This is a genomic window from Saccharibacillus deserti (assembly GCF_013618475.1).
Classification (GTDB): Bacteria; Bacillota; Bacilli; order Paenibacillales; family Paenibacillaceae; genus Saccharibacillus; species Saccharibacillus deserti.
This window is the reverse complement of record NZ_JABJVN010000015.1, coordinates 1-49,370: the sequence shown is the minus strand read 5'-3', so window position 1 is coordinate 49,370 and position 49,370 is coordinate 1. Positions and strand designations below refer to the sequence as shown.

Here is a 49,370-nt window from a genome sequence, read left to right as displayed (position 1 = left end):
GGAACAAACTCGGTTATTCGGTTTCTTTCGTTCGGCGCCGTGTTTCTCAGCGGCGACTTTTATATCCTATCACAGTGTCGAGCAATTCGTCAAGCATTATTTTTCAATTCTTTTTCAACGCTCGTTTGCCGACTTGCTATGAAGATCTTCTCTCGAAGAGCCGTTTATTAATGTAGCATATCGCCAAATAGCTAGTCAACACTATTTTTCATTTTTATTCATTTTGCTTTATTCTTTATCGTAACAAGCGATCTAGGCTCGAATACAATATATAGATTATACATTGAAAACGCTTTTCTGTCAGCCTTGTTTCGAGAAAAGACATTAAAAATGCGGCTGCAGGATTTTTCTCCCGCAGCCGCAGCTCTTCCTCTACCTGGAAAGCCAGACTTTTAAAGTTCTCTGCGCCCTTCCAAAGCTTTGGACAATGTCACTTCATCCGCATATTCCAGATCTCCGCCTACCGGCAGTCCATGGGCGATCCGCGTTACTTTGATTCCAAAAGGACGTACCAAGCGGGAAATGTACATGGCTGTCGCTTCGCCTTCGATATTTGGGTTGGTCGCCAGAATCAGCTCCTGCACCCGCTCATCGCTCAGACGGTTCAACAGTTCTTTGAGACGAATATCGTCGGGACCGATTCCTTCCATAGGAGAAATGGCTCCATGCAGCACATGATAGTAACCGTCGAATTCCCGGGTACGCTCCATGGCCACGAGATCTTTCGCATCCTGCACCACGCAGATCACGGACGCATCACGGGACTTGTCCTGACAGATCCGGCAGGGGTCCGTATCCGTGATATTGCCGCAGACTGTACAAAAATGCAGGTTGCGTTTCACGCTTACAAGCGCCTTGGCGAAATCGATCACATCGTCTTCTTTCATATTAAGCACATGAAAAGCCAGTCTCGCCGCCGTTTTCGGCCCGATTCCGGGCAGACGGCTGAACGATTCGATCAGTTTGGCAATCGGCTCCGGATAATGCAAGGCCACACTTCCCTTTTACGAATAGTTTAGAACAGGCCCGGGATTTTCATACCGTTCGTGAATTTGCCCATGTCCTGGTTTGCCAGTTCTTCGGCTTTGGTCAGCGCATCGTTAACAGCCGTCAGGATGAGATCCTGCAGCATTTCCACGTCGTCCGGATCTACCGCTTCGGGTTTGATGTTGATCGCGATCACTTTTTTGTGTCCGTTGACTTCAACGCTTACCACGCCGCCGCCGGAAGTACCTTCGACTTTTTTCGTACCGAGTTCCTCCTGTGCTTTCATCATTTGTTCCTGCATCTTCTTCACTTGTTTCATCATTTGGTTCATGTTGTTATTCATTACGATCTCTCCTTTGAATTGGACCTCGGCTTCTTCGCGAAGCAAAGCGCCGGGCAGCACTTATTCTTTAATGACAACCAGGTTTTCCCCGAACAGGTTCAACGCTTCATCTACCCAGGGTTCTTTGCTGCCGCCTTCTTCTTCGTGTTGAAGCTCCAGGACTTCGGACTTCGAACAAGAAGCCGATTCTGCAGATTCATTCCAATCTTTCTGCATAATCGTGACCAGATGCCATTCTCCGCCCAGACACTCGGCCATCACCTGCTCGACGACCTGGCGATTGGCGGGCTTTTCGATCGTTTCGCGGTGAATATCGTTTTTGAATGCCACCAAAACGGAGTCGTCCAGCGCCGACACCGGTTCACCGTTGGTAAACCAGGCATGAACCGTTACCTTCTCTTCTTTTACCCGCTGCAGCACCTGGTTCCACTTGCCCCGGATCTCCTTGAAAGAAGAGTCCTCTCTTCTCGCCAGGTATTGATCCATATGCGAAGGGAGCTTGGCCATCCGGGATACGCGCGGCGTGTTCGGGCGAGCAGCCGGCCGACCGCCTGCCGCTTCGCCTCCCCCGGAGGACGGCATACCGCCGCGGATCGCTTGGTCCAGCTTCTTCTCGAGTTCGGCAATCCGGCCTTCCAGACGTTTGACGGCCTGCGAATCGGCGGGAGGCGCGCTCGAAGACGAAACCTCTCCCTGCACCGGCAGTTCGACGCGGTCGCCTTGACTGACCAGGTTCAGCAGGGCCACTTCAAACAGCATCTGCGGATTGGCCGCATATTTCATTTCGTTCTGGTAGCGGCTGAGCGTATCGAGAGTGCGGAACAGGTTTTCTTTGGTAAAACGCTCCGCTATCGTGTGAAAAGACGCCGCATCCAGCACCCGTTCCGTCATGTGCTCCGAGTTGGGCACCATTTTGATCATCAGCAGGTCGCGGAAATAATACAAAAGATTCTCCATGCATTTGTCGGCGCTTTTGCCTTCCTGCATCCAGTTCTCCACCGTCTGCAGCACGCCTCCGGCGTCTTTGGAAGACAAGGATTCGGCCAATGCCGAGAACTGTTCGGAGGCAATGCCCCCCGTCATGTTCAGCACCTGGTCATACGTGACTTTGCCATCGGTAAAAGCGGAGATCTGATCCAGTACGCTCAGCGCATCGCGCATCCCTCCGTCGGACAGACGGGCGATGTACTGCAGGGCACTCTCTTCGGCTTCGATCTTCTCTTCGCGGCAGATTTCGGTCAGCCTTCCCGTCTGCTCCTCGAGCGAAACACGGCGGAAATCGAACCGTTGGCAGCGCGAAATGATCGTAGCCGGCAGCCGGTGCGGTTCCGTTGTAGCCAAAATGAACATCGCATGCTCAGGCGGTTCTTCCAGCGTCTTCAGCAGGGCATTGAACGCTTCCGTCGTGAGCATATGCACTTCGTCGATAATATAAACTTTACGCCGCACTTCGGTCGGGGCGTATTTGATCTTGTCGCGCAGGTCCCGGATCTCTTCCACCCCACGGTTGGAGGCGGCATCGATCTCGAGTACGTCCATCACCGCTCCGGATGAGATACGTTTGCACGTTTCGCATTCGTTGCACGGTTCGGGAGCGGGTCCCTTTTCGCAGTTGACGGCTTTGGCCAGAATCTTTGCGGCGCTCGTCTTGCCCGTCCCCCGCGGTCCGCTGAACAAATAGGCATGGGATACCCGCTGTTCGCGTATGGCGTTCTGCAGCGTTCGGATAATATGCTGTTGTCCTACCATGTCTTGGAACGACTGAGGCCGCCAAGCACGGTAAAGCGCAATATGTTCCATCAGCGGCTCCTTTTTAATCGGACTTGAAATCGGGTTCATTCAGACAAAAATGAATCGTCGTCGTCCCTTTATTATACTATATTTCCGCACGGATAAAAACGGCGCGCGGGCCTTTTGAAGCGGATGAACCCAACTTTTTTGCAGGGCTTTTCGCGGATAAAAAAAACAAAAAACACCTTCGCCTTCGGCAAAGATGTCGGTCGTTTGATCAATAAAATAAAACCGTGCACCCGTCTTCGATACAATGCCATCCAAGCGGCACCTCTACACAACAACTCGGGCCAGGCCACCCTCCGGCACAAAAGCGGACCTGCTTATGGCTGCTTCCTTCCGGACCTGACCAGGTTCACAAGAGCTCATTGCGGAGGACCCGACCGTCAACATTATGTGTAGAGACCAAACCTTACAGGACATGACCTCGAACGGGAATTCAACCTCGCTATAGCGGATTGCGAGTTACAGGGCACCGCTACCTCCCCATCTAGCACGGCACTTTCTATTATACGGGATGCAAATAGAAAACGCAAACAGGCCGGCAATGTTGCAGCCGGCCGCGGGAAGGTCCCGTTTCGATCGGCACTCGGGTTGTTTTCCAGTGCCGGAACACATCGGTTCCGGCACGAGGGGAAAGCCAAAAGCCGCTTCGACCCGAAACGGGCCCTTCCGGCCCCTCCAAGCAAAGAGGGGCCGGAAGGAAATGGCGAAGAAGCCCGGCGAGCCATAGGCCGCCGGGCTTCTTCGTCTTGCTTTTCAGGCGGACGACTCGTCCGCCCCTACAGCAAGCTTAATTCTGATCGAGAGTGACTTCGGCTTCACTTCCCCTGTTTGAAACCACTGTCTCAAACCCTGAAGTGAAACGAGCGGAGCGACCGGGCAGAATCAATCAAGCGAACCTTATACGAGTCCGACCGGAGGTTTCGCCCGGCGCTGATCGACCGGAGGAACATGGGTGTACGATCCGATCACGACATTCGGAAGCTCTTCGCGGAAAATTCCCAGCATCTGCTTCATCCCAAGGATTTCTCCCTGGGCCGGCGGGATGAGTTCGAGGTAACTTTCCGGGTCGATATTCAGATTCCGCATCTGAATAAGTTTCAAGTCGGTGCGGCGCGCAAACTCGATCATGGCTTCGATCTCTTCCTCACGGTCGGTTACCCCGGGGAAGATCAAATAGTTGATCGAAGTATAGACGCCTTGTTTTGCCGCATAAGCCATCGACTTCTCGACGTTCGCCAGCGTATAACCGCGCGGCTTGTAGTAAGCATTGTAATGATCGTCCAAGGCACTGATCGTGCTGACGCGCATCAGATCCAGACCCGCATCGACGATTCCGCGGATATGGTCGGACAGACCGGCATTGGTATTGATGTTGATGTAGCCCATATCGGTGCGCGAACGCACTTCGCGGATCGCTTCGATAATCAGCTTGGCCTGGGTGGAAGGTTCTCCCTCGCAGCCTTGTCCAAAACTGATAATCGATTCCGGCGTAGTCAGATGCTCCATCATGACCTGTACCATCTCTTCCGTTCTCGGACGGAAGTTCATACGCGTCTGGGGCGCAACGAAGCCGCTGTCGTCAGGTTGTTCGGAAATACAACCGAAACAGCCTGCGTTACAGGAATAAGAAACGGGCACTCCGCCTTCCCAGCGTCCGAGGAACGTATTCGAGGAAGTCAGACATTCGTAGCCGAGCGCACAGTTCGACAAATGCTGATACAGCCGGTTATCGGGATACTTCTCGATAAAATCGTGTACTTTGCCGTTAAGTTCGCGGGTATCGCAGTTCTCCGGATTCCACTTCTCCGGGTCGTCGCATTGTTCGGCCGTCACATAGAAGCGTCCGTCTTTCCAGACGACAGCGGAGTAGCCGAACAGTGGCAGTTTATATTCTTTGTCCGTCTTTACGTAGCCGGGCAGAGCCAGACGGGTGAAACCCTGCGGAAGCAGCGCTCCAACCGCCTGCATACCTTCCAGCGCCATCATTTCGCCGCTTTCCGGATCAAGCGCAACCGGCTTGGTGCTCGGCAGGCCGACCAAAGTCGCACCGTCCGGCAGAGGAATAAGTTCGTCTTCCATAATTTCGATAATCATATCGGCGCTGCGCGCCAGGGCGAGCAGTTCGGGGTGATCGTATACATTGCCGTTCTCGTCGGCGTAAACCAGATGCATGGGTAAGGTCTCCTTTTAGCGGGCTTGCGGCTTTGTTTCTTAATCGTTTACTTGCTTGTTACGGGAGTGGCGGTCCGTGTCGGACGTCTTGCTGCGCCGGCAGCGGAATTCCCGCCGCTCTTGGACGGCGAAGACGATTTGGCGCTGCCTGTCTCTCCGGAAGTATCCAGAGAAGCCAGGAATTCGGCGTTTGTTTTGGCATTTTTCAACTTCTTGAGGAAACCTTCGATGAAGTCGAAGGAATCGTTCATATTTTTACGAATATGCCATACGGCATCCAGCTCTTCCTTGGACAACAGCATTTCCTCGCGCCGGGTTCCGGAACGCCGAATATCGATCGCAGGGAAAATCCGGCGTTCCGCCAGTTTCCGGTCCAAATGCAGCTCCATATTGCCGGTTCCCTTGAATTCTTCATAAATAATATCGTCCATTCTGGAGCCGGTGTCAATCAACGCGGTGGCCAGGATGGTCAAGCTCCCCCCTTCTTCAACGTTTCGGGCTGCGCCGAAGAAGCGTTTCGGGCGGTGGAACGCGGCCGGATCGATACCGCCGCTGAGCGTACGGCCGGATGGAGGGATAACCAGATTGTAGGCTCGCGCAAGGCGCGTAATGCTGTCGAGCAAGATGACGACATCTTTCTTGTGTTCGACCATGCGCAGGGCGCGCTCAAGCACCAGTTCGGCTACTTTGATATGGTTCTCCGGCAGTTCGTCGAAGGTGGAAGCGACCACTTCCCCTTTGACCGAGCGCTGCATATCCGTCACTTCTTCCGGACGTTCATCGATCAGCAGCACGAACAGCTCGATCTCCGGGTTGTTTTCGGAAATGCTGTTGGCCACTTCTTTCAGCAGCTGCGTTTTACCGGCTTTCGGAGGTGCGACGATCAGTCCGCGCTGACCGAGACCGACCGGCGCGATCAGATCCATAATCCGTGCGGACAGACGGTTTTGCGTGGTCTCGAGCGGCATCTTTTTTTCCGGATACAGAGGGGTAAGCGCCGGAAAATGCAGACGTTCCGCAGCCGTGGCAGGGTCCAGTCCGTTAACGGCATTTACCTGCAAAAGACCGAAGTAACGTTCGTTTTCTTTGGGAGCACGGCACTTTCCGGACACAAGATCTCCGCTGCGCAGATCGAATTTACGGATTTGCGAAGCCGAGATATAAATATCTTCGGTACTTGGCAGATAGTTGATCGGACGCAGAAATCCGTAACCTTCCGGCAGAACTTCAAGCACGCCCTGCATAAACATCAGTCCGCTTTGCTCCGCCTGTGCACGCAGGATCGCGAACACCAATTCCTTTTTCTTCATCTGACTGTAATACGAAATTTGATACTGCTTGGCCAATTTGTAAAGATCGGTCAATTTCATAACTTCCAAATCGGAAAGTTGCAAATCCATGTAAGAAAACCACCTATTCAATTTTATAATGGAAAGTCCCGCTCTCTTCGGAAGAGGCCATGGCAGGGACAGAATGGGCAATCGACTGAAACACATCCTCGGAAGCGGCACAAGGAACCTGTCTATCTAGCTGTATATCTATCTGAACGAAGAAAAACACGGTTTCGTTATGGTTGTTGGAATATACGGCTTCACATGCTCGCCGTTTGTAATAAAGCTTCTAGGGAAACGAAAGGATAGGCAATGGAGATCGAATTTGGGTTCGGGAAGGCCCCGAACGGATAGGAGTCAAGCGACTGGAAATGAAAAGAACGGAGAATGAAACATCCATTTACGATAAACATTACCCATTTTCCAAAAAAGTGATTCGATGGCAGGAAAAAAAGCACGGACGCGGCCAAAGGCCGCGCCTGCACTCCGTCAAACGGTCTCGCGCCATACGTCCGCGCCAAGACTGCGAAGATTCGAGACCAGGTTGTCATAACCCCGATCGATATATTCTACGCCTTCAATTTCGGTAATACCGTTTTCGACCGTCAAACCGGCAATAACAAGCGCGGCTCCCGCACGCAGATCCGCCGCCTGGACTTTGGCCGCGTTAAGCTTGCCGCCTTCGATGACCGCAGAACGGCCTTCGACCCGGATCTTGGCTCCCATGCGCACCAGTTCCGGAACATGCTTGAAGCGGTTGCTGTATACGAAATCGCTGAGCACACTCGCGCCGTCGGCCTGAGTCAACAGACTTGTCATCGGCGATTGAAGATCCGTCGGAAATCCCGGATAGACGAGTGCTTTGACATCCACATGCTGATAAGTGGGTCCGCCGATAATCCGGATGCTCTCGTCCATTTCTTCAACGGTTACGCCGATTTCCTGCAGCTTGGCCGTTATGGCTTCAAGATGCTTGGGAATGACGCTGTCAATCAGAACATTGCCGCGCGTTGCCGCGGCAGCAATCATATAAGTACCGGCCTGGATTCGGTCGGGAATGATCGAATGTCGGCAGCCATGCAGTTCGCGGACGCCTTCGATCCGGATGGTTTCCGTACCTACGCCTTTGATGCTGGCTCCCATAGAATTAAGCAGTGTGGCTACGTCTATAATTTCAGGCTCTTTAGCCGCGTTTTCGATAATGGTAGAGCCTTTGGCCTTGGCGGCCGCAAGCATAATATTGATGGTCGCTCCGACGCTTGCGACATCGAGATAGATTTTGGTGCCGCGGAGTTCTTCCGCATGCAAATGGATAGCGCCGTGTTCGTTAACCGCGGTCGCCCCAAGCGCTTCGAAGCCTTTGATATGCTGGTCGATCGGACGGGGCTCAAAGTTGCAGCCGCCCGGAAGCCCAATCAGCGCTTCGCCGAATCTGCCGAGCAGAGCACCCATCATATAGTAGGAAGCCCGAAGTTTCTTAACCGGTCCGTTAGGCATTGGAATCGATTTGACATTCGACGGATCGATTCGCATCTGACTGCCTTCCCAGGATACCCGTGCACCGAGTCCTTCCAGAATCTCGGCATAAACCGCCACGTCGCTGAGCAGCGGGAGATTGTCCAATATCACTTCGGAATCTGCAAGCAACGCTGCGGGAATAAGCGCAATCGCACTGTTTTTCGCACCGCTGATCGTGACCGTTCCCTGGAGCGGACGCCCACCGGTGATCATTAATTTCTCCATAAGTTCAAAGGTCCCCCTACTTAATGTGCAGCCATTCGAAAAAGACTGGAATGATAGAGCGAAACAAAAGCCGAATGTGCCGGAATTAAAACAAAATGGAAAGACACCGATTGAACGGTTATCTTTCCATAATGAATGAGTAGTTCGGATTTTGCAATAAAAAATCGACATTACGCGCAAAAAGAACGCTCTGCCGCACCAAGCGGAAGCTTAGGCTTTGTTGCTCGAACCGAATTCTTTGATCTTGCCGATAACGGTAGCTTTGATCGCGTCGCGGCCCGGTACGATAAATGTACGCGGATCGTAAGCGTCAGGCTTTGCAGCCAGAACTTCGCGAACGACTCTTGCGAATGCGATTTGGTTTTCCGTGTTCACGTTGATTTTCGACGTGCCCAGGGAGATCGATTTTTGGATATCGTGAGTTGGGATACCCGTACCGCCGTGCAGAACCAATGGAAGGTTTACCGCGTCGCGGATTTCTTCCATCTCTTTGAAGCCCAGGTTAGGTTCGCCATGGTAAGGACCGTGTACGGAACCCAGTGCAGGAGCCAGTGTATCGATGCCGGTTTCTTTGACGATGCGTACGCATTCGTTCAGATCCGCATACTGGATGCCGCCGATTACGTCGTCTTCCTGTCCGCCTACCGTACCCACTTCAGCTTCGACCGAAGCGCCTTTGGCATGTGCGTACTCAACGACTTTTTTCGTCATTTCGATGTTTTCTTCGATCGGGTGATGCGATCCGTCGATCATAACGGAAGTGAAGCCGGCATCGAGAGCCGCTTTACATTTGTCGAAGCTCGAACCGTGGTCGAGGTGAATGGCAACCGGAACGGTGATGCTCATATCCAGCAGCAGGCCTTCGACCATCTTCACGACTGTATTGAAACCGCCCATGTGACGAGCTGCGCCTTCGGATACACCGAGGATTACCGGAGATTTTTCTTCTTCGGCAGCGCCCAGGATGGCTTGTGTCCACTCGAGGTTGTTGATGTTGAACTGACCCACCGCGTATTTTCCTTCGAGAGCTTTGTTCAACATGTCTGTCATCGAAACTAATGGCATGGTTGTTCCTCCTAATTAAATGTTGGATTTCTATATTGAGCCGACATCCATACTTGCTTATTATACCACTGTCGCTGCAAATACAAAACAGGCAGGTTGTAAACTTCCGAGGAATTTGCATGAACAAAAAGGTTCGGCGATCGCCGGCTCAGCCGCTTATTCCTCTTTCAAATACCGGCCGACGGCCAATCGCATCTCGTCGATATCGAAAGGTTTTGTAAAATGCATCAATGCGCCCTGGTCTTTGGCTTGCTTGATCATATCAAGTTCCCCGTAGGCGGTCATCATGATCACTTTGATCTCCGGATCGGCCGCTTTGATATGTCGCAGAATTTCCAGTCCGTCCATGCCGGGGATTTTCATATCCAGCAGTACCAGGTCGGGCCGGTCCTGCTGCAGCAGCTCCAGCGCTTCCTTGCCGTTTGCCGCCTGATAGGTCTTGTATCCTTCGCTTCCGAATACCTCGGTCAGCAGCATGCGGATTCCGTTCTGGTCGTCGACAATCAATATTTTGTGTTCGCTCATCTTCGTTTGTCCTCCCCCGTTGTGATCCCGTCCGCCGTGTCGCCGCTTCCGTCGATCGCTCTCCTCGTGTACAGGAGCTTCCGCTTTCGGATACGCGATTGTTGCTCCCAAACTTATTCGACTTGCAAAGGCGATTTCCTGCTTATTCCAGAAGGGAGGCCGAATATTTCCCGAACCAGACACCGGCGGGCCAAAAAGAAAAAGAAGGCCCGGCAGATGCCGGGCCTTCTCGCGAGCCATATCCTAGTACCTTGGCCGATAAAGAGGTTAGGTTACGCCCCTCGAAAACCCGCTTGAACCGTGCGTGTTTCCGATGAACGCAAACCTTAGATTTAATTCGGTCAAGGTACTAGTACTAGTTGATCGAATACGTAATCGAAGCTTTGACAAATTCGCGGAACAGCGGCTGGGGACGGTTCGGTCTGGAAGTGAATTCCGGATGGAACTGTACCGCCAGGAACCAAGGATGGTTCGGCAGTTCGACGATTTCAACCAGACGGCCGTCCGGCGAAGTGCCGGAGATGACCAGACCGGCCGCTTCGATCTGTTCGCGGTAAGCGTTGTTGAACTCATACCGGTGACGGTGTCTTTCGTAGACCAGCTCGTCGTCGTAGCACTGCATGGCGAGGGATCCCTCCACCAGTTTGCACGGATACAGGCCCAGACGCATCGTGCCGCCCAGATCTTCGATGTCTTTTTGTTCCGGCAGCAGATCGATCACCGGGAATGTCGTAGCCGGATCGATCTCCGAGCTGTTTGCACCTTCCATGTTGGCCAGAGCGCGCGCGTACTCGATGACCGAAACCTGCATACCGAGGCAAATGCCGAAGAACGGAACGTTGTTCTCGCGTGCATAACGGATCGCCGTGATCTTGCCTTCGATCCCCCGGTCGCCGAATCCGCCCGGAACCAGAATGCCTCCGAGGCCGCCCAGCATTTCCTCGACGTTCTCTTCGGTTACTTCTTCGGCATCGACCCAACGGATCTTCACGTCCGCATTGGCATCGAAGCCGGCATGGGCCAGCGATTCGACAACGCTCAAATAAGCGTCGTGCAGCGCAACGTATTTGCCGACAATCGCGATTTCGACCGTTTTTTCCAGTTTGCCGATCCGGTCGACGAGCGCTTCCCATTCCGACATGTCCGGCTGCGGCGTATCGAGCTTAAGATGCTTGACGACGATCTCGTCCAGGCCTTCGGCGCGCAGATTCAACGGAACTTCGTACAGCGTCGCCGCATCGCGGCATTCCACGACGGCGTCTTTGTCCAGATCGCAGAACAGGCCGATCTTCGCTTTGGTGTCTTCGGACAGTTCGTGCTCCGTACGGCACACGATCACGTTCGGTTGAATCCCGATGCTGCGCAGTTCCTTGACACTGTGTTGGGTCGGCTTGGTCTTGATCTCGCCGGCTGCTTTAATGTAAGGAATGAGCGTGACATGAATGTACATCACGTTGTCGCGGCCCACGTCGCTGCGAAGCTGACGGATCGATTCGAGGAACGGCAAACTCTCGATGTCGCCTACCGTACCACCGATTTCGGTGATGACGACGTCGGAACCGGACTCTCGGCCGGCACGCATGATGCGTTCCTTGATTTCGTTCGTGATATGCGGGATAACCTGTACCGTGCCGCCCAGGTATTCGCCCCGGCGTTCTTTGCTGATTACCGAAGAATAGACTTTGCCGGTCGTTACGTTGCTGTTCTTCGAAAGGTTGATATCGATGAAACGTTCGTAGTGTCCGAGGTCAAGGTCCGTTTCCGCGCCGTCGTCCGTGACGAACACTTCGCCGTGCTGATACGGGCTCATCGTTCCCGGGTCCACGTTGATGTATGGATCGAACTTCTGGATGGTCACTTTCAGTCCTCTGTTTTTGAGAAGCCTGCCGAGCGATGCGGCCGTGATGCCTTTGCCAAGCGAAGACACAACCCCGCCCGTTACGAAGATATACTTGGTCACTGCAAAAAACCCCCTGTACTGTAATGATATTTAAATTGCAAACGTTCCGGCGCATCGGGTCTAGCAAATCGGATGGCTGTGCGTATGGAAAATATCCTATAAAAAACAAAAAAAGTGACACCCGTGTCCACGGGGCACTTTTATCGCTTTTTCCATATAAGTCCGTACCTAAATCAAAAGCCCAAGCAATAGTTTACCTTCTGGCCGGAGGGCTGTCAAGCACGGAAAACGGGCTCTTTCATTCCGTTCTTCCTGCCGCTCCGGGCCCGTGAAAAAGAGCTTCCGTGAAAGAATACGACAGCGAAACAGCGCTTAGCGCTCTTCTTCGCCTTCGAACTCCTCTTCTTCCTCTTCCTCTTCTTCTTCCATTTCTTCGCCTTCGATCTCTTCTTCCTCGTCTTCGATCTCGTCGTCGACGATTACGTCTTCGTCCACGTCCTCTTCGTCGGCGTCGAACAGATCGTCATCCTCGTCCTCATCGGCCGAATCGAAAGCTTCTTCGTCCGGACTGAATACCGCTTCGTCTTCCAGATCGTCGTCGTCTTCGTCGTTGATGATACGCGGACGTTTCGTACCGAGAATCGGATCTTCGGATTTCTCCAGCGGATACCAGCGTTTCAGACCCCAAAGGTTGGTACCTACGCAGGCAAAACGGCCGTCGATATTGATTTCCGTATACAGCTGGGCAATCATGTTCTCGGCTTCTGCCTGAGTGAGGCCGCGGTGACGCGCCACTTCTTTCATCAGGTCCGGGTAATAGTAAGGCTCGTTGGCTTTCTTCAAAATCAAGAACGCCAAATCGACCATCGGCATTTCGCGAATCTTCTCGTTATCGATCGACAATTCAATCGGTGCAGGTGTCAAATGGACACTTCCTCTCAAAACATAATGCAACTCGGATCAAACAAAAAAAGTCAACATAAGTAAAACGCATTCGCGCGTAAAAAGCAAGGCGGCCGAACGATTTTTCGGCGGTCGCGAAAAAAGACATCGGAATCTCCGGATTTCGCAGCCGTTAGGCAGCCCTGGCCGCCTGTCCGAAAAACGCGTCGGCCGCCAGGGCCGCAGCGGGGGTTACATCCGGTCCGGTGCCGATACGCCGATGAGCCGCAGCACGTTGGCGATAACCGTGCGAACCGCGCCAAGCAGCGCCAAACGGGCCTGGGTCAGCGCGTCGTCTTCCGTAATGAAGCGTTCCGCTTTGTAGTAGCTGTGCAGCATCGCGGCCACTTCGTACACGTAGCGGGTCAAACGGTGCGGCGCGTATCCTTCCGCGGTGATGCGAATTTCTTCCGGCAGCTCGCCCAGCTTGCGGAGCAAATCGTACTCATGCTCGGCGGTCAGCTTGCCCAGATCGACCTGCTCCAGCGGCAGCACGGCTACATTTTTCTCTTCCGCTTGACGGAAAATGCTGCAGATACGCGCATGCGCGTACTGTACGTAGAAAGCCGGGTTCTCGTTCGATGTCGAAACCGCAAGGTCCATATCGAAGTCGAGGTGCGAATCCATGCTGCGCATCGTGAAGAAGTAACGCATCGGATCGACGCCCACTTCGTCCATCAGCTCTTCCATCGTAACGGCTTTGCCGGTCCGCTTGGACATCTTGACCTTCTCGCCGCCCTGGAACAGGCTGACCATCTGCGCGATCAGTACGATCAGCTTCTCCGGATCGTTGCCGAGTCCCTGCATGGCGGCTTTCATCCGCGGAATGTATCCGTGGTGATCGGCGCCCCAGATATTCATGACCTTGTCGAAACCGCGGGCGTACTTGTCGCGGTGATAAGCGATATCCGGTGTCAGATAGGTATAGGTGCCGTCATTCTTGATCAGCACGCGGTCTTTGTCGTCGCCGTATTTGGTCGTTCTGAGCCAGGTGGCTCCATCGAGTTCATAGACTTCGTCGCGGCTGCGCAGTTCGTCGAGCGCATCCAGCACCTGCCCGTTCTCGTACAGGGAAGTTTCGCTGAAGAAGACGTCGAAGTGCACCCGGAAACGGTCGAGATCGCGGCGGATCTTCTGCATTTCCTTTTCCAGCCCGTAGGTGCGCAGATACTCCATCCGTTCGCCCTGGCTCATCGACAGCAGGCGGTCGCCTTCAAGTTCGACCAATTCCTTGGCAAAACCTTTGATATCCTCGCCGTAATATCCGTCTTCGGGCATCTGCGCATCCTGGCCCAGTTCCTGAAGATAGCGGGCTTCGATCGAGACGCACAGGTTCATGACCTGGTTGCCGGCGTCGTTGATGTAGTATTCGCGCGTTACGCCGTACCCGGCGAAGTCGAGTACGTTGCAGAGCGCATCGCCGACGGCCGCTCCGCGGGCATGGCCCAGATGCAGGCTGCCGGTCGGGTTCGCGCTGACGAATTCGAGCTGGACGCGCTTGCCTTTGCCGTCTTCTATCCGTCCGTAGTTCTCGCCCTGCGCATGAATCGTGCCGACGACCGGATACAGATAGCTTTTGTTGAGCGTAAAGTTGATGAAGCCCGGCCCGGCGATCTCGGCACGTTCGATCCCGGCCGATTCGCGGTCCAGGTTCTCGAGGATCGCTTCGGCGATCGCACGCGGGTTCTTCTTGGCGAGACGGGTCAGCTGCATCGCCGCGTTGGTGGACAAATCGCCGTGGGTCTTGTCTTTGGGTACCTCCAGCGCAATGTCCGGAATATCGGCTTCGGCCACAAGGCCGGATTTGGCAATCGCCTGAGCGACGGCCGTTCTGACGGTATTTTCAAGCTGTTCGAGCGGGTTAATCGTCATGTCGGTTGACTTCCTCCTGTATGGTTAAGCTAACGGCAAAATGGCCCGAGATGGCATTATGGACTTCCAATTCGTACGCCCAAAAAATCTCTCCCGCCGAACCTTCCATGCGTACGCTCAGCTCCCGGGTATGGGTAACCAGCGCAAAACGCGTGTAAGGCGAACGGTAAAAACCAGGCAGACTGCTTCCTAGGCGGAAGGACTGCTCCGATTCGACCTCGCCGTGGCGGATGACTTTCAATTCTTCCTGCGTGATCTTGAGCAGAGTTCGTACGCTTCCCGGATTTCCGCTTGCGCCCGGTTCCTCGTAACGAAGATACAAGGCCCGGTCTTTCCGAAAAAGCTGCCCGGCGAGCGTCTGCTCGACCGTTTCTTCGCCTTGCCTGCTGTTGATCGTAATCAGGACGCGGCTCGTATCTGACATAACGCTTCCGCTCCAATCCGTTTAATGAAGATTTCTTCTATAGTACTATAGCATATTCCGTTATTCGGACCTAGTGCTTTCCAAGAGTACGAACAGGCCCCGGGCAAAAAAAGGCCGGCTTCCACGTTTCTGGCGAAAACATGAGTTCCCGGTCCGGGTTTACGCGTGCCGCGGACGTTTATTAAAATAGAGAAGAATCCGATGAAAGCCTACCGGTATCCGCGAAAAGGAGGTACCCCGATGCAGTCCCGCACGCCGAATCCAACGCCGGGCGGCTTCCGCCCCCTCCCGGCTTCCCTGTTCGCCTCGACCGCGCTTGAAGCGTCCCCGCGGCTGCTGGGCCAGACTCTGGTACGCCGCACCGAATTCGGAGAGATCCGCAGCCGGATTATCGAGACGGAGAGTTACGGCGGTATCGAAGACAAAGGCAGCCATGCCTATGGCGGCCGGCGAACCCCCCGCACGGAGATCATGTTCGGAACCGGGGGACCGGCCTATATCTATCTGATCTACGGCATGTACCACTGTCTGAACGTCGTCACGGGAGAAAAAGACAACCCGCAGGCCGTGCTGATCCGAGCCGTGGAGCCGCTTACCGAAGAAGACGAGCGGCGCATGCGCTTCTTCCGCAGGATCAAATCGAAGAAAGCATCCGATCTGTCCGGCGGACCGGGCAAGCTCTGCCGGGCGCTGGATATCGACAAATCGCTCAACGGCTGCCGCTTGACCGTACCGACCAGCCCGCTGTATCTTGAAGCCGGCGACGATCCCGCTTCGCTGGAGATCATGTGCGGGCCGCGTATCAATATCGACTATGCGGAAGAATATGCGGCCGAACCCTGGCGCTTTTTGATTAAAGACCATCCGTACGTCTCGATTCACGACAAAGCTCATCCGCCGAAGCGATTTTATTTGTAAAAAAAGCGCCGGTCCCGCAAAGGGATCGGCGCTTCTTCGTCATTTAGGCGGAAATACGATAAAGAGGCAGGGCGATTAAACGCTCAGGGCTTCTTTGAGCTCTTCCGGCGAGCGGTTCCACCATTCCTCGTTGTGCGCCGTCAGCAGCGTCTTGAGCGCAGTCTTGGCTTCGTCGTCCATTTCGCCGAGAATAATCTTGCGTTTGATCGCATAATCGAGTTTGTTCACGTGATCGGCCAGAATCTTGAAGCCGCGCTTGGTTTCGCTGTTGATCCACATCTCGCAGGCCGTGGCGCCGGCATAGCTTCCGCCTTCTTCCGTCTTGTCCACCGCAACCCAGACCAGCCATACGCGGCGTCCGCCTTCGGCATCCGCACGCTCGGCGGTAAACTTGATGCCCCGCTCCACTTTGCTCTTCGCGTGCATGGCGCCCACATCGATCTTGGCTTCGCCTTCGTCTATGATAATCGGGGATACATTGTTTAAGTTAATGGCGCCGGTACCGAAACCCTTGTGTTTGCTGCTCTTTTGGCTGCTGCTGATAATGTTGAGCCCCAGCTGTTTTTTACCTGTCTGATTGTCTTCCATGGCGGGAATCCGCACCCCTTTCGGCGAATAAATTCATCCAAATTCTTGCAAAAAATTAATCTTTTTTCATGAAACTCTTCATCTTCTTCTATTCTATCCGATAAAAAGACGAAAGCAAAACAAAACACCCGGGTCCCTTTTTGATAAACCGTCGGGTAAAGTCGCTTTAAAGCCTCTCGGAAGATAGGAAGCTTCGTAAATTTATGTGAACATTCTCTTTTTTAACTTTCGCAAAACCGCATAGCCGCGCGGTTTGCCCGTTTTGATGGAAGGTCCGCGTCAAACGCGCATCAAAACAATGTTAAATAAAGGTTTGCCAACGGCTAAGTCCTTTGCTACAATGTGTTTTGTGAGTAGTAACAACTTTGTAAACTTTGATTGAAGCCATAGAAATTGCGCATTTTGACAACGACGGAAGAATATCCGAAGCTTTATCGGTGCAAACCAAGATCTGAGCCTAATTCAGGCACCGGGAAGCGGGGGAACCAGTTATGGGTGAATTGACTTCGCAACGAAGGAGTCATAGGGGGACCTTCTCAACCGAATCCTTAAGCTAACCTCGCAGGCAAACATGGAAGGGGTACAATGTCTTTGAAGAAGAAGCTGACAGCCGCAGTAATGGGTCTCGCTATCGCCTTTAGCGTAGCAAGCGCAGGAAATGCTCATGCAGACTCCCAATTGGACAACGTAATCGACTCTGTAGTTGGAACACCTTATCGCACAGCGGGAACTACACCCAACGGATTTGACTGCTCGGGATTCACAAGTTATGTCTTCGACAAACTCAACATCAACCTGCCGCGCCAATCTTCTTCGCAGTACAGCGCCGGTTCCAAAGTTGACAAGAGCGACCTGCGTGCGGGAGATCTCGTATTCTTCAACACGAACGGCCGGGGCATTTCCCATGTGGGCATCTATGTAGGCAACGGCAAATTCGCCCATTCGTCGTCTTCGAACGGAGTTCGCTACGACAGCCTGGGCTCGAGTTATTATGCCGAACGTTACGTTGGAGCCGCTCGCGTCATGAGCACATCCACGTATTCGTCCCTTGCCAGCAGCTAAAATCGAATTCTTTCCGGGATCCTACAGATCCGTTCTATAACTTTATCTATGAATTCTGAAGCCGTATTGGATGAGTGCAATCATCCGATGCGGTTTTTTCATGTGTCCGGTGAATCGAAATCCTGTTTCATTTTCTTTTTAAACGGTTGTAAGCTTGAAAAGGTTTCAAATCCCGTGTAAATCTTGTCTTACAAAATATTACCCGCGAATAGGACGCTCAAACGCATTTTCCCATTTTATTGGGCATTTTTTATACAAAGGAGACGAACGGCTATGCATGCGCAGCTTTTCGAAATTCATCCGATGACCGAGCGGGAAGCGGAATCCGTCTGCGGTTGGCAGTACGAATTCCCCTACGATATCTACGGCTGGATGCCCTGGGAAGAAGTCAAACAGCTCGGGATCGAATTCGGCGATCCCGAGCTGCGCGAACAGCAGTATGTGACGGTCTATCAAAGCGAGGTTCTGTGCGGGTTTGCCCAGCTCTTCCCGCTCGGCGGCACAACCCGCCTCGGCATCGGGATGCGCCCCGATCTGTGCGGCCGCGGGACGGGTCCGGAGTTTGTCCGCGCCGTTACGGCAGAAGCCCTGCGGCGTATTCCCGGCCAGGAGATCGACCTGGAGGTACTCACCTGGAATCAGCGCGCTATCAAAGCCTACTGTAAAGCCGGCTTCCATATCACCGATCTGTACGAACGGATGACACCAGGCGGCATGAAGCCGTTCTACTGCATGGTCTATCAGGAGCCGGCGCAGTAGATACGGCTCATCGCACTGCCGAGCCCGTCGGCACCGACAGCCCCGACCATGGATACTCGTGTGCCTAATCGCGCGGCACAGACCGCCTGGTTGGCCTTGCCGCCCGGAAGCAGACGCACGGCCGTCCCCGGCAGCGTCTCGCCCCGATCGGGCACACGCCCGCTTTACATGACCACATCGCTATTAAAACTGCCGACCACCACGATTCGCGGTGCGCCGGCTTTCTTTTGTTCATCCCCGGCAGATTCTGCGCGTTTCCATTCCATGATTCTCCCCGCTTCTTCGGATCGACTCAGATCAAAGGCACAAAGGTCATCTGCTTTTCTCCGATCAGTACGTTGATTCGGTGCAGATCCGCATCGTGGATCACGACCGCGCTGCCTACACCGATCGACGGCTGGGTACCCAGCCCGTAGAACAGGTCTTCCGCCAGCGCTTCATGGACTTCGAGACGGTCTTCCGTTCCCATACGTTCCCAGTCTTCCGAATCCATCTCGAAGAACAAATAACTGTCCGGAATCAATGAGACCGCTTTCGTCAAATCCTGCAAAATATCTCCGTAATCTCTTCCGTGTTTAACTCCCATTGCTTCTGCTCCTTTTTTTGTACATTATTGTGAACCGGCTATCTTATTTTCATTATAGCGCAATTTATCTCTTAAAAAAAAAGCTCCCCCTGTCGATAAAAAACATATCGAGCCATAGGGTGTTTTTAGTCGAAAATCGCCTGACGATGCCGTTGTCCGAATATTTCGACTGTTGAACGGGTTTCGCTTTATCAAATGCGTACCGTCCGGCAGTCCCGTTTGAAGCTTGTACGAGAAGGTCGCCTACGTTTTCAGTTTTGTTTCTTGCAGTTCGCAAAGGCCAGGGATGGCCGCGCTTATGAAGTTTTATATTCTCATGGATGAGGTGCTTACATGGAATTATCGTCTCTTATCGGTTTAGTTCTTGCTCTGGTTTCCATTTTTGTCGGCATGATTTTGAAAGGTGCTCCGCTGGGTTCCCTGATGGTGCCGGCGGCCTATCTTATCATTATTGGAGGTACCGTTTCAACCATATTCGTCGGCTTCCCGATGAGTGACCTGAAAAACTTCCCGAAGCTCGTCAAGATCTTTCTGTTCAAACCCAAATTGATCGACAAACCCGAGCTGGTCGGCATGTTTATGGATTGGGCATCGATTACACGGCGCGAAGGCCTGCTGGCGCTCGAGTCCAAAGTTGACGAAATCGATGACGACTTCCTTCGCAACGGTATGCGGATGATCATCGACGGCAACGATCAGGAGTTTGTCAGCGATGTGCTGATGGAAGATATTCATGCCATGGAAGAACGTCACCGCGTAGGCGCGCAGATCTTCTCCCAGGCGGGCATGTATGCTCCGACGCTCGGCGTTCTCGGCGCCGTAGTCGGTCTGATTGCCGCATTGGGCGAACTTGAAGACATGAATAAACTGGCCCACGCCATCGCCGCAGCGTTCATCGCCACCCTGCTCGGTATCTTTGTCGGCTATGTTGTGGCCCACCCGATCTCCAACAAGCTTAAACGGATCTCCAAGAAAGAAGTGGAAGTTCGCATGATGATGGTTGAAGGTCTGCTGTCCATTCAATCGGGCGTATCGACTATTGCCATCAATCAGAAACTTGCCGTATTCCTGACTCCTACGGAACGCAAGAAATTAGAAGAAAAGGGAGGCGCTTCGGGTGGCCAAGAAAGCTAGACCGGAACACCACGAAGAACATGCCGACGAGAGTTGGCTTCTTCCTTATTCCGACCTTATGACCCTGCTGCTCGCTCTGTTCATCGTCTTGTATGCCATGAGTTCGGCCAATGTCAGCAAATTCGAAGCCATGGCCGAAGCGTTCGACTCCGTGTTCAACGGAGGTAAAAGTATTATGGATTACACTTCTACGACGGAAGACAGCAAAACGCAGGACGGTTCCAAATCCGTAGAGGAAATGGCCAAGGAGGCAGACATCACCACGGCCAAGAAGAAAGACACGGCTGATGAGACGCTCGCCAAATTGAAGAAAAAAGAACAAGAAGATCTCACCAAGCTCAAAAAACAGCTGGACAGTTATATTACCAAGAACGGTCTCAGCACTCAGCTGGAGACGAATCTCAATCAATCGCAGCTCCAGATCACGATCAGCGACAAAGCGCTGTTCGCTTCAGGCGAATCCACGGTCAAACCGAATTCCCGTACCCTGGCAGCCGCGATTGCGAATATCCTCAAAAATTTCCCGGGCTACAACATTCAGGTTATCGGCCATACCGACAATATCCCGATCTCCAACAGCGCATTCAAGTCCAACTGGGATCTCAGCTCGGGCCGGGCCAATAACTTCATGCAGGTTCTGCTCAAAAATCCGAATCTGGATCCAGTCCGCTTTACTTCGATCGCAGCAGGAGAATATCATCCGGTTGCTTCGAATGCCACGGCTTCCGGTCGAGCGCAGAATCGCCGTGTGGAAGTCTCGATTATCCGGAACTATCAAGACTCGGAGAATAAGATCAGTACAACAAATACCAAGTTGCCTTGATACGATTTATCCTCTGCCTCTTTCTTCGGAAAGGGGCTTTATTTATCCACAGGCAATTCACAAATTCACAATCTTCATGTAGAATATGTGCATAACCCTGTGGACTACTGCTTACTTATCCACAATTTTGTACACACCATGTTAACACCAGAATACTTGTTCGATGGATATCTCGTTTTCGAACAGAGGAAAGGGGCTTTACCGTTTTGGAATTCTCGGATCCTTACAGCCATGAATACTGGATGCGCCTTGCTATCGAAGAAGCCGAAAAAGCCAAAGCGATCGGTGAAGTCCCGATCGGCGCAATCATGGTTCGAGGCGGAGAAATTATCGGTCGGGGATACAATTTGCGGGAAACGACACATGACGCTACGGCGCACGCGGAGATGATTGCCATTCGCGAAGCCAGCGAGCGGATCGGCGCCTGGCGGCTCCTGGACTGCACCCTTTACGTCACGCTTGAGCCTTGCCCGATGTGCGCCGGTGCAATTGTACAAGGACGCGTGCCTTTGGTCGTCTACGGAACGCCGGATCCCAAAGCCGGATGTGCAGGCACGCTGATGAATCTGCTGCAGGAGCCCCGCTTCAACCATCGGACCGAGTTGATCGAAGGTGTGCTGCAGGAAGAATGTGCGGCGATGCTGTCCGACTTTTTCCGTGATCTCCGCCGACGCATGAAAGAACGCAAAGCGCTGCGACAGGCAGAAGCTGAACTCGCCGCAGAACTTTCCCCGGCCGATCAGGAAATTGAATAAACTCGATACACGCCAAAAAGGCGGCCCTGAGGGCCGCCTTTTCTTGTTGAAACGGTCGAATCGCTTAGTAGTTCATGTTTTCCAGTTCGTCCATTGTGATTGTATCTGTTGGGATACCCACTTCGAACGTCTGTTTTTCGTTTACTTTGCTGTACGTCGACGAACCGGTCAGGGACACTTTACCCGAAGTTTCGGATTCCGGATCCTGGAAGTTGACGTCCATCGTCATCTTCTGGTGAATCGGGAATTTGTCCGCATTCAGCGCCGTGTCGATCTGGAACGTGTTCACGGTCAGGTATTTTTTCATTTCTTCAAGGTCTTTGTTCATTTGCTCGTTGTCCGTTGTGCTCAGTTCGCTTTTCGCGTCTTTGAGATCCTGTTCGGTCATGCCGAGCATTTCACGATATTCCGGCGTATCCAGCGTTTCGATCACTTTCGGCAGGGCTACGTTAACCAAAGTTGTAATCGCGTCTTTCACATTGTCGTTCGTTACTTCGAAGCGAACAACGTCTTCCGCTTTTACGCCTTCTGGCAGTCCGGCATCGCCAGGAGCGATTTTCTTGAAGTATTTGCCTTCGTCAAAGCTGTCCAGAACCGCTGCGCTCAGGTCCGAAGTCAATTTTTGCGAGTTTTTCGGATCCAGCATAGCGTCGTTGAATTCGGTACCTTGTTCGGCTGCCAGTTCTTTCAGGTCAAGTTCGATAAACTTGCCGACCATGTCCTGCGGCAGTGGAAGAATAGCAATGTTTGGAACTTTTACGTACATTTTTTCTTTGGTCATGACGATCGGAAGCTTGATCGTCATTTCCATATCGCCTTTGAGCTTCACTTCGAGATTCATTTCCGCCTGCATCGGATCGCCTTGGTATACGGTCTTCATATTGAATTCCGCGCCTTTGAGCATGCTGACCACCTGATTTACGCTTGCCGTGTCGGCACTGGACGGAGGAACCGTAACCGTCAGTTCATTCATGGTAAAATTGCTGTCCATTTGATAGGAAGTGACTGCTGCAGCGCTTGCTACCGAAGCTTTCAGCAGGGCTTTCGGTGTTGCTTCGGCTTTTGCAGCCGGGCTTGCCGCATTGTTACCGCAGCCGGACAATACGAGCGTACCCGCCATAACCAATGCGCCAAAACTTCCGAATAATTTTTTGTTCATGTTTTGTTCTCCCCTTTAAATCTGTATGTGTTTTAAATCGTCCTGTTACCCTCTTACCACAACGGCTAAACCTCGAAACCTTCAAACCCTTGAATTTCCATCTAAGCGGCTTATGTTTCCGGACTCGTCTAAGTATACGTGAATCTGTTTCGAAAAGTTTCAAAATTCCAAAATCGGCCAATAAGCCTTATAAAAAAGACAGGACCCAAGAACCATTCAGGCTCTTAAGTCCTGACTTAATACCCTTTTATTAACAAGTATAATTAATGGATGTCTTTTTTCTTGAAGCGCCCGCCTTTGACATCATGGATATTTCCGATAGCCAGAAAGGCTTTATCGTCGAATTGATTGACGATCTCTTTGAGTTTTGCTTCTTCAAGCCGGGTAATCACGCAGAAAATGACTTTCTTCGGATCTCCCGTAAATCCGCCCTCGCCCGCCAGATACGTGACTCCGCGTCCCAATCGGTCCAGAATCGCGTTGCCGATCTCGTCGATCTGATCGCTGATGATCCATACCGATTTGGATTCGTTCATCCCTTCAATGGTCACATCGATCATCTTATAGGCGATATAGTAGGCAAGAATCGAAAACAAAGCCCGGTCCCAACCGAATACAAAGCCTGCACCGGACAAAATAAACAAGTTGACGAACATCACGATTTCCCCGACCGAAAAAGGCGTTTTGCGGGAAACCAGAATCGCGATGATCTCCGTTCCGTCGAGCGAACCGCCGTTGCGAATTACGATTCCCGTACCGACACCCAGAAAAATGCCGCCGAACACAAAAGCAAGCAGGGTATCCGTCACGAACGCCTGCACGGGGTGAAGCAGTACGGTACCGATCGAAAGAACCGTAATGCCAAGCAACGTGGATAAGGCAAAAGTCTTGCCGATCTGTTTATAGCCGACAATAAGAAAAGGGAGGTTTAAGATAAATAGAAAAATACCGAGTTTCCAACCGCTGAGAAAAGAGGCCATCACCGAAATGCCGGTAATTCCGCCATCGGTGATCTTGTTTGGGACGAGGAAAAGCTCCAGAGCGACGGCAACCATCACTGCGCCGAAGACGATAAAAAAGGTTCTCGTTACAATTTGCTTAAACGTTCTTTTTCCATGTGCACGCGGTGCAGAAGGCTTGCGTGCCGGAGTCGGGATTACGGTTTCATTCATTATTCACTTTCCTTCCCGTGGATTGGATGCGGCTATAGGGTCTCTCCTTTACCGATAAATGGTGGCAGTATACTTCAGCATACAGTTACTCTTCTTAATTATGCCATATCCTTTGACAGTTTGTCTCGTTTTCAACTTGTTTTCCGGTAAAAGGAACTGTATAGTTATACATTTTTTTGTTTTAGCATACATGGAAAAGCCACCTCTCCATGTGTGGAGGAAGGCAGTTTTACACTTTAAAAGAATATGCAGCTTATGGTGCGTATGGATCTAATCTTAAATTTTTATGCTATATTAGCCTTTTTACTGACTTTTTTGGGTGTATCTGCATTTCGGAAAACTGCTGCAACCCATAAAATTTCCATTCTTCCCTTGGCGCTCAACTAGCTCTCCTTTACATCGTGGACATATCCCTGCGCTTTTAAAAGCTGCCTTCTCTTCCAAGCTTCGTTTAATGTCGGAAACATGCTTCCTACGCTCTTGATGAGTGTGGATAGTCTTAACCGCTAGGGCCTTTTGAATTCGATAAATTTGTTCATCAGATAACACGACATGTTTATATTTCTGAATGGCCGATACCAATCCAGTCGTGTAAACAACATCCGTGCTCATCTGTTCAAGCTTTAATTCAGCTCTTGTACTGAACGCAATAATAGAGATGAACGGGATCGTACTGTCTCCTAAGTAGCTCTCAAGTGATTTAATGTGTCCGTAGTTCTGCCGAATAGGATTATATAGTCGCTCTTTACGTTTGTAGATGACTTGGGTCCAATACTCTGACTTCTCGCTTCCCAAAATCCAACCCCTATAATTCTTCGTCTCAATCACAAATACACCATACTTGGAGATGACCATATGATCAATCTGCGATGTCTTTCCATTCGTACGCTGAATCATAAGATCGTGTAGCACTTTATACTCCTTACGATCAAGTTTTCTTAGCTTGTGACGAACAGACCCCTCGCCGATCCTTCCCTTGATCTTGGGGGACCTTAAGGTCAAAAATAAAATGAACAGCAGTACCGCTAGTACATAAATCATTAATTGAACACTCCATTGTTGTTTAATCGCCAGGCTATCTTAGAACGATTTGATTTTGAGTGACTCTCTGCTGGCCTTCCTCTATTTTTTCGGCTTTGTACTAGCATTTTCCTGCTATTGGAAAAGAAAAGCGTATAATAACCCTAATTTGTACTCCTGTTTCCCTACCTCAATCAGTTTTTCAAGCAATTGCAAAACAAAAAACGCACTTCCCGTTATCCAACGGTAAAGTGCGTTTCGGTTAGACTCGCCGCAAACCTATGCAGCAAGGGGAGTTTTAAACTGGCGGAGAGGATGGGATTCGAACCCATGTGGAGTTGCCCCCTAACGGTTTTCAAGACCGCCCCGTTATGACCGCTTCGGTACCTCTCCGAGTATTCAAATTGCATACCCCTCTGGGCAAAGCGATTTGAAGAATTCTGCGCCTAGCGAAAATCTTTTAATTTTGTTAGTAGGACTGGACGATTCGTAAATGTCCGTTCCTATCATATCGCATCGCTTCGCTTCGCGCAAGGTCTATAACTTGGCACAAAACGAAGCGGCGGATAGGACTCAAGCTTTACGCGTTGGGAGCAATGACTTTCACGCCGCGCATATACGGCTGAAGAACTTCGGGAATCACGACGCTGCCGTCTTCCTGTTGGTAGTTTTCCAAAATGGCGGCAACGGTACGGCCTACGGCAAGCCCCGAACCATTCAGGGTATGCACGAATTCCGGCTTGCCTTTCGGCTCGCGGCGGAAACGGATACTGGCACGGCGGGCCTGGAAGTCTTCGACGTTCGAGCACGAAGAAATCTCACGGTACATGCCGCTCTCCGGCAGCCACACTTCAAGATCGTACGTTTTGGCGGCCGTAAAGCCCATATCCGCCGTGCACAGTACGATTACGCGGTAAGGCAGGCCGAGCAGCTGCAGCACGCGTTCCGCATTGGCCGTCATCTGCTCCAGTTCGTCGTACGAATGATCCGGATGCACGATCTTGATCATTTCGACTTTGTTGAACTGGTGCTGACGGATCAGCCCGCGCGTATCGCGTCCGGCAGAACCGGCTTCGGAACGGAAGCAGGCGCTGTAGGCGATATATTTTTTGGGCAGATCGGACGCTTCGAGGATCTCGTCGCGGTGATAGTTCGTCACCGGCACTTCAGCGGTCGGAATCAGATAATACTCCGTATCCTTCAGCTTGAACAGATCTTCTTCGAACTTCGGCAGCTGGCCGGTTCCATAGAGGCTGTCCTGGTTGACGATATACGGAGGAAGCATCTCTTCGTAGCCGTGCTCTTCGCTGTGCAGGTCCATCATAAAGTTGATCAGCGCACGTTCCAGGCGGGCACCGAGGCCTTTGTAGAACGTAAAGCGCGATCCCGTTACTTTGGCTGCCGCTTCGAAATCGAGAATGCCCAGATTCTGCGCCGTTTCCCAATGGGCTTTGGGCGTAAAATCGAACTTGCGCGGTTCGCCGACACGACGGATCTCGACGTTGTCGTCTTCGGATGCGCCAAGCGGCACGCTCTCGTTCGGAATATTCGGAATCGCCATCGTAATCGCGTCGATTTCCGTTTCCAGGCTACGGACTTCTTCATCCAGCTGCTTGATCCGGTCGGAAACTTCGCGCATTTCGGCAATAAGATCGTCCGCGTTTTCCCGATTTTTCTTCAGCTTGGCGACTTCTCCGGAAACGGTATTGCGGCGGTTCTTCAACGTCTCGACTTCCTGAAGTTTCTCGCGGCGTTCACCGTCGAGACTCGGGAAACCGGCGATCAAGTCTTCCGACTTGCCGCGGTTTGCAAGCGCTTGTTTGACGCGGTCGTACTCGTTTCTCAATACTTTTACATCCAGCACGGGTGCTTCATCCTTTCGCTGCTCCGGATTTGAACTCGCGCACCATCCCGGCAAAATACTCGTGGAGCCGGTAGTCGTCGGTCAGTTCCGGATGAAATGACGACACCAGAAGATGACCTTCTCGCGCCGTAACCATTTCTTCATTATAAGTTGCCAATACTTCGACGCCTTCGCCGATTTCACGGATCAATGGAGCGCGAATAAACACGGCCCGGACTGGCTGCTCGATTCCCTTGATCGGAAGATCCGTCTCGAAGCTTTCCCGCTGGCGTCCGAACGCATTGCGGGCGACCTTCATATCCATCAGCCCGAGATGCGGCTCTTCCTGGCCTTCGATCTCTTTGGCGAGTACGATCAGTCCGGCACAAGTGCCGAAGATCGGTCTGCCCGCTTCCGAAAATTCCCGCACCCGCTCGATGAAGCCGTACTTGCGCATCAGCTTGCCGATCGTCGTACTTTCGCCGCCGGGAATCACCAGGCCGTCGAGTCCGTCGAGCTGCTCTGTTCTTTTGACGGATACCGCTTCCGCACCGGCCCGTTCCAGGCTGCGGAGATGTTCCGATACGGCGCCCTGTAGGGCCAGAACGCCGATTTTGACTGTTTGATTCGTCATCTTATGCTTACCAGCCGCGGTCCTGCATGCGCTCCGACGGAGCCAACTGCTTGATGTCGATCCCTTTCATCGGTGCGCCCAGGTTCTTGGAAACTTCGGCGATCAAGCGGTAGTCGTCATAATGCGTGGTCGCTTCCACGATGGCCCGAGCGAACTTTTCCGGATTGTCGGATTTGAAAATGCCGGAGCCGACAAATACGCCGTCCGCGCCGAGGTGCATCATCAATGCCGCATCGGCCGGAGTCGCTACGCCGCCTGCCGCAAAATTGACGACCGGAAGCTTGCCGTGTTGGTGGATATCCAGAAGAACTTCATAGGAAACGCCGAGGTTTTTCGCTTCGGCATACAATTCGTCTTTGGATAGATTCTTCACTCTGCGAATCTGGCCGTTGATCAGACGCATGTGACGGACCGCTTCCACGATATTGCCGGTGCCCGGCTCGCCTTTGGTCCGAAGCATCGAAGCGCCTTCGCCGATCCGGCGCAGCGCTTCACCGAGGTCTTTGGCGCCGCAGACGAACGGAATCGTGAATTCCTGCTTGTCGATATGGAAGACTTCGTCCGCAGGCGTCAGCACTTCGCTCTCGTCGATATAATCGACGCCCAGCGATTCCAGCACTTTCGCTTCCACGTAATGCCCGATGCGCGCTTTGGCCATCACGGGAATCGAGACGACCTTCATGACTTCTTCGACAATGGTCGGATCAGCCATACGGGCGACTCCGCCTGCTGCACGAATGTCGGACGGCACACGTTCCAGCGCCATAACGGCCGTGGCTCCCGCCGCTTCGGCGATTTTTGCCTGCTCGGCGTTCATGACGTCCATGATGACGCCACCTTTTTGCATTTCCGCCATACCTCTTTTAACGCGCGATGTTCCTGCTTCCATTCTTCTTAGCCCCCTGATCATTCACGATTTTTGCACGGATGTTCTAACGGTTTATTTTACAGCAGAGATAATCGATATACAATCGTTCGCACGCCTTTAGAAGAGGTTTTTGATCCCTTCGAACAGGTCGGAGAAGAATCCGCCGATGGCCCGGAGCAGCTGTTTGAACCAGCCTGCCTTCTCCACGTCTGCGGAAGCGACCAGATCGACGGTCTTCGTCTGGGCTTCGGCCATGCCTTCCGCTTTGTACGTGTAGGTCGCGGTGCCGACTTTGTCGCCTTTGGCGACCGGCGCTTCGAGGGACGCTTCTACGCTCGGCTGTACCTTGAGCGCGCTGGCGTCCGCGCCTTTCGGCACGACGAAGCTGAGCGCTCCGGCCGTTTCGTAAGCGACCGTCTCTTCTTTGCCTTTGTTTACGGCTATAGGCTCTTCGGCTTCAAGCGCCTGGTTGGCTTTTACGAGTTCTTTGATTTCGAAATGGTTGAAACCGTAATCCAGCACTTTACGGGTTTCGACGAAACGCGAGCCCTGGTCGTTGGCATCGGTTCCCATCACGACGCTGATCAGACGCATGCCGTCGCGCACGGCCGTACCGGTAAAGTTGTTGCCTGCCGCTTCGGTATGGCCGGTCTTGAGACCGTCCAGCCCTTTGTAGGCATACGCTTTGAAGTTCGGCACGTCGGCGTTTGCTTCCAGCATCCAGTCCAGGTTCTCGATCCGGCCGCTGTCGCCCGGACGGAATTGGTAGGACGGAATCGTCGTGAATTCGTTGAAGTCGGGATGGTCGGTCACGATATATTTCGCCAACAGGGCGGCGTCGATCGCGGACATCACCGTTTCTTTGCCGTCGGCCGGACGCGAATCCGCCGGCATATCGGCAATATTCAGACCCGTCGAATTGGCGAAGTGAGCGGTGGCCATGCCCATGCGCTTGGCTTCGCTGTTCATCATTTTGACGAATTCCGTCTCCGTAGGTGCCACCGTTTCGGCCAATGCCACGGTAGCGTCGTTCGCGGAACCGATCGCCATGGCGATATACAGATCCTTGACGGTGTGCTGGTCGCCTTCGGCCAGGAAGACGCGGGAGCCGACCTGCGCGGCGGCATTCTTGCTGACCGTCACGACGTCTTCCCAGCTCATTTTTCCCTGCTTGACCTGTTCGGCCACGATGTATTCGGTCATCATCTTGGTCATGCTGGCCGGAGGCAGAGCCACGTCGGCATTCAGCGACATGATGATTTCTCCGGTCGTCGGCTCCAGCAAAACCGCCGATTTGGCGGCAAGCTTAAGGCTCTCGACGGTCGGAATCGCTTTCTGTGCGGCAGGTTTCTCGGCGGCCTTCTTGGTATCGGTCGTTTGCGATTTGGCCGTATCGGCAGCTGCGGCACCGGCCAGATTGGCCGGAACGGCGGACAGACAGAGCATATGGATAAGAAGAACGGATGCCGCGGTTCTTTTTAGAAACTTGGGCGGAAGAATCCGTTTTTTCTCGACTTTGCGGTTAGAAGCAGTCAGGCTTTTCAATGGATTAAGTACTCCCCTCGGCTGGCTAAATTTCTTGTCATGCCTTTCTAGTCTAACACAGCCCCGGGCGGCCTGTCTTCCCACGGAATGTGACAGATCGGAAAGTCCCGCCTCTTCAAAAGACTCTGCGGCAGCGGAAGAAATCCGACCGGGCCGCCGTGTCTGTCGGGAATAGGAAGCACGGCTGCTTCCTATTCCCGACAAAAAAACGGACCGGGCAAACAGCCCGGTCCGCTTCGTGGATCGCGAGTCGATCCCATCGTTCCTTACTTGTATGAAGAGAAGCAGCCGCTCCGGCATCTGCGCCCGGATCGGCGTTTTGGCTTAAACGGAATAGTTCGGAGCTTCCTTGGTGATCTGTACGTCGTGCGGATGGCTTTCGCGCAGTCCCGCTCCCGTAATGCGGATAAACTGCGTATCGTTGCGAAGCGTGTCGAGGTCGCCGGTACCGCAGTAGCCCATCCCCGAACGCAGTCCGCCGACCAGCTGATTCACGGTATCGGACAGCGGTCCTTTGTAAGCGACACGGCCTTCGATGCCTTCCGGTACAAGCTTCTTGTCGTCGTCCTGGAAGTAGCGGTCTTTGCTGCCCTGCTTCATGGCCGCGATGGAACCCATGCCGCGGTATACCTTGAAGCGGCGGCCCTGGTAGATCTCCGATTCGCCCGGGCTTTCTTCCGTACCCGCGAACATGCTGCCCAGCATGACGGCGTGGGCGCCGGCCGCGATCGCTTTGGTGATCTCGCCGGAGTACTTGATGCCGCCGTCGGCGATGATCGGAATCCCGTATTCGCGGGCAACCGTCGCACAGTCGTAAATAGCGGTGATTTGCGGAACGCCGATGCCGGCGATTACGCGGGTCGTACAGATCGAGCCCGGGCCGATACCGACTTTGACGACGGAAGCGCCAGCGATGATCAGATCGCGAGTCGCTTCGCCCGTCGCCACGTTGCCGGCGATAATCGTCAGCTCCGGATAACGGCTGCGGATACTGCGAACCGCATCCAGGATGTTGATATGGTGTCCGTGGGCCGAGTCGACGACGATCGCATCGACGCCCGCCGTCACCAGCGCGTCGATCCGCTGCATCGCGTCGCTCGATACGCCGACAGCCGCGCCTACCAGCAGACGTCCCTGCGCGTCTTTGGCCGCATTCGGGAACTGGATCGCTTTTTCGATGTCTTTAATGGTAATGAGTCCTTTGAGCACGTTGTTCTCGTCGACCAGCGGCAGCTTCTCGATCTTGTGCTGCTGAAGGATGCCTTCCGCTTCGCGGAGCGTCGTGCCTACCGGTGCGGTTACGAGCTCTTCCTGCGTCATGACTTCCTTGATCGCGATACTGTAATCGTGGATAAAGCGAAGATCGCGGTTGGTCAAGATCCCGACAAGCTTCTCGTTCCCGTCGACGATCGGCACGCCGGAAATCCGATACTTGCCCATCAGGACCTCTGCATCGGAAACAAGATGATCCGGACTCAGGAAGAACGGATTCGTGATGACGCCGTTCTCGGAGCGCTTCACGCGGTTGACTTCGTCCGCCTGCTTCTCGATCGGCATGTTCTTGTGAATGATGCCGATGCCGCCCTCGCGCGCGATCGCAATCGCCAGAACCGCTTCGGTAACGGTATCCATACCGGCACTCATCAGCGGAATGTTCAGTTTCACGCTGTCGCTCAGTCTCGTGGACACGCTGACTTCCTTCGGCAGAACCTCCGACTTTCTCGGTACGAGCAATACGTCGTCGAACGTCAGGCCTTCTTTGTCGAACTTGCTATTCCACACGCGATTTTGCCTCCTTTTTTCTCTTGTCCTAACCGCCGTTTTTTCCTTATATGGAAAGCTGAAAGGGCTTTTCTGAAAATATATTATTGCAATCTTAGCAAAGGGGGTATGGGCTGTCAAGGTGAAAAAGCTTGCAGCGGCGCGGGAAGTCGGGCCGTTTGGATCGGCAGGAAAGTTGTCCGTGCACCATGGACACCAAGCCGAATGAACTCCCTTTTTTTGCCTGTATGCACTAGCGTACCATTAAACATTATAACGTTATATTGTTTTTCGGAATAAGCGGTGGTATCTTGGAATGGAACTGCATCTTCACTCCGACATTCAGATTCCCATTTCAAATGGAAGAAAGCAGGTGAATCATGCAAACGAATCTCGTGCTGCGGCAGGTCCGTCTCACGGATGGGCGCGCCGTGGACCTGACCGTGGAAAACGGCGTGGTCGCCGGACTGGCGCCGCCCGGAACGAACACTGCTGCAGGGCGTTCCGTCGACTGCGAAGGGCTGTATGTATCCAGCGGCTGGATCGATCTGCACGTGCATGCTTTTCCCGAATTCGAGCCTTACGGCGACTCGATCGACGCGATCGGCATCGAATGCGGATCGACCACGGTCGTGGATGCGGGCAGCTGCGGCGCCGACCGGATCGCCGAGCTTGCCGCAAGCCGGAGCGTCGCCCGGACGCGGCTGCTCGCTTTGCTCAACGTGTCGCGCATCGGACTGCAGCGGGTCGACGAGCTGTCGCGCATGGAGTGGATCGACCGCGAAGCCGCGCTCTCCGCGGCGCGCGCGCAGGCCGGATTCGTCGTCGGCTTCAAAGCGCGCATCAGCGGCAGCGTCGTCGGCGGCAACGGCCTCGAACCGCTGCGCAGGGCGGTGGCGATCGCAGGCGCCGCCGGCCTGCCGCTCATGACCCATATCGGCTCGGCGCCCCCGGCGATCGAAGAAGTCATTCCCCTGCTGCGGCGCGGCGATGTCGTCACGCATTATTTGAACGGCAAAGCCAACAACCTGTTCGACGACAGCGGTCGGCCGCTGCCGGTGCTGCAGGGCGCGATCGCGCGCGGCGTGAAGCTGGACGTCGGGCACGGTACGGCCAGCTTCTCGTTCAAGACGGCCGAACAAGCCCGGCGCGCCGGCGTTTTTTTCGATACGATCAGCACCGATATTTACCGCGGCAACCGGCTCAACGGTCCCGTCTACGGCATGGCGAGCGTGCTGACCAAGTTCCTGTCGCTCGGTTACCCGCTGACAGACGTGATCGACGCGGTCACGAAGCGCCCCGCCGCCTGGCTGAAACGTCCGGAGCTGGGCCGTATCCGGGTCGGCGAAGCCGCCAATTTGACGATTTTCTCCCTGGAAGACAGGCCGTCCCTGCTGACGGATTCCGAAGGAAGCACGCGCACGTCGCGGCAGACGATCCAAGCCGAAGGAGTGGTTGTGAATGGGCAGTACACTGCATGCCAAGTACGGTCTTAAACGGGTCATCAACGCAAGCGGAAGAATGAGCATTCTCGGCGTATCGGCGCCGACGGATACGGTCATGGACGCGATGCGGGCCGGCGGCCAGAGCTACGTCGAGATCGCCGATCTCGTCGGCAAAGCCGGAGACCGGATCGCGGAACAGCTCGGGTTCGAGTCGGCGCTCGTCGTCAACTCCGCCTCGAGCGGCATCGCCCTGTCGGTCGCCGGTATCGTCACGGGCGGGAACGTCGGGGCCAGCCTGCGGCTGCACCGGTCTCCTCTTTTGCAAAATGAAATCGTCATGCTCAAGGGCCACAACGTCCAATACGGCGCACCGGTCGAGACGATGGTCTATCTGGGCGGCGGAACGGTCGTCGAAGCCGGTTACGCCAACGAAGGCACGGCGGCGCAGCTCGAAGACGCGGTGACGGAACGCACGGCGGCGATCCTCTACGTCAAATCGCATCACGCGGTCCAAAAAAACATGGCGTCCGTCGAAGAAACGTGGGCGCTGGCGCAAAAGCTCGGCCTGCCGCTCATTATCGACGCGGCGGCCGAAGAAGACCTGCAGCGTTACGCGGCGTGCTCCGACCTGGTCATTTTCAGCGGCTCCAAAGCGATCGAAGGGCCGACGTCGGGCCTCGTGGCAGGCAAGCGGCGTTACGTCGACGCGGTCAAAGTGCAGCTGCACGGCATCGGCCGCAGCATGAAAGTCGGCAAGGAAACGACGTTCGGCCTGCTCCAGGCGCTGGACGAATACCTGGACAAAGCGGATCGCAGCGAGCAGGAAAAAGAAACGCTGAATGTACTTCTGCCGCTCGGCGAGCTGGACGGCATCACCGTGAGCATCGTGCAGGACGAAGCGGGCCGCGCCATCTACCGGGCCCGCGTGCAGATTGACCCGCAGCTTGCGGGCACGGACGCGGTGCGGACGGTCGAAGCACTGAAAAGCGGCAAGATCGCGATCTACGCTCGCGATTATGGAGCAAGGCAGGGTTATTTCGATCTGGACCCGCGGCCGCTGCTCGGCGACGATATCCACGTGATCGAGCGCAGACTGCGCGAACTATTCAAAGGGGGCAACTAAGCATGGGCGAACACGGAAAGTTGACGAAACAAGGCAGTGCGATCGCGAAGCGCCTGTACCGGGGGCGGGCGGCGCTGAACGTGCTGGCGGGCAGCGTGGACAACGCGCGGGACGTGTTCGAAGCGGCCGAAGGCCACGTGCTGGTCGGCGTGCTGTCCAAAGCCTACAAGACGGTGCCCGAAGCGGTCGCCGCGATGCGGGAATACGGCCGGGCGATCGACGACGCGGTCTCGATCGGGCTCGGGGCCGGCGACAACCGGCAGGCGCAGGTCGTGGCCGAGATCGCGCGCGAATATGCCGGCAGCCATATCAACCAGGTATTTCCGGCCGTCGGCGCGACGCGCGCGAATCTGGGCGGCGCGCCGGGCTGGATCAACGCCCTCGTCTCCCCTTCGGGACGGCCGGGTTACGTGAACCTCTCCACCGGTCCGTTCAGCGCCGCCGCTTCGGATCCTGCAATCGTACCGGTCAAAGCGGCGATCGCGCTCGTGCGGGATATGGGCGGGAATGCGCTCAAGTATTTCCCGATGAGAGGGCTGTCGCTCGAAGCCGAATACCGCGCGGTCGCGCAGGCGTGCGGCGAAGAAGGCTTTGCGCTGGAGCCGACCGGCGGCATCGACAAAGAGAACTTCGAAGAGATTCTGCGCATTGCGCTCGAAGCGGGCGTGCCGCAGGTGATTCCGCACGTCTATTCCTCGATCGTCGACGAAGCGAGCGGCGATACGATCGTGGCCGACGTGGCCGGGCTGCTGGCCGTCATGCGCAGGCTGGTCGACGATCATGCCTAGAAGCGTCGCGGCTTTCGGCGAAGTGATGATGCGGCTGGAGACGCCGGGTTACCGCCTGCTGTCGCAGACCGATACGCTGCAGGTGTCCTATTCCGGCAGCGGCGTCAACGTGCTGTCGGCGCTCTCGCGCTTCGGCCACCGCGCGCTGCCGGTCACGACGCTGCCGGACAATCCGGTCGGAGACGCGGCGGAAGCCAATCTGCGCAAGCTCGGGCTGCTGCCCGATTACATCCGGCGCGACGGGCTTTACTTGGGCATGTACATTCTGGAAGCCGGCTTCGGCGCGCGGCCCGGACGGGTCACGTACACGAACCGGCAGCAGAGCAGCTTCAACACGGCCGCCGAAGGCGCGTATCCGTTCGACGAAGCGGCCCGTGCGGCAGACGTCGTCCATTTCTGCGGCATCGCCCTCGCCATGAACGATACGGTCCGGCGCAATGCGCTGCGGTTCGCCGAAGCGGTGCGCGCGGCGGGCGGCACCGTCGCGTTCGACTGCAATTACCGGCCGGGCCTGTGGGGGGCGGACGGCTACGCGCAGGCGCGCCCCTGGTATGAAAAAATGTTACAATTGGCACAGATCGTCTTCATGAACGAGAACGACGCGATCCACGTGCTGGGACTGCCTGTTCCGGGCGGAGACCGGCTGGAGCAGCTGCAGACGTTGATGCCTCTCGTTGAGGAGCGGTACGGCACGGCCGTGCTGGCCGGCACGCACCGCGGCATCGAAAGCGACGGCCGGCACTCGCTGTTCGGCTATCTGTACCGGGAAGGCGAATTTCATTTCTCCGACCGGCTCACGTTCCCCGTCTACGACCGCATCGGGGCCGGCGACGCGTATGCGAGCGGCGTTTTGCACGGGGAACTGTCGGAGTTTCCGGCCGACCGGACAGTCCGCTTCGCCGCGGCGGCCTCGATGCTGGCGCACACGATCGCGGGCGACACGCCGTTCTCCTCGGAAGCCCAAATCTTCCGGGCCATGAACGAAGGATCCGGCGACATAGAAAGGTAGGAACGAACCATGGCGACAAGCCGCACCAAACAACCGCTGTACCTGAAAATCCACGGGATTCTCAAAGACCGCATCCTGCACGGCCAGTATCCGCTCGACGCCTATCTCCCTCCCGAGCCCAAGCTTGAGGAGGAGTTCGGGGTCAGCAAGATTACGGTCCGGGGCGCGGTCAAACTGCTCGTGCAGGAAGGGTATTTGGAGACCAGCAGCGGCAAAGGCACCCGGGTCGTCCGCAATACGTCCGCTTCCAAACGGTTCACCTGGAAAAGGTTTACCGAGATCCTGGTCGAGGAAGGCCACCGGATCGACAAAAAAGTGCTGGACGCCGCAATCGTTCCTACCGGGAGCGACGACCGGCTGCGTGACCTGTTCGGCGCGTCCTGCCTGCGTATCGAACGGCTCTATTCGCTCGACGACGCGCCGTATATCCACTACACGCATTATCTGCCCGCGCACGCGGAAGACGATCCGGCGCAGCCGGGTCTCGAAGGACAGTCGCTGTACGGCTGGCTCGAAGAGCAGGGCATTGCCATCGCGCGGATGCGCGACGAATTTTCGGTCGGTTCGCCGGGGGCCGCGGCGGCCGAAGCGCTCGGGGCGGGAAAAGACGCGGTGCTGCTGAAGCGGGTCCGGCTCGCCCACGACGAGACCGGGAGCGCTGCGGAATACAGCGAAGGCTATTACCGGGACGGGATGCATCCGTATGTGGTTTATTACGAAGTTTAGGCGGGGACCGCGAGTCCTTTTCGGGGAAACCGCGAGTCCTTTTCGACCTGCGCTTCGTTGTCCTTTCCCCTTTTGATTGGAATAAGAACAGCAGGTAAAGGGGAAAGGGCAAAGGCGCTCCGGTTCGAAAAGGACTCGCTCCGCGTGGTAGGGGAGTGCAGGTCGCGCAAGCTTGAAAGCGACTGAGATCGAGAAAGTACGATCATAAGATCAAGGGATTAAGAGATTAAGATTAAGAGATTAAGATTAAGAGATTAAGATCAAAAGATTAAGATCAAAAGATTAAGATCAAAAGAGGACCACGACTTTCCGGTATACGCGGAAAGCGTGGTCTTTTTAGGTGCGGATACGGCGCAGCCGGTCACGTTAAGCGAGATCAGACCAGCTCTTTTTCCATCGCTTTTACAATCAGGGCCGCGAACAGGCTGTTGGACCAGGCGAACCATTCGCGCGAGTAAACGCTCGGGTCGTCGGGGTGAAAGCCTTCGTGCATATAGCCGGTACCGGCGTCGGTGGCGAGCAGCATTTCGATCAAGTCTTTGATCTCCTGATCGTCGTTCGACGTCAGGCCCTGCATGGACAGCGCCATATGCCAGACGTAGCCTCCCGGAGTGTGCGGGCTGCCGATGCCTTTGGCGAATTTGCCTTCAAAATAGAACGGGTTGTCGAAGCTGAGCGCGAACCGTCGGGTGTTCTGGTAGACCGGATCGTCGGTGCCGGCATAGCCGATGTACGGAATGGACAGCAGGCCCGGCGTGCCGGCGTCGTCCATCAGCGAATAATTGCCGTAGCCGTCGGTCTCGAACGCATAGATTCTGCCGTGCTTCGGATGGTCGACGATGCCGTAGCGCTGGATGCCGAAATTGATTTCCTTGATCAGCTTCGCGGCGCGGCCGGCCAGCTCTTCATCCCGGTAGATCTCCGACGCGATTCGCTCGATATGGCCGAGGATCACGACGGCGAACATGTTCGCCGGGATGTTATAGCCGAACTCGCACGCGTCGTCGCTGGAGCGGAAGCCGGACCAGCTCATGCCGGTATAGTTGGTCGGCATGCCGCGTCCGTCGTTGTACAGCGTCTCCGTATCCTGCTTCGTGTCGCGGCGGAAGTAATACGGCGATTTGTCGTCGTGGCGCTGCTCGGTCGCAATCACGCGGACGACCGTGCGGAGCGCGCGGTAGCAGTCGGTGTCGAACATGGACGTCCGCCCCGTTTCCTGCCAATACTGCGCCAGCAGCTGCACCGGGAAGCACAGCGAATCCAGCTCGTATTTGCGTTCCCACATCCACGGACTGAGCTCGCAGTCGTCGGAATCGCGGTAATGCCGGCCGTTGGCCGTCTCGTTGAACGCGTTCGTATACGGATCGATATTGATATAGAACATCTGCCGGGCGATCAGGCCTTCGATGATCCGCTGCAGGTCGGCATCGTCTTTGGCCAGCGGAATGTAATGCCGGACCTGCTCCACGGAATCTCTCAGCCACATCGCCGGAATGTCGCCGGTATAGATGAACGTCGTGCCGTCGTCCAGCAGTTTGGTAGTTGTCTCAAGCGTGTTGGGAAAACAGTTCCGGAAAACCTGCTGCAGCTTGGGATGATGCGCAAGCCGTTGATCGGTCTGTTCGAGGTAACGCTCGACCGCGCCTGGCAATTTGGGAATCGTACTCATGGAAAATGCCTCCTGCTCAAAGTAAAGGATGGGTGTTCATACGATTGCTGCGACGAATGGCTGGAATGGATATTGGAAAAGGATGACGGAAAGAGACGGCGCCGGACTTTAAATAGAAGTACAGGGTCGTCGTATGAGGACTGTGCCCTGCATACTTCCGGATCGGCGGCTCAAAGCCGATTCCGCGATGACTTTATCGATTCCGCGAGTAAGGAGACGCGAGCGGTTCCAGCGCGAACGTCACGATCTTAGCCGCTCCGACCGCCGCTTCGACCCGGCTGCCGTCGTTAGACGGTTCGGCTTGGCCGGCGGCCTGCCGATCGAACAGCTTCGATTCGCTCTGACCCGCTTCTTTACTCCGGCCAGCCGCTTCGGACTGCGCTGCCGCTATAGGCTGACCGCTCTTCGCGACCGGCCCATGCCGGCGTTCCAGAATATCGCTGCCGTATACAGCGCCGGCGGCAAAGTTCGGCTGGAATCCAAGCGTCGTCTCCTGCCCGGACAGATTGTACCAGCGCACGATCACGTCTTCGTGTTCCTCGGACAATTTGAGGGCGGACAGCGCCAGATGCTCGCCGCTCCAGCTCAGGATCCGGTATTCGGCCGGCAGCGGACCGCCTTGACGTGCCAGCGCCCGGTGGAACCACGGCACCTGGTATTGGTAAGCCTGCGCGAACGCGCCGGATTCGATCACGTTGCCGGAATGCGGATAGACGGCGTATTCCAGCGTATGTTTGCCGATACATTGGGCTTCCGGCGTCTCGAACACGCCCCAGTCGCCGAGTTCGGACACGCTGCGCAGCAGCGTTACGGCGATCGTTCCGGTGCCGTCTTGCAGCGCTTCGTATTCGTTCAGCCCTTTGTTGGCGACGGTCAAGCCATGCGTACCGTCCGACAGGCTCACGAACGCCTGCTGATGCTGGGCGTTGCTCGGGTTGATCCATTCCGGGGCGGGCACGATGTCCCGCTCCGCCGCTTCGAAGATCGAGTCGGCCAGAACGGCCTGTGTCCGCAGGCCGGTCGGCAGCAGGACCCGCAGCCGATGATCGCGCGCCTGGTTGTCGAGCGACACGGACACCTGCACGCCGCGGCCCGAACGTTCCAGCGAGACCCGCGTCGTCAGCGTCAGCATCGTCGTTTTCGAAGAACGTCCGGCTTGGCGTTCGAGGAACGGGACGAGCCTGCGCTTCTCGTCTTCGAACAGCGCCTCCGCCCCGATCGGAATTTCCCATTCGTGTACAATCTCGTACGTCACGCGATAGGCTTCGTCTTCGACAAGCGCAATGCTCGCCTGCAGGCCTTCGGTCGTCAAAATGCGGTCGCCTTCCGGCTGACGGAATACATATTCATTGCCGATATCTCCGCAGTTCTCGTACACGCCAAGCTTCTCGAACGAGCGGCCCGTGATTTTGTCGGTCAGGGTGTAAGAGCCGTTCTCCGCGAAGCGGACGGCGAGAAATTGATTTTCCATCCCCTGCGGCGTCGAGACGACTTCGTCCGAATCGGATTCGGCGGATCCCCCGGCTGCATACGGCTGCCCCGCGTCAAATCGGCGATCGTTTCCCGCTTCGACGGCTCCGGCCGCCTCGCCGTAAGCCGCGCCCGTGCCTGTCTCCGGCACCCAGGCATAAAGCTTGTAGCCCAGCGCCGGCACGTCGGCCGCTTCGAACGTCAATCGGAAGGTCCGCGCCATATAAGGCACGCGGAAACCGTCGCCTGGCAGGTCGTAGCCGAACTGCGCGCCGAGATCTTCGATCCGCGCCGCCACGAAGCGCCCTTGCGGATCGACGACCCGCCCCGGGCCGAGCGGGAGGGCATCCAGCTGCTCCGCGATGCCGTGCGGAGACGGCCCTTCCCGGAAGTCGACGCGGGCCGCCTGGACTTCGACGGTCACGACGCCGCTGCGCGTCCAGCCCGTCGTATTGAACAAGGCGACCGGCCGCGCGTTCTCCGGCCACGCTTCGATCGCATCGGTTCCGATCGAAGCGCCGATCGCGCTCAAGCTCTCGTCGATCAGCGCTTCGGCCATATGCCGGCTCTTGTCGAAGCGGGTCACCATCTCGCGGTGGACTTCGTCGACGCTGCAGCCGCAGATGCTGTCGTGCGGATGGTTCTGCATCAGCGTCTTCCACGCGTAAGCCAGCGGCTCGTGCGGATAATCCTGCCCGGCGGCCAGCTTCGCCATGACGGCGAGCGGTTCGGCTCCTTTTTCCAACAGCGTCTGCCCGGTCTGGTTCAACTGCTTCAGATAGACGCGGGCCGAAGCGGTGTTGACGAGCGTTCCCCACCCGTCGGTGCGGGTGCTGCGCAGTTCGCCGTGCACGGTCACCCAATCGCCCCGCTCATGCTTGGCCAGCGATTCCAGATACCGGTCGAACGTCGAATGTACGAAGTCGATATCCGGATACAGCGCCGAAGCGGTCTCGATCGCGTCGCCGAGATCGGTCTGGACCGGCTGGTGATCGCATCCGTTCATGAACAGAAGCTCCGGCGTCGAAGCGTATTTTTCCGCGTCCGCCAGCTTCCGCTGCCAATAGGTCCGCGCTTCTTCTTCGCCGACGGGTACCTCGTTGCCGTTGCTGTACCAGTTCGCGAACAGGACGCCGACGACGCTCGAACCGTCCGGCGACTCCCAGTTCATCTCCGAATAAGGCGACTCGTATTCCCCCGGCGCGTCGCTCACCTGATTGTCGAAGCCGGTCGGTTTGACGCCGCGCCCGAACACGGCCGCTTCGATATCGGCCTGCTTCAGCAGCTGCGGCGCCTGGCCCATATTGCCGAACGAATCCGGGAAATAGCCGAGCTTCGACACCGGACCCCAGCGGGCCGCTTCGCGGTGGCCGATCAGCAGGTTGCGCACGTTGGCTTCCGAACTGGTCAGGAACTCGTCCTGCAGCACGTACCACGGTCCGATAATAATCTTTTCCTCGCGGATCAGCTTGGCCAACCGTTCTCTTTGATCCGGGTAAATCTGCAGATAATCGTCGATGATAATCGTTTGTCCGTCGAGATGGAAATATCGATAACGCCCGTCCTGCTCCAGTGTATCCAGCAGTTGGTTCATCAAGGTCGTCAAGCGCAGATGATGCGATTCGTACGGCAAATACCATTCCCGGTCCCAATGGGTGTGGGAGATGATATGGGCGGTTTTTCGAGTCATGGACAACGTCCTCCTTAGGTCTCGCTTCTATGGGCTGCCTTGCTGCGTCTCGGGCTTGTTCGGTTCGTTTTGCTGTAGGTTTTGCAGGCTTCCCTTTACGCTAGACATGTTGTCATACTCGCGTCGGGAGCGCAATATGTGGAATTTTCGCTGCCGCTTCCGGCTCATATTCGACACATTCCGCCCTGCGGCCGATCTGACATCGCGGTTCTTTTTCAGGCAAAAAAGCCCTTCGCTGCGCGGTTTGTCGGCTTTTCGGAAATGACAATGCGCAATACACATATTTACGGTGCTCCCCGGGCTTCGTTAAGCTTGGTCTTGTAAGCGTTATCCATCAAGTCTGAAGCAGACGCAAACGCCCATCTGCCGGCCGCCTCCATCGGCGGTCCGAACCGCATTCGGCATACACGCCATAGAAGGGGGAAATCCATGAAGGCATCCAAATCGCCCGGCGCCGAGCTTCCGCTTCTGAAGAAACCTTCGAGACGCGCACAAGTCCTCGGCAACTGGGAGCTGTATCTGTTCATGCTGCCGGCCGTCCTGTACTTCCTTATTTTTCATTACGCACCGATGTACGGCATCCAGATTGCTTTTAAAAATTTCGTGCCTTCCCGCGGAATCACCGGAAGCGAATGGGTCGGTTTCGACCATTTCGAACGCTTCTTCAATTCCTACTATTTCTGGGATTTGATCTGGAACACCTTCAGTATCAGCTTCTATGAACTGGCTATCGGATTCCCGCTGCCGATCCTCCTGGCACTGGCATTCAACGAAGTCCGCAACGGTAAGTTCAAAAAAACGGTCCAGACCGTCACCTATGCGCCTCACTTCATCTCTGTCGTTGTCATGGCGGGCATGATTATCACGTTCCTCTCGCCGAGCAACGGCATGATCGTGATGCTGATCGAAGCGCTGGGCTTCAATGCTCCGCAGTTCCTGACCGATCCCGCCTGGTTTAAGACCATGTACGTGCTCTCCGGCGTCTGGCAGAGTACCGGTTGGGGCACCATCATCTATCTGGCCGCATTGTCGGGAGTCGATCCGCAGCAGCACGAAGCGGCGATCGTCGACGGAGCGAGCCGATTCAAGCGGGTGCTGCATATCAATCTGCCTAGCATCCTGCCTACGATTACGATTATGCTCATCCTCAACATGGGCAATATCCTGACCGTCGGCTATGAAAAGATCCTGCTGCTGCAAAACTCGCTCAACCTGGAGTCGTCCGACGTGATCTCGACCTACGTCTACAGAGCCGGACTCGTCGACGCGCAGTACAGCTTCTCGACCGCCGTCGGATTGTTCAACTCGGTCATCAACGTCATTTTGCTGGTGACGGTCAATTGGATCGCCCGCCGTACGAGCGAGAACAGTTTATGGTAGTCCGTTAAGCGTACCCTGAAAGGAGAGACCCCATGATCACAGCGATCCAAGAGTCCAAAGGCGACAAGGTATTCCTGATCTGTACCTATATCTACCTGTCCGTCGCGCTTCTCATTGTGCTGTATCCGCTCATCTACATTCTCAGCGCTTCGATCAGCAGTCCGCAGGCGGTCAACTCCGGGCAGATGTGGCTGTTCCCCAAAGACGTCACCTGGGCCGGCTACGAGCTGGTGTTCAACAATCCGAAGATCTGGAACGGCTACCTGAACACGATCATCTATACGCTCGTCGGCACGCTGCTCAATCTGGCTGTCACCCTGCCCGCGGCCTATGCGCTGAGCCGGTCCGACTTTTTCGGCCGGGGTTGGTTTATGGCTTTTATCCTGCTGACGATGTTTTTCAGCGGGGGTCTTGTTCCCACTTATCTCGTCGTCAAAAATCTCGGCCTGATCGACACAATGGGCGCGCTCATTCTGCCGGCTGCCGCTTCGGTTTGGAATATCGTGGTCGCCCGTACTTTTTTCCAATCCGCGATTCCCAAAGAACTGCAGGAAGCCGCACATATCGACGGCTGTACGAACCTCAAGCTGTTCTGGCGTATCGTGCTGCCGCTCTCGGCTCCGATCATCGCGGTCATGGCCCTGTTCTACGGGGTCGGGCACTGGAACAGCTACTTCCCTTCGCTGATCTACCTGAACAGCGAAGACAAATATCCGCTCCAGATGGTGCTGCGCCAAATTCTCGTGCTGCAGGAAATGTCCGCGGAAACGACGGGGGCGGCGATCAGCGGAGACATCGCGCAGGCCATGAACTCCAAAGCCGAGACCGCCTCGCTGATCAAGTACGGCGTAATCGTCGTCTCGACGCTTCCGATCATCGCCGTCTACCCGTTCCTGCAGCGTTATTTCGTACAGGGGGTGATGGTGGGTTCGGTCAAGGGTTAAGCTGCAATTATCCATTTTAAAAAAGAGGGGGATTTACCATGAACATCCGAAGCAAAGCCTGGAAGCTGCTGATGGTTGGAGGGCTGGGCGCCTCGCTGCTGGCAGGCTGCGGAGGCTCGGACGAAGCGGCCAACAGCGCGGAAAAAGTGACGGTCAGCAAGGAAGGTTTCCCGATTGTCGAGACCCCGATCAAACTCACCATGATGGCGCCGGACGTCGGGATTCAGAATTGGGAAGACATGGTCGTCCTGCAGGAGATGGCAAAAAAGTCGAATGTCTCTTTTGAATACAAGAATGCGCCCAAAGAAAGCTTCGATACGAAAAAGAACCTGGTTTTCGCCAGCGAAGATTACCCGGACGTGTTCTACGCCGCCGGCCTGACTCCTTCGGAGCAGCTCAAATACGGCGAGCAGGGCGTGCTGATTCCGCTCGAAGGCCTGATCGACGAATACGCGCCGAACTTCAAAGCGCTGCTCGACGAGTACCCGGATGTACGCAAATCGATTACGGCGCCGGACGGCCATATCTACTCGCTGCCGGTTGTCGAGTTCAGCCAGCACTGGTATCGCAACCCGATGTGGTACAACGGCGAATTCCTCGAAGCCCTCGGGATCGACAAGCTGCCGGAAACGACGGAAGAACTCTACGATTACCTCAAACGGGTCAAGGAAGAAGATCCGAACGGCAACGGCAAAGCGGACGAGATTCCGATTTCTTCCGTTACGACTTCGGCCGCGAATGTACGGGATATCCGGACCTGGCTGCTGGGCGCTTTCGGCATCTATGAAGAAGAGATCTATGTAGACGACAGCGACGTGGTGCATTACACGCCGGTCGAAGAAGGCTACAAGCAGTATCTCGAGTATATGAACCGTTTGTGGACGGACGGCCTGCTCGATCCGGAAAGCTTCTCGCAGACCGGCGAACAGAAAAAAGCCAAAGGCCAAAACAACCAGCTGGGCCTCTTCTCCGACTGGCATGCCTACATGACCAAAGGCGGCGAGCCGTCCGACAAAGATCCGATGTTCCTGCCGGTTCGCAGCGAATACGTCGACAAAGCGGCCATCGCCAAGAACCGCGGCATCACGACAGGCGCTTTTGCCATCACCAAAACGAATCCGTATCCGGAAGCTTCGATGCGCTGGGTCGATTACCTGTATTCCTACGAGGGTGCGCTGCTGTTCAACAAAGGACCGGAAGGCACACTCTGGGAGTATGAGAACGAGGCGGACCGCACCAAGAAAGCCCTGCCCGTTCCGGGCGGCGGAGATTCGGAAGAATACCGTTCCACGCTCACACCGAACTACGGCATCCCGGCTCCGACCGTCTCGATGGACGACATCACCAAAGGCCTCAAGAACGACTTCGATCTCTGGGTAGAAAAAGAAACCAAGACCAAACTGCTCGACAACGGAGCGCGTGCGCCGTTCCCGGCCCTGTTCCTGACCGTCGAAGAACAGTCCGAGATCAACAGCCTGAACTCCGACCTCAGCACCTACGTCAAGCAGATGGAAGCGAAGTTTATTACGGGCGCCGAGCCGATCAGCGGCTGGGACGCTTATGTCGAGACGCTGAACAAGATGGGCGCGAATCGCGTCAAAGAAATCAATCAAGCCGCCTACGATCGCTGGAAAGCCAGCTGATCCGCAGTCGAGCATTCAATCGGCTTGCGAAAAAAATTCTTAGTCGTCACCTCGGGCGTTCATGCCTTGTACGGTACGCCTTTCCTGCCTTGAACCGAACGTGCTCAAGCCGGCCGCGTGTCAGCGCGGCCGGCTTGAATTTTTAGCCTATTTTTGAATCAGGAGGTCTCTCTTCCCATGAAAATCACCCGACATCCCGACAATCCGATCGTCGTGCCCGGCCTGTACGAATGGCGCAAAGCGACCGTCTTCAATCCCGCCGTCATCGCCGACAACGGCAAATTCTACATGATCGAACGTACCGCCGGATCGCTGACGCCGTGCAAAAACTACCTGGGGCTGCTCGAAAGCGAAGACGGCGTGCATTTTACCCACGTCAAGGACGAACCGATCTTGACGCCCGATCAGCTCGGCTTCCCGTACGGCAGCGTGCAGGACCCGCGCGTCGTCAAGATCGACGGCACGTTCTACATGAACTATGCCCTGCGCCCCTGCGCGATGAGCTATTACCCGACCGGCACCGGCATCCCGGAGCGTTCGATCCCGACTTATCCCGACGGCTGGGGCGAACAGCCCGGCCACTGGTTGACCCGCTCTTCGATCGCCAAGTCGGATAACCTGACCGATTGGGAATTCGTCGCCGACACGACGCCGCTCGAGATCAACGACCGCGACAACATCCTGTTCCCCGAAAAAATCGACGGGCGCTTCGTGCTGCTGCGCCGTCCCGAAGAATACGTCGGCGAAGCCTACGGCACGGAGAAAGCGGCGATGTGGATCACCTACTCCGACGACCTTATCCATTGGGACGAGCCGAAGCTGCTGGCCAAAGCGGAGAATCCTTCCTGGGAATCCCGCAAAATCGGCGGTTCTACGCCCCCGATCCGTACCGACGCCGGCTGGCTCGTGCTGTATCACGGCGTGGACGACGACATAGTCTACCGCGTAGGCGCGCTGCTGCTCGATCTGGACAATCCGGAGATCGTGCTTGCCCGTACTTGGGAGCCTATTATGGAACCGGAAACGTATTACGAAAAATTCGGCTACCAGATTCCCAACGTCGTGTTCCCGACCGGCAATATCGTCAAAGACGGCCTGCTGTACATCTACTACGGGGTCACGGACACGGCGATCGCGCTGGCGACGGTGCCCGTGGACGAATTGGTAGGGCATCTGCTGGAGCAGGCCGAGCGGACTTAAGCCCTTTTCGACGCTTTCTGTTTGCGGTACTGCCCGGGGGTGTAACCCATTTCTTTTTTGAAACGCCGGATGAAGTTGGGGGCGTCCAGATAGCCGACCTGCTCGATGATTTCTTTTAACGGAGCGCTGGTCGTCTCGAGCTGCCGGATCACTTCTTCGACGCGGCGTCGCCACATGTACTGCGAGAAATTCAACCCGGTCTTTTCCTTGAAGCTGCGGCTCAAATAAGACGTGGATACCGAATACTTCAGCGCGAGATGTTCCAGGCTCAGCGTATAATCGGAGAATCGGTCGTCCACGTCTTTTACGATGTCATCGATCAGCGTGTCGCGCGTCTCTTCCGTATTGCGCTCAACCTGCGCGCAGATCTCGGAAGCGAGCGACAGCAGGCGGCTCTCCAGTTCTTCCAACGTTTCAAAAGAAGCTAGGACCGAAATATCCGCAAACACTTCCCTCATGCCAAGTTCCGACGCCGTTCGAAGCAGCGAGTTCAGCACGTCGAAGCAGATGCAGCGCAGCAGCGGCGCGGACAGCGGTTCTTTTTTGAGCGTATCCATAATATCTGACAAGATGCGTACCGCTACAAGCGCGCTGCCCTGCTTGAGGCTCTGATCCAGCTTGAGAATCAGTTTGCGCGAGATCCAGAAGCTGCCCTCCTCCGCCTGCTCCGGCCCGGCCAGCTGTTCGAAATACGTGACCTGCCCGCGTCCGTTCATTTTGCGGTGTTCCAGCGCCGTCGCCGCTTCCACGAAAGACTGGTTCAGCGAGTCCAGATCGGCGTAAGCCGACCCGACCCCGATATGCGGCACGGACTGCAGCCCGTCGACCGCAAGCAGCCGAACCGCTTCGATCGTACGCGCGACTCTCTCCTGCAGCGGTTCGTCCCCTTCCTGCTCTTCCAGGGCAATCACCAGCGCAAGCTGGTCGACGGCGGAAAATTCCACCCCGAACACGCGCGCCCCGGTACCCTCTACCACGAAATGACTGAGCGCATCCCGCACCGCATACCGTTCTTCCGAAATGTGACGTCCCTCCGAAGGCTCGTTCCAGGACAGGATCGCCGTGAGATATCGCCCTTGACCGCCCGCAAAGCCGAGTCCGAGCCCGTCGATCGTCCGCATCATTTCCTTATCTTCCGGACGGCCGTGCTTGAGCAGAAGCAGCAGGCACTGGTTGCGCACGAACGGCTGCTGCATATCGATTCTCGCATTGTACTCGCGGATCGTCTGCCGGATCGAATCCCATTCGTTCGACGCTTTGGCTGCCGCTCCGCTCTGGATCCCGACGAACTCCATCAGATCCTTGACCGGATGGTACTGCCGCCGGGCCAGCATCATCGCCGCCAGGCTGCCCGTGACCACGACAAGGGCGAAGACGATCGCGATCAGCGTCTGCACATGCGCCACCCGTCCAAAAAACTGGTGGCTTGGCATCGCCATGACATACGTCCAGCCGTTTTCCTCCGATTTGACGGATACGACCGACTGCTTCTCCCCTGCCAACGTCATGCTGTGAATGCCCGGCTCCAGCTCGGCAAGCGTATTCCATTCCGCGCCCGGCGTCTCCGTCCCGCGGCTGTTGGTCGTCAGCACTTCACCTTTTTCGTTAAAAATATAGTTGCTGCCGTTCACATCGTTCAAAATGGAGTCCATCACGCCGGTCAATTTGGATTCTTTCATTAAATACACAACCGCTCCGTACGGATACGGATCATTGGTCTTGATCGGTACGATATACGTCAGCATTGGCTCCTGCCGCGAATATCGATTGACCATCTCCGCGGCCCGGATAAGCGGCTGGTCGATTTCATTCAGATTGCGGCGCACCTGCTCCGAGGTCCAGTTTTCAAAACGATATTCTTTGTTGAACACCACATCCAAGTCAGCCAATCCGCGATAAGAATAAATCAATGAATCGTTGTGCATATACAGCAGCAGGTCTTCGACAATGCTGTTGTTCGCTTTATAGTTGGCCAATGTTTGAATCGCTTCCTGGACGTAAAGGGGATGATCCAGCATATAAGGAGTTAGATGTTCATCGTAGGAGATCCGGCTGGCCAAAGCATGCAGCTCGTTCATCCGATCGTCGATCGTCAGCTTGACCTGGTTCAACTGATTGATTTTCGACTGTTCGATCTCGGAGCGCAGATTTTTGACAGCGCTATCATATACAAAGACGGTAAGAGCCGTCAGCGGAATCAGAAAGGCCAGGATATAAGAAATCGCATACCGGAACAGGAGCTTGGACTTCACGGCATTCCATCGTTCCCGAAAAACGAACCGGGATCCGTATAAAGCCTGCATTCGACGTTTCATGGTTTGCTTTCGCTCCCTTGCCGTTTATTATGATCTTTTTTAAACATTATAACGTTATATCTTTATTCTTACTAGAGGGATATGCTCTTAAGCCTTCGTTTCACTGTACTTAATCATTGAGTTTAAAACACAAAAAAGCCTTTACCGCAATTGCGGTAAAGGCTTTTCTTTTCGGCTTGGCAGCTTCCTACTCTCCCGGGACCCTGCGGTCCAAGTACCATCGGCGCTAGAGGGCTTAAC

Annotated in this window: 41 protein-coding genes, 1 tRNA gene, 1 other RNA gene and 1 riboswitch; of the genes, 15 read left to right on the top strand and 28 right to left on the bottom strand. The window is 55.2% G+C overall.

Annotated elements, in window-relative coordinates:
* Positions 1-392 precede the first annotated feature (392 nt).
* The 13 genes from recR to HOP44_RS22495 all read right to left on the bottom strand — a co-directional run bounded on the left by recR (position 393) and on the right by HOP44_RS22495 (position 15,101).
* Entirely contained in the window at positions 393-989 is a 597-nt protein-coding gene (gene recR / locus HOP44_RS22555; RefSeq protein WP_172257621.1) for a recombination mediator RecR, read from the bottom strand.
* A 26-nt stretch (positions 990-1,015) separates the two neighbouring features.
* A complete protein-coding gene (locus HOP44_RS22550; protein WP_141447902.1) occupies positions 1,016-1,330 on the bottom strand; it encodes a YbaB/EbfC family nucleoid-associated protein in 315 nt (104 codons plus the stop codon).
* A 60-nt stretch (positions 1,331-1,390) separates the two neighbouring features.
* Positions 1,391-3,130: a DNA polymerase III subunit gamma/tau gene (dnaX, locus tag HOP44_RS22545; protein ID WP_172257619.1), complete on the bottom strand. Its 1,740-nt coding sequence runs from the start codon at positions 3,128-3,130 to the stop codon at positions 1,391-1,393.
* 222 nt (positions 3,131-3,352) lie between these two features.
* An RNA gene (gene ffs, locus HOP44_RS22540) (signal recognition particle sRNA large type) lies at positions 3,353-3,620 on the bottom strand.
* A gap of 404 nt (positions 3,621-4,024) precedes the next feature.
* Complete coding sequence (locus HOP44_RS22535; protein WP_172257617.1) at positions 4,025-5,299, bottom strand: radical SAM family protein; 1,275 nt, start codon at positions 5,297-5,299, stop codon at positions 4,025-4,027.
* Positions 5,300-5,346: 47 nt separating this feature from the next.
* A complete protein-coding gene (gene rho, locus HOP44_RS22530; protein WP_172257615.1) occupies positions 5,347-6,699 on the bottom strand; it encodes a transcription termination factor Rho in 1,353 nt (450 codons plus the stop codon).
* 420 nt (positions 6,700-7,119) lie between these two features.
* Entirely contained in the window at positions 7,120-8,373 is a 1,254-nt protein-coding gene (locus tag HOP44_RS22525; protein WP_172257613.1) for a UDP-N-acetylglucosamine 1-carboxyvinyltransferase, read from the bottom strand.
* A 210-nt stretch (positions 8,374-8,583) separates the two neighbouring features.
* Positions 8,584-9,438 carry a class II fructose-1,6-bisphosphate aldolase gene (gene fba, locus HOP44_RS22520; protein ID WP_172257611.1) on the bottom strand — a complete coding sequence of 285 codons (855 nt, stop codon included), beginning with the start codon at positions 9,436-9,438 and terminating at the stop codon, positions 8,584-8,586.
* A 156-nt stretch (positions 9,439-9,594) separates the two neighbouring features.
* Positions 9,595-9,963, bottom strand: a complete 369-nt coding sequence (locus HOP44_RS22515; protein WP_172257609.1) for a response regulator — start codon at positions 9,961-9,963, stop codon at positions 9,595-9,597.
* A 355-nt stretch (positions 9,964-10,318) separates the two neighbouring features.
* The gene (gene pyrG / locus HOP44_RS22510) at positions 10,319-11,923 is read right to left on the bottom strand and encodes a CTP synthase (protein ID WP_172257607.1); all 1,605 of its coding nucleotides are present in this window, start codon (positions 11,921-11,923) and stop codon (positions 10,319-10,321) included.
* Positions 11,924-12,235: 312 nt separating this feature from the next.
* Positions 12,236-12,736, bottom strand: coding sequence for a DNA-directed RNA polymerase subunit delta (rpoE, locus tag HOP44_RS22505; protein ID WP_216667703.1), 501 nt, complete (start codon positions 12,734-12,736; stop codon positions 12,236-12,238).
* A 261-nt stretch (positions 12,737-12,997) separates the two neighbouring features.
* Complete coding sequence (argS, locus tag HOP44_RS22500) at positions 12,998-14,677, bottom strand: arginine--tRNA ligase (protein WP_172257603.1); 1,680 nt, start codon at positions 14,675-14,677, stop codon at positions 12,998-13,000.
* The gene (locus tag HOP44_RS22495; RefSeq protein ID WP_172257601.1) at positions 14,667-15,101 is read right to left on the bottom strand and encodes a YwiB family protein; all 435 of its coding nucleotides are present in this window, start codon (positions 15,099-15,101) and stop codon (positions 14,667-14,669) included. Before HOP44_RS22495 ends, argS begins: the two co-directional genes overlap by 11 nt.
* Before the next feature lie 240 nt (positions 15,102-15,341).
* On the opposite strand from HOP44_RS22495, the gene HOP44_RS22490 reads away from it, so the two are divergent.
* On the top strand, positions 15,342-16,019 hold the full coding sequence (locus HOP44_RS22490) for a DNA-3-methyladenine glycosylase (RefSeq protein ID WP_172257599.1): 678 nt from the start codon (positions 15,342-15,344) through the stop codon (positions 16,017-16,019).
* 75 nt (positions 16,020-16,094) lie between these two features.
* Here the strand turns inward: HOP44_RS22490 and HOP44_RS22485 are convergent, their stop codons facing one another.
* A complete protein-coding gene (locus tag HOP44_RS22485; RefSeq protein ID WP_172257597.1) occupies positions 16,095-16,607 on the bottom strand; it encodes a YwhD family protein in 513 nt (170 codons plus the stop codon).
* 444 nt (positions 16,608-17,051) lie between these two features.
* Positions 17,052-17,190, top strand: a riboswitch (cyclic di-AMP (ydaO/yuaA leader).
* An 8-nt stretch (positions 17,191-17,198) separates the two neighbouring features.
* Between HOP44_RS22485 and HOP44_RS22480 the strand changes: the two genes are divergently transcribed.
* Positions 17,199-17,669: a C40 family peptidase gene (locus tag HOP44_RS22480; protein ID WP_172257629.1), complete on the top strand. Its 471-nt coding sequence runs from the start codon at positions 17,199-17,201 to the stop codon at positions 17,667-17,669.
* Positions 17,670-17,942: 273 nt separating this feature from the next.
* Positions 17,943-18,428, top strand: coding sequence for a GNAT family N-acetyltransferase (locus HOP44_RS22475; RefSeq protein WP_172257595.1), 486 nt, complete (start codon positions 17,943-17,945; stop codon positions 18,426-18,428).
* Here HOP44_RS22475 and HOP44_RS22960 read toward each other — a convergent pair.
* Together HOP44_RS22960 and HOP44_RS22465 are read right to left on the bottom strand one after the other, a co-directional pair.
* Positions 18,410-18,583, bottom strand: coding sequence for a PfkB family carbohydrate kinase (locus tag HOP44_RS22960; protein WP_343060017.1), 174 nt, complete (start codon positions 18,581-18,583; stop codon positions 18,410-18,412). The two genes, HOP44_RS22475 and HOP44_RS22960, sit on opposite strands and share 19 nt — an antisense overlap.
* A 137-nt stretch (positions 18,584-18,720) precedes the next feature.
* Positions 18,721-19,014 (bottom strand): hypothetical protein, encoded by a 294-nt coding sequence (locus HOP44_RS22465; protein ID WP_172257593.1) that lies wholly within the window; start codon positions 19,012-19,014, stop codon positions 18,721-18,723.
* A 333-nt stretch (positions 19,015-19,347) separates the two neighbouring features.
* Here HOP44_RS22465 and motA point away from each other — a divergent pair, with 333 nt between their 5' ends.
* The 3 genes from motA to tadA all read left to right on the top strand — a co-directional run bounded on the left by motA (position 19,348) and on the right by tadA (position 21,726).
* Positions 19,348-20,148: a flagellar motor stator protein MotA gene (gene motA / locus HOP44_RS22460; protein ID WP_172257591.1), complete on the top strand. Its 801-nt coding sequence runs from the start codon at positions 19,348-19,350 to the stop codon at positions 20,146-20,148.
* On the top strand, positions 20,132-20,971 hold the full coding sequence (locus HOP44_RS22455; RefSeq protein WP_172257589.1) for a flagellar motor protein MotB: 840 nt from the start codon (positions 20,132-20,134) through the stop codon (positions 20,969-20,971). Before motA ends, HOP44_RS22455 begins: the two co-directional genes overlap by 17 nt.
* Before the next feature lie 206 nt (positions 20,972-21,177).
* Positions 21,178-21,726: a tRNA adenosine(34) deaminase TadA gene (tadA, locus tag HOP44_RS22450; protein WP_281367830.1), complete on the top strand. Its 549-nt coding sequence runs from the start codon at positions 21,178-21,180 to the stop codon at positions 21,724-21,726.
* A gap of 64 nt (positions 21,727-21,790) precedes the next feature.
* On the opposite strand, the gene HOP44_RS22445 is transcribed toward tadA, so the two are convergent.
* The 9 genes from HOP44_RS22445 to guaB form a co-directional block, all read right to left on the bottom strand.
* Positions 21,791-22,885 carry a hypothetical protein gene (locus tag HOP44_RS22445; RefSeq protein ID WP_172257587.1) on the bottom strand — a complete coding sequence of 365 codons (1,095 nt, stop codon included), beginning with the start codon at positions 22,883-22,885 and terminating at the stop codon, positions 21,791-21,793.
* 263 nt (positions 22,886-23,148) lie between these two features.
* A complete protein-coding gene (locus tag HOP44_RS22440; protein ID WP_172257585.1) occupies positions 23,149-24,057 on the bottom strand; it encodes a YitT family protein in 909 nt (302 codons plus the stop codon).
* A 303-nt stretch (positions 24,058-24,360) separates the two neighbouring features.
* Positions 24,361-25,098: an NERD domain-containing protein gene (locus HOP44_RS22955; RefSeq protein WP_246370040.1), complete on the bottom strand. Its 738-nt coding sequence runs from the start codon at positions 25,096-25,098 to the stop codon at positions 24,361-24,363.
* A gap of 283 nt (positions 25,099-25,381) precedes the next feature.
* Positions 25,382-25,470, bottom strand: a tRNA-Ser gene (locus tag HOP44_RS22430).
* A 187-nt stretch (positions 25,471-25,657) separates the two neighbouring features.
* Positions 25,658-26,941 carry a serine--tRNA ligase gene (gene serS / locus HOP44_RS22425; protein ID WP_172257583.1) on the bottom strand — a complete coding sequence of 428 codons (1,284 nt, stop codon included), beginning with the start codon at positions 26,939-26,941 and terminating at the stop codon, positions 25,658-25,660.
* A gap of 7 nt (positions 26,942-26,948) precedes the next feature.
* On the bottom strand, positions 26,949-27,554 hold the full coding sequence (gene pdxT / locus HOP44_RS22420; RefSeq protein WP_172257581.1) for a pyridoxal 5'-phosphate synthase glutaminase subunit PdxT: 606 nt from the start codon (positions 27,552-27,554) through the stop codon (positions 26,949-26,951).
* Between the two features lie 7 nt (positions 27,555-27,561).
* Positions 27,562-28,443, bottom strand: a complete 882-nt coding sequence (gene pdxS / locus HOP44_RS22415; protein WP_172200117.1) for a pyridoxal 5'-phosphate synthase lyase subunit PdxS — start codon at positions 28,441-28,443, stop codon at positions 27,562-27,564.
* A gap of 96 nt (positions 28,444-28,539) precedes the next feature.
* On the bottom strand, positions 28,540-29,958 hold the full coding sequence (locus HOP44_RS22410; RefSeq protein ID WP_425501914.1) for a D-alanyl-D-alanine carboxypeptidase family protein: 1,419 nt from the start codon (positions 29,956-29,958) through the stop codon (positions 28,540-28,542).
* A gap of 333 nt (positions 29,959-30,291) precedes the next feature.
* A complete protein-coding gene (gene guaB / locus HOP44_RS22405) occupies positions 30,292-31,749 on the bottom strand; it encodes an IMP dehydrogenase (RefSeq protein ID WP_172257577.1) in 1,458 nt (485 codons plus the stop codon).
* Between the two features lie 359 nt (positions 31,750-32,108).
* Between guaB and HOP44_RS22400 the strand changes: the two genes are divergently transcribed.
* The 5 genes from HOP44_RS22400 to HOP44_RS22380 are packed head-to-tail and all read left to right on the top strand — an operon-like array spanning position 32,109 to position 36,819.
* Positions 32,109-33,224 (top strand): amidohydrolase/deacetylase family metallohydrolase, encoded by a 1,116-nt coding sequence (locus HOP44_RS22400; protein ID WP_172257575.1) that lies wholly within the window; start codon positions 32,109-32,111, stop codon positions 33,222-33,224.
* The gene (locus tag HOP44_RS22395; RefSeq protein WP_172257573.1) at positions 33,190-34,296 is read left to right on the top strand and encodes a DgaE family pyridoxal phosphate-dependent ammonia lyase; all 1,107 of its coding nucleotides are present in this window, start codon (positions 33,190-33,192) and stop codon (positions 34,294-34,296) included. Before HOP44_RS22400 ends, HOP44_RS22395 begins: the two co-directional genes overlap by 35 nt.
* 2 nt (positions 34,297-34,298) lie before the next feature.
* On the top strand, positions 34,299-35,084 hold the full coding sequence (dagF, locus tag HOP44_RS22390; RefSeq protein ID WP_172257571.1) for a 2-dehydro-3-deoxy-phosphogluconate aldolase: 786 nt from the start codon (positions 34,299-34,301) through the stop codon (positions 35,082-35,084).
* A complete protein-coding gene (locus tag HOP44_RS22385) occupies positions 35,077-36,093 on the top strand; it encodes a sugar kinase (protein ID WP_172257569.1) in 1,017 nt (338 codons plus the stop codon). The genes dagF and HOP44_RS22385 overlap by 8 nt, the downstream gene beginning before the upstream one ends.
* A 9-nt stretch (positions 36,094-36,102) precedes the next feature.
* Positions 36,103-36,819: a GntR family transcriptional regulator gene (locus tag HOP44_RS22380; protein ID WP_172257567.1), complete on the top strand. Its 717-nt coding sequence runs from the start codon at positions 36,103-36,105 to the stop codon at positions 36,817-36,819.
* A gap of 376 nt (positions 36,820-37,195) precedes the next feature.
* On the opposite strand, the gene HOP44_RS22375 is transcribed toward HOP44_RS22380, so the two are convergent.
* Together HOP44_RS22375 and HOP44_RS22370 are read right to left on the bottom strand one after the other, a co-directional pair.
* The gene (locus tag HOP44_RS22375; protein WP_172257565.1) at positions 37,196-38,488 is read right to left on the bottom strand and encodes a glycoside hydrolase family 125 protein; all 1,293 of its coding nucleotides are present in this window, start codon (positions 38,486-38,488) and stop codon (positions 37,196-37,198) included.
* A gap of 193 nt (positions 38,489-38,681) precedes the next feature.
* The gene (locus HOP44_RS22370) at positions 38,682-41,648 is read right to left on the bottom strand and encodes an alpha-mannosidase (RefSeq protein ID WP_172257563.1); all 2,967 of its coding nucleotides are present in this window, start codon (positions 41,646-41,648) and stop codon (positions 38,682-38,684) included.
* Positions 41,649-42,077: 429 nt separating this feature from the next.
* On the opposite strand from HOP44_RS22370, the gene HOP44_RS22365 reads away from it, so the two are divergent.
* The 4 genes from HOP44_RS22365 to HOP44_RS22350 all read left to right on the top strand — a co-directional run bounded on the left by HOP44_RS22365 (position 42,078) and on the right by HOP44_RS22350 (position 46,815).
* The gene (locus HOP44_RS22365; RefSeq protein WP_172257561.1) at positions 42,078-43,028 is read left to right on the top strand and encodes an ABC transporter permease; all 951 of its coding nucleotides are present in this window, start codon (positions 42,078-42,080) and stop codon (positions 43,026-43,028) included.
* Positions 43,029-43,060: 32 nt separating this feature from the next.
* Positions 43,061-43,972, top strand: coding sequence for a carbohydrate ABC transporter permease (locus HOP44_RS22360; RefSeq protein WP_172257559.1), 912 nt, complete (start codon positions 43,061-43,063; stop codon positions 43,970-43,972).
* Between the two features lie 38 nt (positions 43,973-44,010).
* Positions 44,011-45,615 carry an extracellular solute-binding protein gene (locus tag HOP44_RS22355; RefSeq protein WP_172257557.1) on the top strand — a complete coding sequence of 535 codons (1,605 nt, stop codon included), beginning with the start codon at positions 44,011-44,013 and terminating at the stop codon, positions 45,613-45,615.
* Between the two features lie 177 nt (positions 45,616-45,792).
* Positions 45,793-46,815, top strand: a complete 1,023-nt coding sequence (locus HOP44_RS22350) for a glycoside hydrolase family 130 protein (protein WP_172257555.1) — start codon at positions 45,793-45,795, stop codon at positions 46,813-46,815.
* On the opposite strand, the gene HOP44_RS22345 is transcribed toward HOP44_RS22350, so the two are convergent.
* On the bottom strand, positions 46,812-49,130 hold the full coding sequence (locus HOP44_RS22345) for a helix-turn-helix domain-containing protein (RefSeq protein ID WP_246370038.1): 2,319 nt from the start codon (positions 49,128-49,130) through the stop codon (positions 46,812-46,814). The two genes, HOP44_RS22350 and HOP44_RS22345, sit on opposite strands and share 4 nt — an antisense overlap.
* Between the last annotated feature and the right edge of the window lie 240 nt (positions 49,131-49,370).

Bases quoted from the DNA above. Each gene is read 5' to 3' on its own strand.
- HOP44_RS22495 (WP_172257601.1), bottom strand. From the start codon at position 15,101: ATGTCAGATACGAGCCGCGTCCTGATTACGATCAACAGCAGGCAAGGC.
- HOP44_RS22375 (WP_172257565.1), bottom strand. From the start codon at position 38,488: ATGAGTACGATTCCCAAATTGCCAGGCGCGGTCGAGCGTTACCTCGAA.
- pdxS (WP_172200117.1), bottom strand. From the start codon at position 28,443: ATGGAAGCAGGAACATCGCGCGTTAAAAGAGGTATGGCGGAAATGCAA.
- HOP44_RS22475 (WP_172257595.1), top strand. From the start codon at position 17,943: ATGCATGCGCAGCTTTTCGAAATTCATCCGATGACCGAGCGGGAAGCG.
- HOP44_RS22345 (WP_246370038.1), bottom strand. From the start codon at position 49,130: ATGAAACGTCGAATGCAGGCTTTATACGGATCCCGGTTCGTTTTTCGG.
- dnaX (WP_172257619.1), bottom strand. From the start codon at position 3,130: ATGGAACATATTGCGCTTTACCGTGCTTGGCGGCCTCAGTCGTTCCAA.
- HOP44_RS22355 (WP_172257557.1), top strand. From the start codon at position 44,011: ATGAACATCCGAAGCAAAGCCTGGAAGCTGCTGATGGTTGGAGGGCTG.
- HOP44_RS22350 (WP_172257555.1), top strand. From the start codon at position 45,793: ATGAAAATCACCCGACATCCCGACAATCCGATCGTCGTGCCCGGCCTG.
- HOP44_RS22535 (WP_172257617.1), bottom strand. From the start codon at position 5,299: ATGCATCTGGTTTACGCCGACGAGAACGGCAATGTATACGATCACCCC.
- HOP44_RS22385 (WP_172257569.1), top strand. From the start codon at position 35,077: ATGCCTAGAAGCGTCGCGGCTTTCGGCGAAGTGATGATGCGGCTGGAG.
- HOP44_RS22550 (WP_141447902.1), bottom strand. From the start codon at position 1,330: ATGAATAACAACATGAACCAAATGATGAAACAAGTGAAGAAGATGCAG.
- HOP44_RS22525 (WP_172257613.1), bottom strand. From the start codon at position 8,373: ATGGAGAAATTAATGATCACCGGTGGGCGTCCGCTCCAGGGAACGGTC.
- rpoE (WP_216667703.1), bottom strand. From the start codon at position 12,736: ATGCCGATGGTCGATTTGGCGTTCTTGATTTTGAAGAAAGCCAACGAG.
- HOP44_RS22515 (WP_172257609.1), bottom strand. From the start codon at position 9,963: ATGAGCGAACACAAAATATTGATTGTCGACGACCAGAACGGAATCCGC.
- HOP44_RS22445 (WP_172257587.1), bottom strand. From the start codon at position 22,885: ATGAACAAAAAATTATTCGGAAGTTTTGGCGCATTGGTTATGGCGGGT.
- HOP44_RS22465 (WP_172257593.1), bottom strand. From the start codon at position 19,014: ATGGGAGTTAAACACGGAAGAGATTACGGAGATATTTTGCAGGATTTG.
- dagF (WP_172257571.1), top strand. From the start codon at position 34,299: ATGGGCGAACACGGAAAGTTGACGAAACAAGGCAGTGCGATCGCGAAG.
- motA (WP_172257591.1), top strand. From the start codon at position 19,348: ATGGAATTATCGTCTCTTATCGGTTTAGTTCTTGCTCTGGTTTCCATT.
- HOP44_RS22485 (WP_172257597.1), bottom strand. From the start codon at position 16,607: ATGGAAGACAATCAGACAGGTAAAAAACAGCTGGGGCTCAACATTATC.
- HOP44_RS22380 (WP_172257567.1), top strand. From the start codon at position 36,103: ATGGCGACAAGCCGCACCAAACAACCGCTGTACCTGAAAATCCACGGG.
- HOP44_RS22440 (WP_172257585.1), bottom strand. From the start codon at position 24,057: ATGAATGAAACCGTAATCCCGACTCCGGCACGCAAGCCTTCTGCACCG.
- HOP44_RS22360 (WP_172257559.1), top strand. From the start codon at position 43,061: ATGATCACAGCGATCCAAGAGTCCAAAGGCGACAAGGTATTCCTGATC.
- HOP44_RS22365 (WP_172257561.1), top strand. From the start codon at position 42,078: ATGAAGGCATCCAAATCGCCCGGCGCCGAGCTTCCGCTTCTGAAGAAA.
- fba (WP_172257611.1), bottom strand. From the start codon at position 9,438: ATGCCATTAGTTTCGATGACAGACATGTTGAACAAAGCTCTCGAAGGA.
- rho (WP_172257615.1), bottom strand. From the start codon at position 6,699: ATGGATTTGCAACTTTCCGATTTGGAAGTTATGAAATTGACCGATCTT.
- HOP44_RS22395 (WP_172257573.1), top strand. From the start codon at position 33,190: ATGGGCAGTACACTGCATGCCAAGTACGGTCTTAAACGGGTCATCAAC.
- HOP44_RS22955 (WP_246370040.1), bottom strand. From the start codon at position 25,098: ATGATTTATGTACTAGCGGTACTGCTGTTCATTTTATTTTTGACCTTA.
- argS (WP_172257603.1), bottom strand. From the start codon at position 14,677: ATGACGATTAACCCGCTCGAACAGCTTGAAAATACCGTCAGAACGGCC.
- HOP44_RS22370 (WP_172257563.1), bottom strand. From the start codon at position 41,648: ATGACTCGAAAAACCGCCCATATCATCTCCCACACCCATTGGGACCGG.
- pdxT (WP_172257581.1), bottom strand. From the start codon at position 27,554: ATGACGAATCAAACAGTCAAAATCGGCGTTCTGGCCCTACAGGGCGCC.
- HOP44_RS22490 (WP_172257599.1), top strand. From the start codon at position 15,342: ATGCAGTCCCGCACGCCGAATCCAACGCCGGGCGGCTTCCGCCCCCTC.
- HOP44_RS22400 (WP_172257575.1), top strand. From the start codon at position 32,109: ATGCAAACGAATCTCGTGCTGCGGCAGGTCCGTCTCACGGATGGGCGC.